49 protein-coding genes (2 of these 49 only partly in view) are annotated in these 57,671 nt (G+C 66.1%); 20 read left to right on the top strand and 29 right to left on the bottom strand.

Annotated features, from left to right (window positions below; translation table 11 throughout):
* A protein-coding gene (locus AB0J47_RS12380; protein WP_364344282.1) for a sulfite oxidase crosses the window boundary here: on the bottom strand, positions 1-1,471 show its 5' portion. It extends 434 nt beyond the left edge of the window; only the first 1,471 of its 1,905 coding nucleotides appear in the window; it begins with the start codon at positions 1,469-1,471; the stop codon falls past the left edge of the window.
* A 57-nt stretch (positions 1,472-1,528) separates the two neighbouring features.
* Complete coding sequence (locus tag AB0J47_RS12375) at positions 1,529-2,086, bottom strand: CGNR zinc finger domain-containing protein (RefSeq protein WP_364344279.1); 558 nt, start codon at positions 2,084-2,086, stop codon at positions 1,529-1,531.
* A gap of 88 nt (positions 2,087-2,174) precedes the next feature.
* On the opposite strand from AB0J47_RS12375, the gene AB0J47_RS12370 reads away from it, so the two are divergent.
* Positions 2,175-3,044: an alpha/beta hydrolase gene (locus AB0J47_RS12370; RefSeq protein ID WP_364344276.1), complete on the top strand. Its 870-nt coding sequence runs from the start codon at positions 2,175-2,177 to the stop codon at positions 3,042-3,044.
* A gap of 56 nt (positions 3,045-3,100) precedes the next feature.
* Here the strand turns inward: AB0J47_RS12370 and AB0J47_RS12365 are convergent, their stop codons facing one another.
* The 4 genes from AB0J47_RS12365 to AB0J47_RS12350 form a co-directional block, all read right to left on the bottom strand.
* Positions 3,101-4,906, bottom strand: coding sequence for a long-chain fatty acid--CoA ligase (locus tag AB0J47_RS12365; protein WP_364344273.1), 1,806 nt, complete (start codon positions 4,904-4,906; stop codon positions 3,101-3,103).
* Positions 4,907-4,986: 80 nt separating this feature from the next.
* Positions 4,987-5,913: an alpha/beta hydrolase gene (locus AB0J47_RS12360; protein WP_364344270.1), complete on the bottom strand. Its 927-nt coding sequence runs from the start codon at positions 5,911-5,913 to the stop codon at positions 4,987-4,989.
* A 27-nt stretch (positions 5,914-5,940) separates the two neighbouring features.
* The gene (locus tag AB0J47_RS12355) at positions 5,941-6,771 is read right to left on the bottom strand and encodes an SDR family NAD(P)-dependent oxidoreductase (protein ID WP_364344266.1); all 831 of its coding nucleotides are present in this window, start codon (positions 6,769-6,771) and stop codon (positions 5,941-5,943) included.
* Positions 6,768-8,300: an NAD(P)/FAD-dependent oxidoreductase gene (locus AB0J47_RS12350; RefSeq protein ID WP_364344263.1), complete on the bottom strand. Its 1,533-nt coding sequence runs from the start codon at positions 8,298-8,300 to the stop codon at positions 6,768-6,770. The genes AB0J47_RS12355 and AB0J47_RS12350 overlap by 4 nt, the downstream gene beginning before the upstream one ends.
* 68 nt (positions 8,301-8,368) lie before the next feature.
* Here AB0J47_RS12350 and AB0J47_RS12345 point away from each other — a divergent pair, with 68 nt between their 5' ends.
* Both AB0J47_RS12345 and AB0J47_RS12340 read left to right on the top strand, forming a co-directional pair.
* On the top strand, positions 8,369-8,995 hold the full coding sequence (locus AB0J47_RS12345; protein ID WP_364344260.1) for a TetR/AcrR family transcriptional regulator: 627 nt from the start codon (positions 8,369-8,371) through the stop codon (positions 8,993-8,995).
* Positions 8,996-9,185: 190 nt separating this feature from the next.
* Positions 9,186-10,832, top strand: a complete 1,647-nt coding sequence (locus AB0J47_RS12340; RefSeq protein WP_364344252.1) for an alkaline phosphatase D family protein — start codon at positions 9,186-9,188, stop codon at positions 10,830-10,832.
* A gap of 105 nt (positions 10,833-10,937) precedes the next feature.
* Here the strand turns inward: AB0J47_RS12340 and AB0J47_RS12335 are convergent, their stop codons facing one another.
* From AB0J47_RS12335 to AB0J47_RS12310, 6 genes are all read right to left on the bottom strand, one after another.
* On the bottom strand, positions 10,938-14,711 hold the full coding sequence (locus AB0J47_RS12335) for a multifunctional oxoglutarate decarboxylase/oxoglutarate dehydrogenase thiamine pyrophosphate-binding subunit/dihydrolipoyllysine-residue succinyltransferase subunit (protein WP_364344249.1): 3,774 nt from the start codon (positions 14,709-14,711) through the stop codon (positions 10,938-10,940).
* Positions 14,712-14,807: 96 nt separating this feature from the next.
* Positions 14,808-18,893 carry an ABC transporter ATP-binding protein gene (locus AB0J47_RS12330; protein WP_364344605.1) on the bottom strand — a complete coding sequence of 1,362 codons (4,086 nt, stop codon included), beginning with the start codon at positions 18,891-18,893 and terminating at the stop codon, positions 14,808-14,810.
* Positions 18,894-18,996: 103 nt separating this feature from the next.
* Entirely contained in the window at positions 18,997-19,779 is a 783-nt protein-coding gene (locus tag AB0J47_RS12325) for an ABC transporter permease (protein WP_364344246.1), read from the bottom strand.
* Positions 19,776-20,750 carry an ATP-binding cassette domain-containing protein gene (locus tag AB0J47_RS12320; protein WP_364344243.1) on the bottom strand — a complete coding sequence of 325 codons (975 nt, stop codon included), beginning with the start codon at positions 20,748-20,750 and terminating at the stop codon, positions 19,776-19,778. Before AB0J47_RS12320 ends, AB0J47_RS12325 begins: the two co-directional genes overlap by 4 nt.
* Positions 20,747-21,478, bottom strand: a complete 732-nt coding sequence (locus AB0J47_RS12315; protein ID WP_364344240.1) for a hypothetical protein — start codon at positions 21,476-21,478, stop codon at positions 20,747-20,749. Before AB0J47_RS12315 ends, AB0J47_RS12320 begins: the two co-directional genes overlap by 4 nt.
* A gap of 112 nt (positions 21,479-21,590) precedes the next feature.
* Positions 21,591-22,616 carry a glutathione S-transferase C-terminal domain-containing protein gene (locus AB0J47_RS12310; protein WP_364344237.1) on the bottom strand — a complete coding sequence of 342 codons (1,026 nt, stop codon included), beginning with the start codon at positions 22,614-22,616 and terminating at the stop codon, positions 21,591-21,593.
* A 38-nt stretch (positions 22,617-22,654) separates the two neighbouring features.
* On the opposite strand from AB0J47_RS12310, the gene AB0J47_RS12305 reads away from it, so the two are divergent.
* Together AB0J47_RS12305 and AB0J47_RS12300 are read left to right on the top strand one after the other, a co-directional pair.
* A complete protein-coding gene (locus tag AB0J47_RS12305) occupies positions 22,655-23,449 on the top strand; it encodes an enoyl-CoA hydratase/isomerase family protein (protein WP_364344234.1) in 795 nt (264 codons plus the stop codon).
* Positions 23,450-23,544: 95 nt separating this feature from the next.
* Positions 23,545-24,813 (top strand): AMP-binding protein, encoded by a 1,269-nt coding sequence (locus AB0J47_RS12300; protein ID WP_364344231.1) that lies wholly within the window; start codon positions 23,545-23,547, stop codon positions 24,811-24,813.
* A gap of 1 nt (position 24,814) precedes the next feature.
* Here AB0J47_RS12300 and AB0J47_RS12295 read toward each other — a convergent pair whose 3' ends face one another.
* Complete coding sequence (locus AB0J47_RS12295) at positions 24,815-25,561, bottom strand: tyrosine-protein phosphatase (protein ID WP_364344228.1); 747 nt, start codon at positions 25,559-25,561, stop codon at positions 24,815-24,817.
* A 418-nt stretch (positions 25,562-25,979) separates the two neighbouring features.
* Between AB0J47_RS12295 and AB0J47_RS12290 the strand changes: the two genes are divergently transcribed.
* Positions 25,980-26,459, top strand: coding sequence for a TetR family transcriptional regulator (locus AB0J47_RS12290; RefSeq protein WP_364344225.1), 480 nt, complete (start codon positions 25,980-25,982; stop codon positions 26,457-26,459).
* A 47-nt stretch (positions 26,460-26,506) separates the two neighbouring features.
* Positions 26,507-27,685 (top strand): amino acid deaminase/aldolase, encoded by a 1,179-nt coding sequence (locus AB0J47_RS12285; protein WP_364344222.1) that lies wholly within the window; start codon positions 26,507-26,509, stop codon positions 27,683-27,685.
* Between the two features lie 120 nt (positions 27,686-27,805).
* On the opposite strand, the gene AB0J47_RS12280 is transcribed toward AB0J47_RS12285, so the two are convergent.
* Both AB0J47_RS12280 and AB0J47_RS12275 read right to left on the bottom strand, forming a co-directional pair.
* On the bottom strand, positions 27,806-31,198 hold the full coding sequence (locus tag AB0J47_RS12280; protein WP_364344602.1) for an AAA domain-containing protein: 3,393 nt from the start codon (positions 31,196-31,198) through the stop codon (positions 27,806-27,808).
* Between the two features lie 160 nt (positions 31,199-31,358).
* The gene (locus tag AB0J47_RS12275) at positions 31,359-33,152 is read right to left on the bottom strand and encodes a DEAD/DEAH box helicase (protein WP_364344219.1); all 1,794 of its coding nucleotides are present in this window, start codon (positions 33,150-33,152) and stop codon (positions 31,359-31,361) included.
* A gap of 62 nt (positions 33,153-33,214) precedes the next feature.
* Here AB0J47_RS12275 and AB0J47_RS12270 point away from each other — a divergent pair, with 62 nt between their 5' ends.
* On the top strand, positions 33,215-34,069 hold the full coding sequence (locus AB0J47_RS12270; RefSeq protein WP_364344216.1) for a carbon-nitrogen hydrolase family protein: 855 nt from the start codon (positions 33,215-33,217) through the stop codon (positions 34,067-34,069).
* An 11-nt stretch (positions 34,070-34,080) separates the two neighbouring features.
* The gene (locus tag AB0J47_RS12265; RefSeq protein WP_364344213.1) at positions 34,081-34,704 is read left to right on the top strand and encodes a phosphoribosyltransferase family protein; all 624 of its coding nucleotides are present in this window, start codon (positions 34,081-34,083) and stop codon (positions 34,702-34,704) included.
* A 42-nt stretch (positions 34,705-34,746) separates the two neighbouring features.
* Here AB0J47_RS12265 and AB0J47_RS12260 read toward each other — a convergent pair whose 3' ends face one another.
* The 4 genes from AB0J47_RS12260 to AB0J47_RS12245 are packed head-to-tail and all read right to left on the bottom strand — an operon-like array spanning position 34,747 to position 38,030.
* Entirely contained in the window at positions 34,747-35,619 is an 873-nt protein-coding gene (locus AB0J47_RS12260) for an ESX secretion-associated protein EspG (RefSeq protein WP_364344210.1), read from the bottom strand.
* Positions 35,601-36,890, bottom strand: a complete 1,290-nt coding sequence (locus tag AB0J47_RS12255) for a hypothetical protein (protein ID WP_364344207.1) — start codon at positions 36,888-36,890, stop codon at positions 35,601-35,603. The genes AB0J47_RS12260 and AB0J47_RS12255 overlap by 19 nt, the downstream gene beginning before the upstream one ends.
* A complete protein-coding gene (locus tag AB0J47_RS12250; RefSeq protein ID WP_364344204.1) occupies positions 36,883-37,260 on the bottom strand; it encodes a hypothetical protein in 378 nt (125 codons plus the stop codon). Before AB0J47_RS12250 ends, AB0J47_RS12255 begins: the two co-directional genes overlap by 8 nt.
* 47 nt (positions 37,261-37,307) lie before the next feature.
* The gene (locus tag AB0J47_RS12245) at positions 37,308-38,030 is read right to left on the bottom strand and encodes an alpha/beta fold hydrolase (protein WP_364344201.1); all 723 of its coding nucleotides are present in this window, start codon (positions 38,028-38,030) and stop codon (positions 37,308-37,310) included.
* 130 nt (positions 38,031-38,160) lie between these two features.
* Between AB0J47_RS12245 and AB0J47_RS12240 the strand changes: the two genes are divergently transcribed.
* Positions 38,161-39,078, top strand: coding sequence for a hypothetical protein (locus AB0J47_RS12240; RefSeq protein ID WP_364344198.1), 918 nt, complete (start codon positions 38,161-38,163; stop codon positions 39,076-39,078).
* A gap of 9 nt (positions 39,079-39,087) precedes the next feature.
* Here AB0J47_RS12240 and AB0J47_RS12235 read toward each other — a convergent pair whose 3' ends face one another.
* A complete protein-coding gene (locus AB0J47_RS12235) occupies positions 39,088-39,417 on the bottom strand; it encodes an MmcQ/YjbR family DNA-binding protein (RefSeq protein ID WP_364344195.1) in 330 nt (109 codons plus the stop codon).
* Between the two features lie 57 nt (positions 39,418-39,474).
* A complete protein-coding gene (locus AB0J47_RS12230; protein ID WP_364344192.1) occupies positions 39,475-40,434 on the bottom strand; it encodes a YafY family protein in 960 nt (319 codons plus the stop codon).
* A gap of 89 nt (positions 40,435-40,523) precedes the next feature.
* On the opposite strand from AB0J47_RS12230, the gene AB0J47_RS12225 reads away from it, so the two are divergent.
* Positions 40,524-41,660 carry an epoxide hydrolase gene (locus tag AB0J47_RS12225; protein ID WP_364344189.1) on the top strand — a complete coding sequence of 379 codons (1,137 nt, stop codon included), beginning with the start codon at positions 40,524-40,526 and terminating at the stop codon, positions 41,658-41,660.
* A gap of 4 nt (positions 41,661-41,664) precedes the next feature.
* Here AB0J47_RS12225 and AB0J47_RS12220 read toward each other — a convergent pair whose 3' ends face one another.
* On the bottom strand, positions 41,665-42,417 hold the full coding sequence (locus tag AB0J47_RS12220; RefSeq protein WP_364344186.1) for a hypothetical protein: 753 nt from the start codon (positions 42,415-42,417) through the stop codon (positions 41,665-41,667).
* 198 nt (positions 42,418-42,615) lie between these two features.
* Here AB0J47_RS12220 and AB0J47_RS12215 point away from each other — a divergent pair, with 198 nt between their 5' ends.
* Together AB0J47_RS12215 and AB0J47_RS12210 are read left to right on the top strand one after the other, a co-directional pair.
* Complete coding sequence (locus AB0J47_RS12215) at positions 42,616-43,788, top strand: acyl-CoA dehydrogenase family protein (RefSeq protein ID WP_364344183.1); 1,173 nt, start codon at positions 42,616-42,618, stop codon at positions 43,786-43,788.
* Between the two features lie 9 nt (positions 43,789-43,797).
* Positions 43,798-44,943, top strand: a complete 1,146-nt coding sequence (locus tag AB0J47_RS12210) for an acyl-CoA dehydrogenase family protein (protein WP_364344180.1) — start codon at positions 43,798-43,800, stop codon at positions 44,941-44,943.
* Positions 44,944-44,993: 50 nt separating this feature from the next.
* Here AB0J47_RS12210 and AB0J47_RS12205 read toward each other — a convergent pair whose 3' ends face one another.
* On the bottom strand, positions 44,994-45,470 hold the full coding sequence (locus AB0J47_RS12205; protein ID WP_364344177.1) for a hypothetical protein: 477 nt from the start codon (positions 45,468-45,470) through the stop codon (positions 44,994-44,996).
* 228 nt (positions 45,471-45,698) lie between these two features.
* Here AB0J47_RS12205 and AB0J47_RS12200 point away from each other — a divergent pair, with 228 nt between their 5' ends.
* Entirely contained in the window at positions 45,699-46,040 is a 342-nt protein-coding gene (locus AB0J47_RS12200) for a hypothetical protein (protein WP_364344174.1), read from the top strand.
* A gap of 65 nt (positions 46,041-46,105) precedes the next feature.
* Positions 46,106-46,939, top strand: a complete 834-nt coding sequence (locus tag AB0J47_RS12195) for a GNAT family N-acetyltransferase (RefSeq protein WP_364344171.1) — start codon at positions 46,106-46,108, stop codon at positions 46,937-46,939.
* 47 nt (positions 46,940-46,986) lie between these two features.
* Here AB0J47_RS12195 and AB0J47_RS12190 read toward each other — a convergent pair whose 3' ends face one another.
* From AB0J47_RS12190 to AB0J47_RS12170, 5 genes are all read right to left on the bottom strand, one after another.
* Positions 46,987-47,904 (bottom strand): hydroxymethylglutaryl-CoA lyase, encoded by a 918-nt coding sequence (locus tag AB0J47_RS12190; protein ID WP_364344168.1) that lies wholly within the window; start codon positions 47,902-47,904, stop codon positions 46,987-46,989.
* Positions 47,904-48,095 carry a hypothetical protein gene (locus AB0J47_RS12185; protein WP_364344165.1) on the bottom strand — a complete coding sequence of 64 codons (192 nt, stop codon included), beginning with the start codon at positions 48,093-48,095 and terminating at the stop codon, positions 47,904-47,906. The genes AB0J47_RS12190 and AB0J47_RS12185 overlap by 1 nt, the downstream gene beginning before the upstream one ends.
* Positions 48,096-48,126: 31 nt before the next feature.
* Positions 48,127-49,335, bottom strand: coding sequence for a CaiB/BaiF CoA-transferase family protein (locus tag AB0J47_RS12180; protein ID WP_364344162.1), 1,209 nt, complete (start codon positions 49,333-49,335; stop codon positions 48,127-48,129).
* Between the two features lie 135 nt (positions 49,336-49,470).
* Positions 49,471-50,400: a TauD/TfdA family dioxygenase gene (locus AB0J47_RS12175; RefSeq protein ID WP_364344159.1), complete on the bottom strand. Its 930-nt coding sequence runs from the start codon at positions 50,398-50,400 to the stop codon at positions 49,471-49,473.
* Between the two features lie 296 nt (positions 50,401-50,696).
* Positions 50,697-51,467 carry a deoxyribonuclease IV gene (locus AB0J47_RS12170; protein ID WP_364344156.1) on the bottom strand — a complete coding sequence of 257 codons (771 nt, stop codon included), beginning with the start codon at positions 51,465-51,467 and terminating at the stop codon, positions 50,697-50,699.
* 130 nt (positions 51,468-51,597) lie between these two features.
* Between AB0J47_RS12170 and AB0J47_RS12165 the strand changes: the two genes are divergently transcribed.
* The 5 genes from AB0J47_RS12165 to AB0J47_RS12145 all read left to right on the top strand — a co-directional run bounded on the left by AB0J47_RS12165 (position 51,598) and on the right by AB0J47_RS12145 (position 57,316).
* On the top strand, positions 51,598-52,755 hold the full coding sequence (locus tag AB0J47_RS12165; RefSeq protein WP_364344153.1) for a serine/threonine-protein kinase: 1,158 nt from the start codon (positions 51,598-51,600) through the stop codon (positions 52,753-52,755).
* A gap of 173 nt (positions 52,756-52,928) precedes the next feature.
* Positions 52,929-54,758 carry a protein kinase gene (locus tag AB0J47_RS12160; RefSeq protein WP_364344150.1) on the top strand — a complete coding sequence of 610 codons (1,830 nt, stop codon included), beginning with the start codon at positions 52,929-52,931 and terminating at the stop codon, positions 54,756-54,758.
* A complete protein-coding gene (locus tag AB0J47_RS12155) occupies positions 54,734-55,003 on the top strand; it encodes an isocitrate lyase/phosphoenolpyruvate mutase family protein (RefSeq protein ID WP_364344147.1) in 270 nt (89 codons plus the stop codon). The genes AB0J47_RS12160 and AB0J47_RS12155 overlap by 25 nt, the downstream gene beginning before the upstream one ends.
* A 295-nt stretch (positions 55,004-55,298) precedes the next feature.
* Positions 55,299-56,654, top strand: coding sequence for a cytochrome P450 (locus AB0J47_RS12150; RefSeq protein ID WP_364344144.1), 1,356 nt, complete (start codon positions 55,299-55,301; stop codon positions 56,652-56,654).
* A gap of 80 nt (positions 56,655-56,734) precedes the next feature.
* A complete protein-coding gene (locus tag AB0J47_RS12145) occupies positions 56,735-57,316 on the top strand; it encodes a TerD family protein (protein ID WP_364344141.1) in 582 nt (193 codons plus the stop codon).
* 46 nt (positions 57,317-57,362) lie between these two features.
* Here the strand turns inward: AB0J47_RS12145 and AB0J47_RS12140 are convergent, their stop codons facing one another.
* Positions 57,363-57,671, bottom strand: the 3' portion of a protein-coding gene (locus AB0J47_RS12140) for a glutathione peroxidase (RefSeq protein WP_364344138.1). The gene runs 177 nt beyond the window's last position; the window shows 309 of its 486 coding nt (coding positions 178-486); its start codon lies off the right edge, out of view; the stop codon is at positions 57,363-57,365.

The raw sequence follows: 57,671 nt of genomic DNA, 5'->3' as shown, positions 1-57,671 counted from the left end.
ATCCGTAGAGGCCGGGGACGACCAGGCGGGCCGGATAGCCGTGTGCGACCGGGAGCGGCTCGCCATTCATGCCGACGGCGAGCAGCGCATCGCGGCCGTCGGTGAGCACGGCCAGCGGGCTGCCCGCGGTGAAACCGTCGATGCTGTGCGACAGGACCATATCGGCGTCCGGATGCGGTCCGGCTTCGGCGAGTAGTTCGTCCAGGCGGTAGCCGCGCCAGCGGGCATTGCCGATCAGATCGCCGCCGACCGGATTCGATACACAGGCCAGTGTCACCAGTTGCTCGACCGGTGTGCGCTTGGCGAGATCATCCCAGCTGAGCTGGATTTCGTGATCGACCATCCCGTGGATCCGCAAGGACCAATCGTCAACGGAGACCTGCGGCAGGATCAACGCGGTGTCGATCCGATAGAAGTCGCTATTGGACGTCAGATATGGGGTCAGCCCCGGCAATTTCAAATCCGCATCGGGTGCGAGCGAAACGGTCGGTCCGCTCGGTTCCGGCAGCTGAATCGCCGCCCGCTCCCCGGAAACATCCCGCCGCTGCGCCCCGATCAGTCGCCCACCCACCCCGCTGAGCAGCGCCAGTCCACCCGTAATCGCAATGCCCCGCAGCACCTGTCGCCGCCGCGCAACCGGCTCTGCCGTCGAAGCCGTAGGTTCCTTCTTCTGCGCTGCGGCAGTCGAACGGGCCGCCGGCAACTCCGACGCGGCCGCCTTCGCACTGCTGCTCGACGCTAGTTCTTCCGCAGGGACCGAACTGGCCTCAGGGATCTCCACCGTGCCCTGGTCGGTCGAGTCTCGGTGGTCGGCAGTCGGTTCCGGTGCCGCCGATGACGACGCTGCCGGGCTCTCCCCAACTTGCTCGGCCACCTCGTCGGTCCTGCTGCGCGCGGCCGAGGTGTCGGTGCTGGACGAGTCGGCTCGGATGGCCGTGGTTTTCGGTGTTGCGGACTCGGCCCGAGCCTGCGGCCCGACCGATTGGTCTTCGCCGGGGGCGGCTTCGGGTGCGGTGCCCACTGGCAGGGGCGTTTGCGCGGCGGCCGCCGCGTCGTCGATGCGGGCCGTCAGGGCGCGCAGAGCGTAAATGCCTGCGGCAATGCCGATTACGGTGGGCCAGGCAGCGGACAATCCGGCGCGGCCGAAGGCAATGGCCGCGGTGAGCAATCCGAGGGCGGTCAGAAGCCAGGATCCGCGAGGGTGGTCTGTTCGTTCGATGACTCCGATGAATCCGGCGACCAGTACGGCCACCAGTGCCATACAGACGAACAAGAGGGTCTTGTCATTGGTGCCGAAGGTTTGGATGACCCATTCGCGCAGGCCGTCCGGGGTGTGGTCGATGACGGTCGAGCCGAGAGCGTTCGGGGGTGCGCTGTCGGGGCCGATGAAGGCGGCCACGAGCTCGGCCACGCCGAGCGCCAAACCGGCGGCGACAATGCCCGCCGCCACCCGAAAGCGCAGTTCAGCCATGGTCCGAGCCTACTGCCGGGTGCGGTCGGGGAGTATGACCATTCGGTGACGTGCACGTCAGTCCGCGGACTTGTGCCGCTGGTAGTAGCGGGCGACGCGGACCCGGTTGCCGCAGCGTTCGGCCGAGCACCAGCGACGGCGCGGGTGGGCGGGCAGGAACAGCAGAACGCAGTCGTCGGCCTCGCAGCGCTTCAGCTTGCCGATCGACGGATCGGCGAGCAGGTCAGCGGCGGCTTCGGCTACCACTGCGGCCAGCTTCTCGGCCGTCGTGCCATTGCGGCGCATGGTCGCGATCACCGCATCGCCGTCCCACTCCAGCTGTCGGATCGCGGGTGCGGCGGACTGTGTGGCATTGAGTCCGCGCAATGCATCGACGGGCGGGTGGCGATCGTGGAGCAGTGCGTCGAGGACGGCGCTGATGTGGTCGCGCGCCGCATGAACGGCAGCGAGGTCGGCGGAAGTGGGATGCGCAACCGCCAGCTCCGGAAATCGTTCGGCCTGCAGCGCAAGCCAATTCGCGAGGTCATCCGGGGTCGCTAGCAGATCGACACCGGTCGGCCGGGTATTGACCAGGTCCAGTGCCAGCGGCTCGCCGATCAGCAGAGCTTCACTCATGGAACTAATGGTACGTCGAGCAATTGACACATTAGAACTCGATACGATAGAACTAATGCAACATCACGGGAAGAAAGCATGTGAAGTCATGATCGAGCTGCCAGCAATCCAGCACCGCCACATCGATGTCGACGGTGTCGAGGTCCACTACCGTGAATCGGTCCCGGCCCGTGCGGATGCGCCGGTGCTACTGCTGCTGCACGGTTTTCCGTCGGCCTCGCACCAGTTCCGTAGGCTGTTCGATGTGCTGGGCGCGCGGTACCGGTTGATCGCCCCGGACTACCCGGGCTTCGGAAACACCACCGCACCAGCCGATTTCGACTACTCCTTCGACCGACTGGCCGATGTGGTCGAGGGTTTCGTCGAGCAGCTCGAACTGCGCGAGTTCGCCATGTACGTCTTCGATTTCGGCGCTCCGGTCGGCTTCCGCATCGCGCTGCGCCACCCCGAACGGGTCAGCGGACTCATCGTTCAGAATGGCAATGCCTACGAGACCGGACTATCGGATCTCGCTCGCGACTTCACCGCACTGCGTCCCGAGGACGAAGGAGCGGAAGACACGATTCGCGGCCTGCTCACGCTGGAAGGCACCCGCGGTCAGTACGAACACGGCGTCCCCGACCCGACCGTGCTCAGCCCCGAATCGTGGATCCTCGATCAGTATTTCCTCGACCTACCCGGCCGCAAGGAGGCCCAGGTAGCCCTCGCTTTCGACTACAAGTCGAATGTCGCCGCCTACCCCGAATGGCAGCTGTGGCTGCGCAAGTACACCCCGCCCACCCTCATTGTCTGGGGCTCGAACGACCCCTTCTTCCCGGAGCCCGGCGCGCACGCCTACCTCGCCGACCTCCCCGATGCCGAGCTGCACGTCTTCGATACCGGCCACTTCGCCCTGGAGACACATCTGACCGAGATCGCGCCGCTCATCGCCGACTTCCTGGACCGCCTCCCCAACTGAACCAAAAGCGAAGGCGCCGTCCGCAATTCGCGGACGGCGCCTTTGCAAACCCAGCGTCAGCTGTAGATCTTCTCCACCTCGGACGCGTACTGCTTCATCACAACGGCCCGCTTCAGCGACATCTTCGGCGTCAGCTCACCGGTCTCCTGGGTCCAGTCGACGGGCAGGATGCGGATCTTCTTGATCGCCTCGGCATGCGAGACCTTCTTATTGGTCTCCGCGACCGCCGCATTGACCTCCGCGACCAGCGCCGGATTCTCGATCACCTGCTCGATCGGGGTCTCGACGGGCAGATTGTTGCGTTCCTTCCAGCCCGGCAGTGCCTCCGGATCGAGAGTGATCAGCGCGCCGACGAAGGGCTGTCCGTCGCCGACCACCATGACCTGGCTGATCAGCGGGTGGGCGCGCAGCGAATCCTCCATCAGACCGGGGGAGACGTTCTTACCGCCCGCGGTGACGATGATTTCTTTCTTGCGGCCGGTAATGGTGACGTACCCGTCGCCATCGATGGCGCCCAGGTCACCGGTCTTGAACCAGCCGTCGGTGAACGCGTCCTCGGTGGCGTCGGCATTGCCCCAGTAACCGTTGAAGACAACCGATCCGCGCAGCAGCAGTTCGCCGTCTTCGGCGATCTTGACCGCATGGCCCTCGATCGGCTTGCCGACGGTGCCGACGCGAATATTGCCAGGAGTGTTCACAGTGACCGCCGCAGTGGTCTCGGTGAGGCCGTAACCCTCGTAGATGGTGACGCCGACGCCGCGGAAGAAGTGGCCGAGGCGCGCACCGAGCGGTCCGCCGCCGGAGACCGCCGCCTCACACTGACCGCCGAGCGCGACCCGCAGCTTGCTGTAGACGAGCTTGTCGAAAACCGTGTGCTTGAGCTTGAGCACCAGGCCGGGACCACCGTTGTCGACGGCCTGACTGTAGGCGATGGCGGTCTCGGCGGCCGCGTCGAAGATCTTGCCCTTGCCGCCGTCGTGCGCCTTCTGCTTGGCGCTGTTGAACACCTTCTCGAACACGCGCGGCACCGCGAGGATGAAGTGCGGGCGGTAGCTGCCGAACTGTTCGACCAAGGTGGACCAGTCGGCGGTGAACGCGACAATCACCTTGGCGTCGAAGGCCGCCAGCGTGACAGCACGCGCGAAGACGTGCGCCAGCGGCAGGAACATCAGCGTCTTCTTGCCCTCGGCGACGTACCTGTTCAGCGCGATCCGGTCGGACTTCGACTCCGCGTACAGATTCGAATGCGAGAGCATGACGCCCTTGGGGCGGCCGGTGGTGCCCGAGGTGTAGATCAGGGTGGCCGGGGACTTGGCATTGACCTCGGCGCGGCGCGCGTGCACAGTCGCGTCGTCGAGGTCGGCGCCACGCGCGATCAGCTCGTCGACCGCACCCTTGTCGATCTGCAGGGTCTCCCGCAGATCCGGCAGCGCGCCCGCCTCGATCTCCTCGATGACCTTGCGGTGCTTATCGCTGTCGACCACCAGCAGCTTGGTGGCGGAGTCCTGCAGGATCCACTTGGCCTGTTCGGCGGCCGAGCTGTCGTAGATGGCGACGGTGCAACCACCGGCGGCCCAGATGGCGAAGTCGAGCACCACCCACTCGTAGCGGGTCGGGGCCATGATGGCGACGCGGTCGCCGAGCTCGAGACCGGAGGCGATGAGTCCCTTGGCCACATCGGTGACCGTTTTGGCGAATTCCGCGGCCTTGACTTCCCGCAAGCCGCCACCCTGTGACGCTCCCTCTTGGGTGACGTTGAACAGCACCGCGCCGGGCGACTGCTCGGCATGCCGGAAGACGTTATCGGAATTGTTCGCGTCTTCCGGGATGGTGTAGGAAGCCGGGACTTCGAACTCTCGCATCAGTGCCCTTCCACGTGGGTTTACTCGCCAGTAATCTACGACACCTGTGACCGGGACGTCAGCTCGGCCTGCTCGCAGATCTATCCTAAGTCGCGGATCGAGACCGGTTGGACGGCTTCTCGCAGGAAATCCGCCAGTTCGGTCAGTGCGGCGGCCGCGGGACCCACGAGCGCGGCCTGCAGCTGCGCGACGTGCCATAGCCCATTGCTCTCAGTAAAGCTGGCATGTACGCCCGCCGCCCGCAACGCCGTCACGAATTCGACACATTGCGGATGCAGCAACTCGCTGACATCGACCTGCACGTAGGTCGGCGGCAAACCCCGCAGTTCACCATGTAGTGGTGCGTAGCCGGTGTCCTTGCCGTCCCCATCGCCCAGATAGGCCGCGGCGCACGCGCGCGACCAAGCTCGGTTGATCACCAGATCCCGGAACTTGTCCGGGGCCTGATTCGGGTCGACCCACGGCGCGATCAGACCGAGCGCCGCGGGGGTGTAGCCGTGTTCGGCGATGAGCCGCTGTGCGGTGGCAAGCGACAGTCCGCCACCTGCCGAATCGCCCGACAGCGCGATCTGATCGGGCCGGTAGCCGATATTGCCGACCAGCTCCAGGAAGGCCGATTCGGCATCCTCGAGCCCGGCCGGGAACGGGTGCTCAGGTGCCAGTCGGTAGTCGAGAACATAGACGGCGCAACCGGTTTCGTGCGCCAGCCGGGCGGCCAGCGAGCGATGTGTCGCCAGTGATCCGACCGCGTAGCCGCCGCCGTGCAGGTAGAGCACCGCGCCCGCGTTCAGGTTCGGCCTGGCCGAGCCCGCGGTGATTCGTTCTGCGGGTCGACCGCCGAGGCGGAGTCGGTGCACGGTCGTGCTCGATGGCAGAAACTGTGCGCGCGAGCCGATTTCGAGCAGCAGCCGCTGCGTCCGCCAGGGCAGTCGCGCGTTCAGCGAGACCCGGAAGATCGGACCCAGCAGCGCCCGCGCTACGGGTAGCGGAAGGTTGATGTCACGCATGGGTTTTCCTCGATTCCACGCGCTGGTTCAGGGTAGGAAGGGGCGGTTCACCGCGGCGGCGATGCGCTGGTAGCCGGAGGCGGTGACTCGGACGAACAGGTCGAGCACCTTGGCCTCCCAACCGATCAGCACGCGGCCGTGTCCCTTGCGGACGCCCTCGGTAATGGTCTGCGCGGCCATTTCCGGTGTGTGAATAGCCAGCTTCTTGTCGAAAAGCGATGCGGCGCTCTGGCTGTCGATGCCCTCGGCGTAGGTGGCGTTGCGGGCCACGGCGGTCTTGATGCCGCCGGGATGCACACAGGTCACCTTGACCGGATGCTTGCTTACCAGCATCTCCTGGCGCAGCGATTCGGTGAATCCGCGCACCGCGAATTTGGCTGCGTTATAAGCACTCTGGCCCGGGACCGCGATGAGACCGAACAGACTGGAGACATTGACGACGTGTCCGTCGCCGGATTCGATCAGCAACGGCAGGAAGGCCTTGGTGCCATTGACGACGCCCCAGAAGTCGACGTCCATGATGCGCTCGATGTCCTTGAACTCCGAGCGGATCACCTCGCCGTGGTAGGCGATGCCTGCGTTGTTGTAGATCTGGTGCACCTTGCCGAAGTGCGCTTTCACGGCGTCGGCATACAGCAGTACTGCTGCACGCTCGGTGACGTTCAGCCGGTCGGATTTGATCTCGGCCCCGTACGCCTCGCAGCGGCGGACGGTCTCTGCCAAACCGTCGGTGTCGATATCGGAGAGCGCGAGCTTGGCGCCGCGCTTGGCGAGGTTTTCGGCGAGGGCGCGGCCGATGCCGGAACCTGCCCCGGTGATCACACAGACCTTGCCCTTGAAGTAAGCGTCATTGCTCACTGTGCTGCCACCACTTTCAGATCGTTTCGGAAGCTTTCGACGCTAGTTGTCTCATAGGCGGAGACGTCGAAATTCTTTGTAATCCTGCGGAATTCGAAGGTGAAGTCCGGCCAGAGCGTCGTGTTGTTGCCGTGCTTGTCCAGGTACCAGCTGGCGCAGCCGCCGGTACTCCATACGCTCTTCACCAGTTTGCCCTGCAGATCCTTGTTGTAGGCGTCCTGCGCCGCGCGCTGCACCTCGACGGTGCGCAGGCCGAGGCGGTCGATGGTGGCCAGGGCGTCGGCGATGTAGTTGATCTGCGATTCGATCATGTACACCATCGAGGTGTGGCCGAGGCCGACATTCGGGCCGAGCAGGAAGAACATATTGGGGAAGTTGGCGACGGCCGAACCCTTGTAGCCCTGCTGGCCGATCTCGTCGAATACCTCCGCCAGCGTGCGACCGTTCTTGCCCGAGATGGCGTTGTAGGTCGGCGAATCCGTGACGTGGAAGCCGGTCGCGACGATGAGTGCGTCGATTTCGCGCTCGGTGCCGTCTTTGGTGACGATGGAGTTGGCGCGTATCTCGGCGATGCCGTCGGTGACCACGTCCACATTCGGGCGGCTCAGCGCCGGATAGTAGTCGTTGGAGATCAGCATGCGCTTGCAGCCGATCCGGAAGTTCGGGGTGACCTTCTTGCGCAGCTCCGGATCGCGAATCTCCAACTGCAGCTTGGCTTTTGCGATCAGTTCGAAGGCCCGCATAAGTGCTGGAACCTTAGCGAGGCCGACGACCTGGGTTTCGCGTGTGGCGTAGATGGCGGCGCGGGATAGTCGCTGGAAGCCCGGGATGTGTCGGAAGGCAAGGCGCTCCGGCAGAGTGTAGGGGCGGTCCATGCGGGGCAGCAGCCAGGGCGCGGTGCGCTGGTAGACGTCCAGGTGCGCGACCCGCGGTGCGATGGACGGCACGATCTGGATGGCCGAGGCGCCGGTGCCGATGATGGCGACGCGCTTGCCGGTCAGATCGGCGTCGTGGTTCCAGCGGGCCGAGTGGCAGATCTCGCCCTCGAATTCGTTGATGCCCTTGATATCCGGGAGTGCGGGCTCACACAGCGCGCCGACCGCGGACACCACGGTGTCGGCGGTGAACCTGCCCTGGGTCGATTCGATATGCCAGAGGTTGGTGGCGTTGTTCCAGCGGGCCGCGGTCACGTCGCAGTTGAACAGGTGTTTGTCGAGCACGTTGTATTCGCGCGCGACGCCCTGGATGTACTGCTGGATCTCGCCCTGCTTGGAGAACGAGCGCGACCAGTTCGGGTTCGGTGCGAACGAGTACGAGTACAGGTGCGACGGCACGTCGCAGGCCGCGCCCGGGTAGGTGTTGTCGCGCCAGGTGCCGCCGACATCGCTTCCGCGTTCCAACACGAGGTAATCGTTGCGGCCTTGCTTGCTCAACCGGATTGCCAGGCCCAGACCAGCGAAACCGCTGCCGATGATGATGGTCTTGACATGGCGGCTGCCGACAGCTTTGTCTGTAACCTTGCGACTCATATAACCCAGACTACGATCCTATTGAGCATGAGTCAACAGTATTGACCGGCGTTCAGTAAGATGGCCCCGTGAGTAGTCGAGGCACCGTCAAACGCACCCGGCTCAGCCCGGACGAACGCCGTCTACAACTGATCACCCTGGGTGCGAAGATGCTCGGCGACCGCGCCATCGAAGACATCTCGATCACCGAAATCGCAGGGGAAGCCGGGATCTCCCGCGGCCTGCTCTTTCACTACTTCCCAACCAAACAGGACTTCCAACTGGCGATAGTCCGCCATGCCAATGCCGAGCTAATGGAGCGCGTCGCGCCCGATCGCACCCTCGGAGTATTCGAGATGCTGCGCGATTCGATCGAGCGCTACATCGAGTACGTCGGCGAGAACCGCAATTCCTATGTATCGCTGCTGCGCGGCCCGGCCAGCGTGAGCGCCGAGGTGCTCCCCCTAGTCGACCAGACCCGCAATGCCATCATCGACCTCATCCTGACCGAAGTGCCCGTCGATATCCCGGACTCCGACCGCCCCCGCCTCGTCCTCGCCATGCGCGGCTGGATCGCCTTCGTAGAGGAAACCACCCTCACCTGGCTCCGCCACGAAACCATCACCCGCGAACAGTTGGTCGATCTTCTTGTCGAATCCCTACTCGCCCTGGCCCTTTCACTGAACCCCGCGCTGGCCGCCGCGCTACGCGGGTGATCTGCGGGCGATTCGTTACAGCCCGCTGGCCGCCTGACCGAGGCGCGCCTCGATATCCTTTCCGCCAGCAAACGCAACCGCAGCTGGGCCGCAGTCGATGTCCTGGCCGAGTTGGATGCTCTCGGCGCTGCCATCGGCAAACGGACGACGGAACATCTGTGGAGAGATCGAGCGGCGGATATCCTGACGTATGGGTCTGTCTCGTCGGCAGCTGTTGAGGGTGGGTACGGCTGGATCGGTTGCGGTGCTGGTGGGGGCGTCGGCGGCGAGCAGTGGGCGGTTTCGGGCGCCGCGGTGGTTGAGAGATCCGTTCACGTTAGGGGTGGCTTCAGGGGATCCGCTGCCGGATGGGGTGGTGTTGTGGACGCGGTTGGCGCCGGATCCGTTGGCGCCGGACGGGCTCGGGGGGATGGCGCAGCATCCGGTGACTGTCGATTACGAGGTTGCGCACGATGAGCAGTTCCGGCAGGTGGTGGCGCGGGGGAGTGCGATCGCAACACGCGAACTCGCACATACGGTGCATCCGGAGGTCGGGGGACTCGAGCCGGATCGCTGGTACTTCTATCGATTCCGCGCGGGTTCGGCGATTTCGCCGGTCGGTCGCACCCGAACGGCTCCACCGAGCGGACAGCCCACTGCGCGAATGCGATTCGCGTTCGCGTCATGTCAATCGTGGACCTCCGGCTACTACACCGCTTATGAGCATATGAGCGCCGAAGACCTCGATCTCGTTGTGCACCTCGGGGATTACATCTACGAACGCGGCTGGAACCGTGGTCGCGAGGGGATGTCGGTGGAGCCCTATCTCGCCGCAGAAGCGGTCGATCTCCCCGGCTACCGACTGCGCTACGCGCAGGCCAAGGCCGAACAACCGCTGCGCGCCGCGCATGCGGCCTTCCCGTGGCTGGTCACCATGGACGACCACGAGATCGACAACAACTGGTTCGCCGACCACCCTGGCCTCGGCCTCGATATCTACCGCATCCCCGCCCTGTTTCGCCGCCGCAAAGCCGCCGCCTTCCAGGCGATGTACGAACATCAGCCACTGCGCATCGCGGCTATGCCGTCCGGCCCGACCATGCGCATTCATCGCCGCTACACCTTCGGCGACCTCGCCGACATCACCATGCTCGACACCCGCCAATACCGCACCGGCGGAGCCTGCGGCAACGGCAATATCGGCGACGACTGTCCCGGCCGACTCTCACCCGACCGTTCGATACTGGGTGCACCACAACGAGATTGGCTGCTCGACGGCCTAACCGGCTCCACTGCGCGCTGGCAGATCCTCGGCAACCAGGTGGCCATGGCCAAATCCGACTACGACCCAGGCCCCGGCACCAATTTCGGCACCGACGCCTGGGACGCCTACGTAGCCGACCGCAATACCGTCCTCGCCACCGCCGCCGCCCGCGACATCCACAACCTCGTCGTCATCACCGGCGACCGCCACCACAACTACGCCGCCGACCTCCGCCCCGATAACGCCACCACCCCCGAATCCCCGGTCGTAGCAGCCGAATTCACCGGCACCTCGATCACCACCGGAGGCGACGGCACCGACATGAACCCCACCGGCCGCAACCTCCTAACCGCCAACCCGGACATGAAGTTTTTCAACTCCCAACGCGGATACGTTCGCGTCGATCTCGACCATTCCTTGTGGCGGACCGATTTTCGCGTCGTCCCGTATATCCGCCGCCCCGGCGCCCCCATCCACACCCGCGCGAGTTTCGTTGTGCAAGACCGAGTACCAGGTGTGGTTGCGGCATGGCGCCCCGATGACCACACCGACCAGGCCGCTGACCCTGGTACAGCAGGTCCGGCACCACGCTGAGCCGTGTGCTGAATCCGGCCGGACCCGAGCGGTCGGAAACGACAACGCCGGGCCGAATCACTCTGGGGGAGAGTGGATTCGGTCCGGCGTTGGGGCAGCGGAAACCTACGCGGTGGGCTCGAAGGCCTCGGCGACGATTTCGGCTTGCTCCACGGCGTGAACCTTGGACGAACCCGAGGAGGGTGCCGACATGGCCCGGCGGGAGATGCGGCGGAGTTTGGTGAAGCGCTCCGGGAGGAGTTCCGGGAGGTTCAGGCCGAAGAAGGGCCAGGCGCCCTGGTTGGCCGGTTCCTCTTGGACCCAGGCGATATCCGTCGCATTCGGATAACCAGCCAGTGCCTCGTTGAGGCGGAACTTGGGCAGCGGGTAGAGCTGCTCGATGCGGACGATGGCGACGTCTTCGCGCTTCTGCTTGGCCTTTTCGGCGACCAGCTCGTAGTAGAGCTTGCCGCTGGTGAGCAGTACGCGCTTGACCTTGCTGCGGTCGCCGATGCCCTGTTCGTAGGTGGGCTCATCGAAGACCGAGCGGAACTTCGACTCGGTGAAGTCCTTCAGGTCCGAGACCACGGCCTTATTGCGCAGCATCGACTTCGGGGTGAAGACGATCAGCGGGCGGCGGATGCCGTCGAGTGCGTGGCGGCGCAGCAGGTGGAAGTAGTTCGCCGGGGTGGACGGCACGGCGACCGTCATCGAACCCTCGGCGCACAGCTGCAGGAAGCGCTCGATGCGACCGGAGGTGTGGTCCGGGCCCTGCCCCTCGTGACCGTGCGGCAGCAGCAGCACGACCTCCGACAGCTGACCCCACTTGGCCTCACCGGAGGAGATGAACTCGTCGATGATGGACTGCGCGCCGTTGACGAAGTCACCGAACTGCGCCTCCCACAGCACGAGTGCATCCGGGTTGCCCAGCGAGTAGCCGTATTCGAAGCCGACGGCGGCGTATTCGCTCAGCGCCGAGTCGTGCACCGCGAACCAACCCGGGTTGGAGCTGCCGATGTTGTGCAGCGGGGTGTATTCCTCGGCCGTCTTGCGGTCGATGATCACCGAGTGACGCTGGGTGAAGGTGCCGCGACGCGAATCCTGACCGGTCAGACGCACCGCGCGACCCTCATCGATCAGTGTGCCGAAGGCGAGCAATTCGGCGAAGGCCCAGTCGACCTTGCCCTCGTAGGCCATTTCGCGCCGCTTCTCCAGCACCGGCTTGACGCGCGGGTGCACATTGAAGCCGTCCGGCACGCCGAGGAAGGCGTCGCCGATGCGCTGCAGCACGGTCTTGTCCACGGCCGTCACGATGGTGGTGGGCACCTGCTGGTCGTCCTCGACCGATTCGCTCGGTTCCGGGACGTACTTCTCCAGCTCGCGAACCTCATTGAAGACCCGCTCCAACTGACCCTGGTAGTCACGCAGCGCGTCCTCGGCCTCTTTCAGCGAGATGTCGCCACGGCCGATCAGGCTCTCGGTGTAGGCCTTGCGCACCGAGCGCTTGGTGTCGATGACGTCGTACATGTACGGCTGGGTCATCGACGGGTCGTCGCCCTCATTGTGGCCGCGGCGCCGGTAGCAGATCATGTCGATCACGACGTCCTTGCGGAACTTCTGGCGGAAGTCCACCGCGAGACGCGCCACCCAGTCGCAGGCCTCCGGGTCGTCACCGTTCACGTGGAAGATCGGTGCGCCGATGAACTTCGCGATATCGGTGGAGTATTCGGTGGAGCGGCTGTTCTCCGGTGCGGTGGTGAAGCCGATCTGGTTGTTCACCACGATGTGGATGGTGCCGCCGACGCGGTAACCGCGCAGGCCCGACAGGTTCAGCGTCTCCGCGACCACACCCTGACCCGCGAACGCGGCGTCACCGTGCAGCATCAGCGGCATGACGGAGAAGCCCTCCGGCCCGTCGCCTTTGTCCAAAAGGTCTTGCTTCGCGCGTACCAGACCCTCGAGCACCGGGTCGACCGCCTCGAGGTGCGACGGGTTGGCGGTCAGCGAGACCTCGATCTCGTTGTCGCCGAACATCTGCAGGTAGGTACCGCGCGCGCCGAGGTGGTACTTCACGTCGCCGGAGCCGTGCGTGGCGGCCGGGTTCATGTTGCCCTCGAACTCGGTGAAGATCTTCGAGTACGGCTTGCCGACGATATTGGCGAGCACATTGAGGCGACCGCGGTGCGGCATGCCGATGATGACCTCGTCGAGCGAATGCTCGGCGCACTGGTCGATGGTGGCGTCCATCATCGGGATGACGGTTTCGGCGCCCTCGAGCGAGAAGCGCTTCTGGCCGACGTATTTGGTCTGCAGGAAGGTTTCGAAGGCCTCCGCCGCGTTCAACCGGTTCAGGATGTACTTCTGCTGTGCGACAGTCGGCTTGACGTGCTTCTGCTCGACCCGCTCCTGAATCCACTGCAGCTGCTCGGTTTCCAGGATGTGGGTGTACTCCACACCGACGTGGCGGCAGTAGGCATCGCGCAGCACCGAGAGCACATCGCGCAGCTTCATCCGCTCCTGGCCGTGGAAGCCCGCGACATCGAAGGTGCGGTCCAGGTCCCAGAGAGTGAGGCCGTGCTGGGTGACATCGAGGTCCGGGTGGCTGCGGAACTTGTCCTTGACCAGCCGCAGCGGATCGGTATCGGCCATCAGGTGGCCGCGGTTGCGGTAGGCCGCGATCATCTCGAGCACGCGGGTGCTCTTGTCGACACCGCGTTCCTTGACGTCCTTGCGCCAGCGCACCGGCTCATACGGCACGCCGAGGCCGTGGAAGATCTCGTCGTAGAACTCGTCGCTGATCAGCAGGTTGTGGATGGTCCGAAGGAAGTCGCCGGATTCCGCGCCCTGGATGATGCGGTGGTCGTAAGTCGAGGTCAAGGTCATCAGCTTGCCGACGCCGAGCTCGTTGATGCGCTCGTCGCTCATGCCCTGGAATTCGGCCGGGTACTCCATCGCGCCGGCGCCGACGATCGCGCCCTGGCCCGGCATCAGCCGCGGCACCGAGTGCACGGTGCCGATGGTGCCCGGGTTGGTGAGCGAGATGGTGACGCCGGTGAAGTCGTCGATACCGAGCTTGCCGTCGCGGGCGCGGCGCACGATGTCCTCGTAGGCGGTGTGGAACTGCCCGAAGGTCATCGCCTCGCAGCCCTTGATGGCCGCGACGACCAGCGAGCGGTTGCCGTCCTTGCCCGCCAGGTCGATGGCGAGACCGAGGTTGGTGTGCGCGGGGGTGATCGCGTTGGGCTTGCCGTCGATCTCGGCGAAGTGCCGGTTCAGATTCGGGAACGACTTGACCGCCTGCACGATCGCGTAGCCGAGCAGATGGGTGAAGGAGATCTTGCCGCCGCGGGTACGGGCCAGGTGATTGTTGATGACCAGGCGGTTATCGATCATCAGCTTCGCCGGAATGGCGCGCACGCTGGTCGCGGTCGGGATCGCCAGCGACGCGGACATGTTCTTGACCACCGCGGCGGCCGGCCCGCGCAGGACCTTCGCCTCGTCGGCCGCAGTGTCCGCGGGCTTCGGCGCGCCAGAGGTGGGCGCGGCATTCGAGGTCGGCGCGGGAGTCGTCTGCGGCGCGCGGGCGGTGGGCTTCGCTGGGGCGGGAGGCTTGGGCGCGGCGGGCGCGGGTGCTGCCGGGGCGGCGGCCACTGTTGCTGGGGTCGCGTTCACCTGCGCGGGAGCCGGTGCCGGGTTGGCCGCCTGCGCGGGTGCGGCCGCGGGCGCGGCGCTGTTACCAGAATCACCCGGGACTTCGGGCGTGTAATCGGCGAGGAACTCGTGCCAACTCTCATCGACGGAAGATGGATCCTGTTTGTATTTTTGATACATCTCATCGACTAGCCACTGGTTCTGTCCGAACTGGGAAGTTGAGCTGCTCACAGCAGGTGTTCGCCTCATTTCGTTCTTCGCGCTGCGACGTTTGTGACGTGCCCGGCACGGGGATCAGCGGATGCGCGCCGATGCGCCCTCTCTGAGGATAGGCCCAGCAGTAAATCAGTGGATCGACTGACCGCCGGACAAACCCGATCCCAAAGATGACGACCCGTCCTCACCCGAGAATATTCCCCCCGTTTCGCTGGCCGCCGCCCAGAGCTGGGCATAGGGGCCACCGGCCGCAACCAACGTGTCGTGCGGCCCGATTTCGGCGATCCGCCCGCGTTCCACGACGGCGATCCGATCGGCTCGCGCGGCGGTGCCCAGGCGGTGCGCCACGACGATGGTGGTGCGGCCGCGAGTCAGCGATCGGCTTGCTACCAGCACCGACGCCTCGGTCTCCGGATCGAGGGTGGCGGTGGCCTCGTCGAGCAGCAGCAGATCCGGACGGACCAGTTCGGCTCTGGCCAGTGCGATCAGTTGGCGTTGGCCTGCCGAGAGGCCGCGGCCGCGCTCGCCGATCGGATGGCGCATGCCCTGCGGTAGCGCGGCGATCATGTCGGCCGCGCCGACGGCGGTGGCGGCCGCCGCGATCTCGGCTTCGGTCGCGGAAGTTTTCCCGAATGCAATGTTGCTGGCGACATCGCCGGTGAAGAGGTGAGCTTCCTGCGGGACGATGCCGAGCCGGCCGCGGTAGTCGGTGAGGCGGTAGTCGCGGATGTCGATGTCGTCGACCGCGATCGCGCCCTGGGTGTCGCGCGGCAGGTCGTAGAGGCGGGCCAGCAACTTGACGATGGTGGATTTACCCGCGCCCGTCGGTCCGACCAGGGCCAGCGTGGATCCGGCCGGGATCCGTAGCGAAACTCCGTCGAGGGCGGGCTTCTCGGTGCTCGGATAGTGGAATCGGATGTCGTCGAGGACGACCTCGCCACGCAATCCGTGGTCGATGGCGATCGCATCCGGTGGATCGGCGGCGATGGAGGACGGGGTGCGCAGCAGGTCGCCGATGCGGCGCAGGCCGACGCGCGCCTGCTGGTAGCCGTCGAAGACCTGGGACAATTGCAGGATCGGGCCGAAGAGCAGCTGTAGGTAGAGCACGAAGGCGATCAGTGTGCCCGCGGTCATGGTGTTCTCGGCGACTTCGCGCGCGCCGAAGTACACGACCGCGGCCAGTGCCAGATCGGCCCAGGCGATGACGAAGGCGAAATACATGGCGATCGCGCGCTGGGCGCGCATCCTGCTGGCGCGGTAGCGATCGGAGTATTCGGCGAAGCGGCGGGCGGCGATCGGCTCGTGTCGGTTGGCCTGGACGGCGCGCAGCCCGGCGACATTCTCCTGGAAATCGGCATTGACGGTCGAGACGTGTTCGCGCGAGACGGTGTAGGCGGTAGACGAGACGCGGCGGAACAGCGCTGTCGCCACCAGCAGCGGCGGCAGCGCGATCAGTACCACCGCAGCGAGCGAGGCATCGATGACCAGCAGCGCGACCGCGATGCCGACCAGGGTGAGCAGGCCGATCAGGGTGGTCGCGACGCCGGTTTGCAGGAAGGTCGACAGTGCGTCTACGTCGGTGGTCATCCGGGTCATGATGCGACCGGACAGTTCGCGCTCGTAGTAGTCCAATCCCAGCCGTTGCAGATGGGCGTAGCTGCGTACGCGCAGGCCGTAGAGGACGCGTTCGCCGGTGCGGGCGGTGAGGACGGTGGTCGCCGCGCCGACCGCGAGACCGAGTACCACCAAGACCGCACCGAGCACTCCGGCTCTGGCGAGCGCGCCCGAATCATGGCCGCTCACCCCGGAATCGATGGCGTATCGCACGATCGGTGGGAAGGCGACGCCGATGAGGGTGTCCAGTGCGAGCAGGGTGATTACGGCCAGGACCAACCAGCGCACCGGACGTAGGAGGCGAGCGAGCCGAAATCCGGGATCTGGTTGGCGCAGCTGCTCATCGTCCGAGCCGGGTTGTTCGGTGGCCGGTGGCAGATGTTCGATGGTGCGGCGCAATTCGGGGGTCTCGCTGAGATCGGCTGCGGCGCCGGAGAAGCCGCCTGGGCCGCTGGTGGGTGTTGCGGCGCGGGCGAAACCTGTGGTGCGCCCGGAACCGATAGCCGTTGTGCGCCCGGGATCGGTGGCTGTGGTGTGCGCGGCACCGGTGGCTGTGGTCGGTTCGGGATCGGTGGCTGTGGTGTGCTCGGCGCCGGTGGCTGTGGTCGGTTCGGGATCGGTGGCTGTGGTGTGCGCGGAGCCGGTGGCTGTGGTGTGCGCGGCGCCGGTGGTTGTGGTCGGTTCGGGATCGGTGGCTGTGGTGCGCGCGGAACTGATGGTTGCGGTGCGGGCGGCACCGGTGGCTGTGGTGCGGGTGGTGCGCTTGGCATCAGCTGACGCTTGGGTGTCAGCGCCTGTGGCTTCGCCGGTGGCGTATGAGACCGGACCGGGAAGCCGGATCACCCGATCCGCGTGCGCCAGTGTGGATTCCCTATGCGCCAGGATCAATGTCGTGCGTCCACCCACATCGGGCAGTTTCTCGAAGATGGCCGCCTCGGTCACGGCATCGACCGCGGAGGTCGCGTCATCGAGTACCAGAATCCGTGGCCGCGCCAAAAGCGCTCTGGCCAAAGCGATTCGCTGCCGCTGCCCGCCGGAGAGTGTCAATCCGCGTTCACCGACAACGGTGTCGTAGCCGTCTGATAGTTCGGTGATGAACTCGTCGGCCGCGGCAAGCTTTGCGGCATAGCGGATTTCGGCATCGGTAGCCGCTGATCGACCGAGGGCGATGTTGGCGGCGATGGTGTCGGAGAACAGGAACGGATCGTCGAACACCACCCCGATCGCGCTCCGGAGATCGGTCGCCCGCAGATCCGCGATATCCACGGCGTCCGCATTTCGCGGGTCTGCCCGCACCGTCGAGCCGTTCGCGGGGCCGCCGAGCTGTGGATCGAAGGGTGCTGCCAGAGGCGAGTCGGCGGTATCGACGGTTCGTTTCTTCGCACCGGTGAATTCACCTGCGATGGTGCCCGGTTCGGCTCCGAAGAGGCGGATGCTGCCGGAGTCGGGGGCGTAGAAGCGGGGGAGAAGCAGTGACAGCGTCGACTTTCCGGAGCCCGCAGGGCCGATGATGGCAACGGTTTCGCCGGGCCGCACGGTCAGGTCGAGGTCACGCAGGATGGGCTGTGAGGGATCGAATCCGAAGGTCAGCGAATCGATTTCGATACCCAGAGGCCCATCGGGGAGGTCGGCCGGGGCAGGCGGGTCGGCGATTTCGGGTGCCGCGTCGATGACCTGGTAGACACGCTCGGCCGCGGCCCTGGTGAGCTGGGCCATGATCACCACAGACGACATGGTTCGGGTGGTCACGGTCATAGTCGTGACATACGCGGAGAAGGCGAGAAACGTGCCGATACCGATAACGCCGTGCAGGGCGAGCAGGCCGCCGACAACGATCACCGCGACCAGCCCGGCTTGCGGAATCGTGGTCACCACGGGGGCGAAGCGCGCATTGATCTTGGCGGCGCGCATGCGCTCGGCGTAGAGAACGCGCCCGTGCTCCTCCAGCACGCGCACCATCCGAGCTTCCTGCCCGAAGCCCTTCACCACCCGCACGCCGGTGACGGTCTCTTCGACATGCTGCGCGACCTCGGCTGCGCGCTGCTGCGCCGACCACGTCGCCGCGTACAGGCGCGGCCGCATCCGATATACCAGCACCGCGATGGCGGGGACCACCAGCAGAGCGACGGCGGCCAGCGGCGGCGACAGCCACACCATGACCGCGGCCGCCAGCAGGAACTCCAGCAATGCCAACCCGGACAGCGGGACCATCGCCAAAAGGCCCTGCACCAACTGCAGATCCGTGATCGAACGCGATACCACCTGCCCGGTGCGCAGTGCGTCCTGCCCGACGCCGTCCAGTCGCTGCAACGAAGCGAGCAGGCTGACACGCAACGAATGCTGCACATCGAGGGAAAGCCGTCCGGCCAACATACGTCGTCCGAACGCCGCCGAGAACCGGCCCAATGCGACAAGCACGAGTAGTGCCGCGATGGTCCCGATGACGGAGGTGTCACCGACTCCGGCCGCATCGACCGCCCGCTTGGTCAGCAGTGGCGCGGAGATCTCGACCACTGCTCCGGCCACCAACGCGATCGCGATGCCCGTGACCGTGCCCCGGTGGCTCCAACACTCGGTCCACAGTCTGCGCATCCAACCCATACCGCGCTCGGTCACTTCCGCTGCTCACCCCGTCTTGTCGTGCTTGTACCGACGGTAATGACACGTGCCGCACCGCTGTTTGTTCCCCGCTGCCGAGGCTGGATCAGATGTCGCGTGTGCGAAGCAACCACCAAGCCCCGCCCGCGGCGGCGATGGTCCAGAGAATGAGGACCACCAGGGCAGCGGGGGTGGGGGCCAGGAAGTCGCTGTCTTTGAAGGAACCGACGGCAACGGTGCTGACGGTGGCCGAGCCGGGCAGGACGGTCACCACTCCGGCGAGGCCGACTGCTTTAGCGACGACCCAGATCAACGGTTCGATGATCACCAGCCAGCCCAGCATCGCCACTATCGCGGTGGTGGAGGTGCGCAGCAGCAATCCCAGACCGGCGCCGATCAGGGACCAGCAGACCGCAGCGAGTAGACCGCCGCCGAGAACCGCGAGGAAGCGCACTCCGAAGTCGAATTTGCCGTGGCCGAAACCGAGCAGGCAGGCGAAGGCGATGAGTTCGACGACGAAAGTCGCCGCAAGGGCGAAGCCCGCGGTGACGAGGTATTTCGCGGCGGCGAGACGATCCCGATCGGAGGTGAACAGGGCGGTCGACGACATTGTCGCGTAACGATATTCGGCTCCCGCACCGGCCGCGCCGAACGCGCCCGCCAGCACGATCGCGGCCGCGAGCCCGATATAGAGCCCGATGGTCGCCGCGCCCGTGGCCGGATTGGATTTCGGATCGGCGGGCCCGGCAAGCAGTGTGGTCACGGTGCTCGCGACGAGGGCGATCGCGGGGATCAGTGCGGCCAGGATTCGGCTGGCGCGCAGCGTGCTGACCTTGCGGACCTCGGAGTTGACGGCCGGAACGAGGTCCGGCGGCAGCACGGCGATCATCGGGTAATCCCGTAGGGGGTCGATTGCTGCGGTGCGATCCCGGCATAGGGGGCGGGCTGGGGCGGGCGGGCCGGTTTGAGCAATGAGGCGAGCACTCGGTCCGGGTGGATCTGGTCGGCGGCGATATTGTCCACGCGCACACCGGCCGCCGTCGCCGCCGCGCGGATCTGCGCTTCGGTCGCCTCGGCAACTGCCAGACGTCCGTCGGGACGGATCACCGCATCGGTGAAGTCCTGTGCGGCCAACATGGTGGCGAGTGCGATCGGGGTCGATGCGGCGACGACCAGTCGATCGGGATGGCCGCGCCGCAGCCGGGCGGGCGTCCCCTGATAGACCACCGAACCCTCGCTCACGACAATGATGTTGTCCGCCATGGGAATCACATTCGCGAGGCTTTCGCTGGACAACAGGACCGAGCCGCCCCGGCGGGTGTGTCGCCGCAGGAAGTCGGCCAGCCAGGCGCGTTCGGCCGCGTCGAGACCGGCCAGTGGCTCGTCGAGAATCAGCAACTGCGGGTCACCGAGCAGCGCGGTCGCCAGGGCCAGCCGGGTCTGCGGTCCGGCCGACAGCTCGCCTGCCCGCGTCTTCGCCGAGTCGCCGAGGCCGACCACCTGGATCACCTCGTCGACCCGCGCGTCCTCGACACCGGCGGCTGCCGCATAGACCAGCAGATGATCGCGCGCGCTTCGAGCCGGATGCAGCCCGCGCGCCTGCAGCATGCCGCCGACGACAACCGCGGATCCGGCGCGCCGCCGGGAGCCCGGCCCGCCGACCGCAGCGGTTCCGGAGGTCGGCTGGAGCAGACCGAGCAGGATCCGCAGAATCGTCGACTTACCCGCTCCCGCCGGACCCACCAGGGCGGCGGTTGTCCCGGACGGCACGGTGAAGCTCACATTTTCGACCGCGGTGACCAGGTCGTAGCGCTTGGTCAGGCCGCGAACGGAGAAGGCGAGCGGTTGGCCCGCGCTCATCGCGGCGTGGTCGGGGGTTGCGGCTTGGCCGGATCCAGGGCGGGCAGCGGATCGGCATCGATGACGAGCTGTCGATCGGCGGGCCAGGTCACCGGCGCGGGGCCGAAAGCCTTGCGCGCGTTGCTGATCGTGGTCTTGCCGAGTGAGCGGTTGCCGACGCCGCCGATCACCGCGCCGATACCGGCGGGCACCACCTTTCCCGCCATCAATGCGGCCCGCTTGGTGATGAAGCGGATGATGAATCGCTTGAGCAGCGAATCGTTCATGCTCGACAGGCCGGGAATCTTATTGGCGAACAGCGTGCCCCAGTTCTTCGCCGAATGACCGACCGTCTTCTCGACGATCTCCATTCCGCTCTCGCCGAGCACGACCGCGAGCACCAACGCCCGCCGCGTCTCCTTGTCCTCCGGGGAGATGCCGTGCACGGCCGCGACAGCCAGCGTGAACACCGCGGACGCCTCCATGAAGAAGGTCGTCTCGGCACTGACCGCCGCGAGCGCCGCGATCGTGCCGACGCCCGGCACCGCGGCCGTCGCACCGACGGCGCCGCCACTGCTGGTGACCGCGAGCAGGTATTGGTGCTCCAGCCGCTCGATGATCTGCGCGGGATTCTCCGCCGGATGCGAACGCCGCAGCCGGTCCACGTACTTGGCGACCGCGGGCGCCTGCAAGCGCGACCCGGTATCGAGTAGCTGGACCACCGTCTTCTCGAACGTGCCTTTGAACACGGCGATATCCTCCTCTTCCGCCCGTACGCAACGACCTTATTGCACCGACCGCTATCGGCCCGTCATGACAACGATGTACCCGGTCGGCCGGGTTCCCAGCATGTCGGTTCGATCACGCCGGCTCGCGCAGCGCGGGGACCCGTTCGGTGAGCGGCGGCGGTGGTGGCGGGGCGCCGTCGCCGAATGGCCTGCCGCCCAGCGCTTCTCGGCCGTGTGGGGTCAGCAGGTTGGTCGGATCCGGGCCCTTGGGCACGATCTGGGTCGGGTTGATATCGCTGTGCACCACGTAGTAGTGCTTCTTGATCTGCCCGAAATCGACGGTGTCGCCGAATCCGGGTGTCTGGTAGAGATCACGCACATAGGCCCAGAGCACCGGCATTTCGCTCAGCTTGCTGCGGTTGGCCTTGAAATGGCCGTGGTAGACCGGATCGAAGCGGATCAACGTAGTGAACAGCCGAACGTCGGCCTCGGTAATGGTGTCGCCTACCAGGTAGCGCTGGGTGGCGAGCCGTTCCGACAGCCAGTCCAACCGAGCGAAGAGCCGATCGTAGGCCGCCTCGTACGCCGCCTGCGTTCCGGCGAATCCGCACCGGTAAACGCCGTTGTTGACATCCCGGAAGACGGCCAGGTTCACCTCGTCGATCTCGGCTCGCAGCTCCCACGGATACAGCTGCGGCGCGCCGGGTCGGTGGAATTCGGTCCACTCACTGGAGAAGTCGAGCGTGATCTGCGCGTAGTCGTTGGTCACCACCTGACCGGTGGGAACGTCCACGAGGGCGGGCACCGTGATGCCGCGCGGGTAGTCCGGGAATCGCGCAAGATATGCCTCACGCAACCGGGGGATGCCGAGTACCGGATCCACCCCGCCGGGATCCAGATCGAAGGTCCAGCTGAGCTTGTCGTGTGTCGGCCCGCACAGTCCGAGCGATATGACGTCTTCGAGCCCCAGCAGCCTGCGCACGATCAGTGTGCGATTGGCCCACGGACAGGCCCGCGCCGCGACCAGTCGATAGCGCCCCGGCTCAACCGGATACCCGTCGCGGCCGTCGGCAGTAATGCGTGTAGTGATGTAGTTCGTATCCCGGTTGAACTCACCGGGCTCGACGTAGGAACCGTTTTCCGATACCGACTTGGTCACTCGCCTAGTCTGGCAGATCGACGCCTTACTCTTGCCGGATGAGTGATACGAAGGCCACCAGGCTGACCCGGGAAACCACCGATGGCGGCGCCGAGGTCGCGACCCTCACCCTGGCCAATCCGCCGCTGAATCTGTTCGACCAGCCGATGTTCGATGCGCTCATCGAGGATCTCGCCGCACTATCGGCCAATCCGCCGCGCGCGGTGCTGCTGCGGGCCGAGGGCAAGCTGGTCTCCGGTGGCGTCGACGTACACGTCTTCGATGGTTTGACGGTGGAGCAGGGCGCCGAGTTGTGGCGCACCCAGTTCGCGCAGATCATCCATCCGCTGGAGGCGCTGCCGTGCCCTGTGGTCTTCGCCGCGCATGGCCTCACCCTGACCGCCGCCTTCGAAATGGCCCTGGCCTGCGACATCATCCTGGCCGCGCCGAAGGCGAAATTCGGTCTGGTGGAGACGGTCGTCGGCCTCACACCGTCGATGGGCGGTCCGCAGCGACTGGCCGAGCGCGCCGGTTCGGGTCGCGCCCGCGAATTCGTGATGACCGGTGACCTCTACGACGCGACGACCATGGCCGAGTGGGGCGTGGTCAACGCCGTTCACGACGATGTCGACACCGCGGCAAGGGAATTGACGAATCGCCTGGCCGAGGGCCCGACCCGGGCGCATGCCGCGACCAAACAGATCATCGAAGCGTGGCGCTCGGGCGGTGTGGCGCACGCGGATTCGGTTACGCCGGAGGTGTCCGGCGCGCTGTTCGACACGGCGGATCTGCGCGGCGCGGTGCGCAGCTTCCTGGAGGTCGGACCAGGGAAGGCGACTTACACCGGTCGATGACATCCGAGACACGTTCCTCTCCTATGCCAGCGAAAATGTGACTCGCGTCATATAGTCGCAAGAGCCTGCGGGCTCGAGGCGCGTGCGGAGGACTCATGTCGCAGTTTCTGGTCGAATATCCACCCAGCCGTCCGCATGCTTGCGACGCCCCGCTGGCCCGCGGCGCCGATGGGGTGCTGCGCTACGGCAACCTCACCCCGGCGTTGACCGAACTATTGGATCTGCAGGTGCACGCCTTCTCGACCAGGGAGGCGGTGGTGGAGATCGGCGGCCCCCGGCTGAGTTATCGGGAGCTGTGGCACTGCGCCTCCCGCATCGCGGGCGGTCTGCAGGAACACGGCATCGGCTACGGCGACCGGGTCGCCATCCACATGCCGACGGGCGCGCGCTGGGTCCAGGCCTTCCTCGGGGCGCTGCTCAGCGGCGCGGTACCGGTGCTGGTGCACCATGGACTGCCCGATGCGGTGGCCGAGCGGGTGATGGCCGACAGCGGTACCGATTTCGTGCTCGGCGGCGGCAGCGACGAACTGCCCGACGGGGCCGCCTTCATCGATGACGGTGCGGCCTTGGGTGATCTGGCACTGCTCTGTTACACCAGCGGCGCCGGGGCCTGTCCGGCCAATGCCACTGTCGCGCCCAAGGGTGTCGAGCTGACCAATGAAAATCTGCTCTCGGCAATCCGTTCCGTCGTCGCGGCGCTGGATCTGCCGACCGATGGGCTGCGCAATCTGGTGCTGTTACCGCTGGCGCATGCCAGCGGCTGTGTGGACCAGCTGCTGCCGACCTTCGCGGTCGGCGGCACCGTAGTCCTCGCACCGGATAGTCGCAGTCTCGCGGAAACCATTGTCTCCGAACGGATCGATATGGTTTCCGCGACTCCACGCATATTCGCCCGCTTGCTGCCCGAACTCGCGGCGCTGCGCAGCGAGGGATTGCGCACCGAGGGCATCGTCCGGGTCAGCAATGCGGGCCATCGCGGCGAACGCGCCGCCGATCGCACCGATCCCGCCGATCTGGTTGCGCCCCTGCGGAACATGTTCCCGGCCGCGCGGCAGTGGTCGGTCTGGGGTGCGACCGAAACCAGCGGCATCGGCCTGGTCGTCGACGACGACACCGACACCGCACCCGGCGCCGATCCGGTGCTCGGATTCCCGTTCGGCGGTACCGAATTGGCGCTGTGGGGGCCGCGGGCGCAGTCAGGCCAAGGCGAATTGCTGTGTCGCGGACCGAATGTGACCCATCGCTACTGGAACGATCCGGAGACAACCGCCGACCGGTTCACCGGAAGTTGGTTCCACACCGGCGATCAGGTCAGCATCGATGCCGACGGTCTGGTCCGACGCGAGCAGGCGCAGGCGGGATGACTCACTCGAGCAGGCGATCGCGCAGCCGCGCGCGCAGGTCCGCGGTGAACCCGATGTCGGTCAGATAGGTCTCGAAATCACCGTGGCTTTCGTGCACGGCGTCCGTCGCGATGCGCAGGTAGTCCTCCCGCACGCCGAGGATATCGATGGAAAGTTCCGCTCCCGCAGTCAGTTTCGGCGTCATCATGGCGCGCAGGGCTGGGACGGCGTCATTGCTGGCCATGAAGTCGACGAGCACATCGGCCTCGTCGACCGCGACCGCACGCAGCAGCGTCGCGATTGCCCAGCCGGTGCGGTCTTTACCCGCCGCACAGTGCACCAGCACCGCGCGGTCGCCGTCGGCGATCGTCTCGGCGATGGTGATGATCGCGGCATTTGCCTCGGGCAGGGCCGGGAAGTACCGGTAGACCTCGAGCATGTGCGTGAACGCGGCGTCGGTCTGCGCATCGTGCGGCGGCGCCTCGGCCATCCGGGAATCGAACGGTGTGACATTCAGGCGTACGTCCTCGGGCAGATTGTCGTGGCCGATGTGCTCGATCTCGCGCGGCCCGCGTAGGTCGAAGACATCGGTGACGCCGAGTTCGCGCAAGATCGCGTGCCCGGGCAGATCGAGTCCGCTCAGCTGGGCCGAGCGCAACAGCACGCCGGGGCGGATCCGGGCGCCGTCGACAGTGCGCAGACCGCCGAGATCGCGGAAGTTGAACGTGCCGGTCAGATAGAACTGGTCGGCCGAGGGCGAGAGAGTCACCGGTCCAGGCTAGCTACCTCACGGTGTCGGCACGGTGTCGATCGCGGAACCGTCGGCCGTCCAGTTTGCGAGGTATTGGTGTGGTATCCGCCACATAAGACCGGGGCGGTACCGTTACGTACCGTAGTGTGGTCGACGGTCTATCTTGCGTAGGCAGACGCGAGAGTCACGCCCTCGGAGGCGATTCCGGTGAACACCGCTCGATCGCAGCGGGATTCCGGTTGGGTAACAAAACATTCTTCCAGTCTGGAAATACCCAACGAACCCGTTCTTAAACCCCGGAAAGCCTCTACCATTGATGAATGTTGGACTGGGCATCCAGGAAATTCCCTAGTGGGGGATTCGTGAGAGCGGCCTGTCGTGTTCAACGAGCCGCGCCGACGAAGGTGCGCGAGTTCTTTCCCCGAGGGAGTCGTCGTTGAGCGTACGTGGAGATATAGCGGCGGTTCGGCTGCGGCCGACCATTTGCGAGGCCGTCGAGAAGGCGGCCGCCTCGCTCGATTTCACCGGAGTGCGAGCACTTCGGGTGCTGCTGCATGCCGGTGTGAGTGCGTACTGGCCGCTGGTCCAAGCGGCTCCGGCCAAGCAGGCCCGCAGGTACGAGGCGACCGCGCATCAATTGGCCGAACGGTGGGAGGCGCAGACCGAATGTGTCGCCGACCCGCAGGCCACGGCCCTGTTCCGTGAGATGGACTCCGAGGTCGCAAGTTTCCTCGACCTCTGTGCCAACCGCTCGGGCGCGCAGTGGTTGGAGCCGACGGAAGCCATCGCGGCCTATGCGGTCTCAGTGCTACAGGGCACGGTGCTGCGGTGGCTTGCGGATTGCAATGACGAAACGATGCTGGTGGTGCTCGACGACCTGGTCAGCAGCCTGGCTACCCGGGCTGCCGAAGTCTGATTCCCGCATTACTGGACGTTTGACCAGTTTGGTGATTGAGTGGACTGGTGACAGACACGTCGCCGATTGCCACACTGCATGCGGCCACGGCCGAGCTGGACCCGCCGCTTGCCGCCCTCGACCTGACCGCGCTGCGTGCCAACGCCGCTGACCTGGTCCGTCGTGCGGGTGGGGTGCCCATTCGAGTCGCGAGTAAATCGGTGCGCTGTCGCGCCGTGCTCGAGGAGGTGCTCGGTGCCGGGCTAACCGCATCCGGCGGCTTCGCGGGCATCATGTCCTATTCGTTGGCGGAGGCCATCTGGCTGGTCCGCCTCGGCGCGCGCGACGTGCTGCTCGGCTATCCGACCGTCGACCGCGCGGCGCTCGCCGCGCTCGCAGCCGATGACACGCTGCGCCAATCCATTACGTTGATGGTCGACGATCGCGCGCAGCTGGACCTGATCCGCGCCGCGGTCGGAACCGATCTCGTGCGACCACGAATCTGCCTCGATGTGGATGCCTCGCTGCGAATCGGGCCGCTGCACTTGGGTGTTCGGCGCTCGCCGGTACGCACCCCCGAACAGGCCGCCGAACTCGCGCGCGAGGCCGTGAACCGTGGGTTCGACGTGGTCGGCGTGATGACCTATGAGGCGCAGATCGCCGGGCTGCCCGACTCCAATATCGCTGTGCGCCTGGTGAAGCGGGCCTCGGCGGCCGAAATCGGCAAGCGGCGCAGGCGGGTTCTGGACGCGGTACGTTCGGTGGTCGGCAAGTTGGAGATCGTCAACAGCGGTGGTTCCGGATCCATCGAGGTCAGCGTCACCGATCCGGATGTCACCGAGGTGACCGCGGGCTCCGGGCTGTATGTGCCGACGCTCTTCGATCACTACCGCGCCTTCACTCCGCGACCCGCGCTGTTCTTCGCCACATCCGTGCTGCGCAAGCCGACCCCATCCATCGCGACGGTTTTCGCGGGCGGCTACATCGCGTCCGGTCCCACCGGGGCGTCACGGGTGCCGAAGCCGGCGTGGCCCACCGGTTTGAAGCTGCTCGGTACCGAGGGTGCTGGCGAGGTGCAGACGCCGCTCTCCGGAGCCGCTGAACTGCGGATCGGCGATCGCGTGTGGTTCCGGCATGCCAAGGCGGGGGAGCTGTGTGAGCGGTTCAACCAGGTGCACCTGATCGATGGCGACGGCGCGCGGACGACGGTGCCCACTTATCGCGGTGAGGGCAACTGCTTCGGCTGAGCTGACTGCTAATCGCGAATTACGCGGGATAGCAATTTCAAGATCGAATTCCATTAAAAGAACCAACCGGTTCGGACTGATTATTTCGGTCACAAACCACCCAAATGCTGAAAGAAATATTCAGCTGAGTCGTAGGAATGTCGCCAGATCCGATAGCTCGTCCGGCGTACTCGGCAGATATTCGGTGAGCAGTGGTGACCGAATGACGACGGCCTTCCACATGGCCCGGCACAGCGTCGCCTGAACCAGACTGCGTGACAGCAGGAATCGCATACCGTATGGCGCGTCGGCGGGGCTGGAAGTGGTCATCGACATGAGCACGACCGCCGCCTCCCGGCCGCGGAAACGCTCCGCGGTGCCGACCAGCACATCCTCGATCTTGGCTCGGGCCAGCAGCGTTCGGATCAGGGCGACCTGGGCGCTGTAGGGCGCGACCACGAGGATGTCGTGCGGATGTAGCCGTCGCGTCATCGCACCGGTCGTCCACGAGACGCCGAGTAGGGCGCGCACCCGGCGGACCACCTCGCGGGCCTCGGCCATCGATTCGGTCGAATCGCCACTGTGCGGCACCAGCACCGTCTCCACACCCGGTTCGACACCCTCCAACTGCCGTGCGAGCGTGACGGTTTCGTTGGAGCGCAGGCGGTTGTCGTAGTACAGCCGGGAGATCGGATCGCAGACCCGCGGATGCATCCGCCAGGTGCGGTCCAGGAAGTAGCCGCGGTCGGCGGGCAGCGTGTGGCGGCCCTCGGTGAGCCAGCCCAGTACCGATTCGTCGACCGGTTCCGGATGCGCGCTGCGCGCCGCGGACGGCGCGGGATCGCCGAGCAGCAGCAGATTGCGCGCACTCACTGCGACGGCGACGGTATCGGCGAGCGGAAAGCGGCCCGCATCGGCGAGCACCAGCAGGTCGAGACTGTCGCTGGGGACCACCTCGGCATCGGCGAAATCGGTCGGTAGGCCGCCGATTACGCAGCCGTTGACCGCATTGTCCAGGAACCGCGGATAGCGCGCGCCGTCGATCACCGACCACTCCGGCGCCACCGCCACGACATCCTTCTTTGCCACCAGTTCCGGTAGCACGCCCATCGCGACGATCATGTCGAGCAGGCTCTCCACCGTCGCATGCGTCTGCGCGACAATCCCGACGCGCCACTTGTGCCGCGTGACCATACGTTCGATCGCCCTGGCGATGGTGGAGGTCTTGCCGGTGCCCGACGGCCCCTGCACCGCCAGGTAGGAATCGTCGAGATCGCGCAGCCCGGCCGTGATCGCCGCCGCGTGGTCACCGTGCACATCCGGCAGCCGTTCGGCACGCCGTAGGCGCGGGGGTCGGCGGTCGAGGATGTCGAAGACCGCGCCCGCCGGGACCTGCGGTAGTGCCATCAGTAGTTGCTGGGCGGCGAATTCGACCGCGGTCTCGATATTCTCGTCCCAGGCGGGCAGACCGGGTGCGATCGCGATCGGCAGCTCGTCGTAGGGTTCGCAGCCGTCCGGCAGCAATTCCTCCAGCCGCACGGTGTCGTCGAAGTTCGCGTCCACCGAGCAGCCGAGCACCGTCGCGGAGGCGGTCGCGCGCCGACCGACGGCGGTGATCATTCCGGCGGCGACCGGCTGATCATAGAAGGTGTACACGGTGGCCCCCGGCGTCAGCACCGTGCCGGTGGCGGCGCCGCCCGCGGTTTCGCTACCGCCCCAACCGATGCCGATCCGTCCGGTCAGCGTGAGGTATCTGCGCATGGTCGGCTGATGCGGGCTGCGATGCCATTTGGTGTCCACCGTGCCCCAATCGGCGACCAGTACGCCTGGCGCATCGGCCCATTCGTCGACCGGATGACTGAGCCGGTCGGCATGTGCCCACCACAGCGGCTGACGTTCGCGCCGGTGATAACCGAGCGCCGCCGCCATCAATGCCGCAGGATGGTGCGGCTGCCTCTGTGCCGCCGCGAATTCCGCGAGTGCGGCCTCGATCGACGAGGGCCGCGACGGAGGCAGCGGATCCGTCTCCTCCGGACTCGGCACCAGGCACCACGAACTCGCCTGATCCAGCAGCATCGCGTCCGAGTCCACGCGCCGCTCCGCCGCCCGATCCAGCAGCCAGTCACGCAGCCGCAGCACGGTGACGCAATCGCGTTCCTGGCCGGCCACAGTCGGCAGCAGCCGCCGCAGTCGACTGAGCCGATAGGAGCGTTCCCCGATCAGCAGCGCATTGCGCACGATCGGATACAGATCGACGAGCACACCGGTGTGCAGCAGATCCTCGACGGTCTCCTCACCGACTCCGTACCGACCGGTCCACCGCAGCAGCGCCGAGCGCACGTCGGAGGTGTAGTGGTACACGCGCATATCCGGATACATCCGCTGCCGCTGTGCCACGAAGTCGAGCACCTCGTCCAATGCGCGCCGCTGCCCGGCCTCCTCGTCGGCTATATCGGTAATCGCCCGATACGGTGCGGGTGCCGCGCCGAACGGGGCACGGAAGGCCAAGTGGACTGTGCCGTTGCCACCCACCTCGATACCGAGCAGCCGACCCGATGCCCCATCCTCGATGGTGAGCGCGAGATCGCCCGGTGACGGCGGCGGCAACGCCCCCAACGCGATCGGGTCGATCAGCGTGTGCGTCGGCTGTCCGGAATCTTCTCGAGCCAGCTGGACTTCGGCTTGGCGACGCAATGCCGTGAAAGTGCGCGGCGGCAGGCCGGGCACAGTGGAGGTGCTGCTCGCCAGCCGGTCGATGGTGCTCACCCCGGCCTCGCGCAGTCTGGCCCGCGCTGTGCGCGGCATACCCGCGACCAGTAGCAAATCGCGTGCCGCCGAGATGGCGCCGGTGCAGGTCGGGCAGTGGCCACAGGCGAGATAGCGCGGATCGCCCCACTGCACGGGCAGCAACTCGCCGAGTTTGTCTTCCAGGATCCGCTCCACCCGGCCGCGCCGAGCCAGATACACCGGCAGCAGATCGGTGAGCGCGACGGTCTCGCAGTCCTCGTCCAGGTACAACCGCACCAGGGGAGCGGTGAGCGCGCCGCTGCGGTCCAAAGCGTCGGCGCAGGCGGCGAGTTCGAGCGCGGCATCGATCCGATCCGGTGGACCGGCCGCGGTGCCGTGCACTGTGTAGCGCACCCGATGACCGGCCCGCAGCAGGAAATCGCCGGTACAGACGAATTTTCCGTCGAAGAAGGTGGCACCGTGGATCACATGCGCGCCGGCCCGCAGGGCCGCGATCGTCTCGGCATTGGCGGCCCGCAGCGCGGCGATATATCCCTGGGGATCGGTCGCTGGATCGTGCGCGGCGCAATGGATCTCCACCATCTGACTGCCGTACCGATCCCGGAAGTCCGCGAGCCTGCGTGCGCGCGCATCGTGGAATGCGCTGCGCGACGCATGATCCGGCACCATATCCGCCGTGCCCGCGATGGTGCCCAGTTCAGTATCGAGGGCACGCAGCAACTCGAATTCACAGCGCGCCGCGCGTACCAGGTCGACGGCGGAACAGACGACACGATCACCGAACACGATCAAACGCGGCCTCCTGTGTCTTCGCCGGACACGGACGGCAACACTGTAGCTAGCCGATTCGACTGCGTTGAACTCGGTGTCCGCGGGGCCCTGCGTGGTTACGCAAGCTACCGCCTCCGGGCCCGTCGCGCCCATCGGCGGTCTACCCGTCCCCGGTTCAGGAGCGTGGTTTACGCCGTTCGGGTCGCTTGCCGCCGTCGCGATCGCGTCGCGGTCCGGCGCGGAACGGACGTGCGCTCGGCGCGCCGGAATCGAGCTGCAGCTGAATGAGCTGGCCGCTGATCCTGGTGCGCCGCAATGCTTCCAGCGTCTCCGAGGATAGGTCCGCTGGCAGTTCGACCAGGCTGTGGTCCGGCCGGATGCTGATATGGCCGAAATCACTGCGGCGCAGTCCGCCCTCGTTGGCGATGGCGCCGACGATCGCGCCGGGCACCACCCGGTGCCGCTTACCGACGCTGATTCGGTAGGTCGCCAATTCGGCTCCGGTACCGCGGTGATGCGATGGACCGCGGTCTTCGCCCTCGAACCGGCGCGCTGGGCGATCTCCGCGCGGCATGCGTTCGCGCTGCGGGCGTTCGACCGGCTCCGGCTCGGGCTCCATGAAGAAGTTGTCGCCGTCGTAGCCGCTGACCGCCAGCGCCGCCGCGATATCCACCAGCGGAATGTTGTGCTCGCGCTCGTAGTCCTCGATGAGCTTGCGGAACAGCGCCAAGTTCGTCGAGCTGAGGTTCTCGGTGATCGAATCGCCGAATTTGGCGACGCGCTGGGTATTCACATCATCGACGCTGGGCAGCTGCATTTCGGTCAGCGGATGCCGGGTGGCGCGCTCGATCGCCTTGAGTAGATGACGTTCCCGCGGTGCGACGAACAGCAGCGCCTCACCGCTGCGCCCGGCCCTGCCGGTGCGGCCGATCCGGTGCACATAGGACTCGGTGTCGTGCGGAATGTCGTAGTTGACCACATGCGAGATGCGATCCACATCGAGTCCGCGCGCGGCGACATCGGTGGCGACCAGAATGTCGAGCGCACCGGACTTCAGCTGGCCGATGGTTCGCTCACGCTGGTTCTGCGCGATATCGCCGTTGATCGCCGCGGCGGAGAATCCACGCGAGCGCAGCTTTTCGGCCAGTTCCTCGGTGGCCTGCTTGGTGCGCACGAACAGGATCATCGCCTCGAACGACTCGACCTCGAGGATCCGGGTCAGTGCGTCGAGCTTGCGCTGATGCGAGACCTGGACCCAGCGCTGGGTGATGTTGGTCGCCGTGGAGGTCTTCGACTTGACGGTGATCTCGACCGGTTCGCGCAGGTACTTCTTGGAGATGCTGCGGATCGCCGAGGGCATCGTCGCGGAGAACAGCGCCACCTGCTTCTCGCGCGGAGTGTCGGCGAGGATGCGCTCGACATCCTCCTGGAACCCCATCTTCAGCATCTCGTCGGCCTCGTCGAGCACCAGATACTGCAGCTGCGACAGGTCGAGCGTGCCCTTCTCCAGGTGGTCGATCACCCGGCCCGGCGTACCCACCACGACATGCGCGCCGCGGCGCAGGCCGGAGAGTTGGACGCCATAGGCCTGGCCGCCGTAGATCGGCAGCACATGCAGTCCGGGAATGTGGGTGGCATATCGCCCGAATGCCTCGGCGACCTGGATCGCGAGTTCGCGCGTCGGGGCCAGCACGAGGGCACGCGGAAGTTTGCCGGTCGCCTCGATACCCATGAGGATCGGGATGGCGAATGCCGCGGTTTTGCCGGTGCCGGTCTGGGCCAGCCCGACCACATCGGCGCCTTCGAGCAGCGGTGGAATGGTCGCGGCCTGGATGGGAGACGGCGACTCATAACCCACATCGGCGATGGCCGCGAGGATGCGGTCATCGATGCCCAGATCGGCGAAGGTCGGGCCGTCGTTGTCCCTGTCGTTGTCGCCAGGAACGCTGTCGACCTGATTGGTACTCATTGACCAGCAGTTTACTGCCTCCCGGTGGTCGTCCCGGCCACCGGGCCAATACGGTGAGACGTATGCAACCCGAAAGCGTGTCCGCGCATCACGATCCGACGACATCGGCGGTGGCTGTGGCGGTGGTTCAATTCGCGCCGGGAATCGATCCGACCAGCAATCTGCGAACCCTGCGCGAGTATGTTCGCGCGGCCTCCGAACGGGGTGCGAAGGTGGTGGTCGCGCCGGAATACTCGATGTTTGCCGTGACCCGGCTCGACGAGCGGGTCGTGGCCGTCGCCGAACCGCTGACCGGGCCGTTCGTCACCGGCCTCGGCGATATCGCGCGCGAATGCGGGGTGTATCTGGTCGCCGGAATGGTCGAGCAAGTGGCGCCGGAGGCGGGTCGGATCCGCAATACCCTCGTCGTGCTCGGACCCGATGCGAACCTGGTGACGAAGTACCGCAAGGTGCATCTCTACGACGCGTTCGGACATCTCGAATCCGATGTCGTCGAGCCGGGTGCGATCGAGGCCCCGGCCACCTTCACGGTCGGTGCTGTGACATTCGGCATGCAGACCTGTTTCGATCTTCGGTTCCCGGAAGGCTGCCGTCGCGTCGCGGCTGCGGGCGTGCAGGTGCTTGTGCTGCCGGCGCAGTGGATTCCCGGTCCGGCGAAGGTTGATCAGTGGACGACGTTGCTGCGTGCACGTGCCATCGAAAACACCGTCTACGTGGCCGCTGCCGATCAATGCGCCCCGCGTGGTGCTGGGGCGTCGATGATCATCGGCCCGACCGGTGCCGTCCTCGCCGAACTCGGTGACGAACCCGGCGTGCTCACCGCCGATATCGACCTCGAACAGCTCGCCACGGTTCGCCGCACCAATCCCAGCCTGGCATTGCGGCGATTCGCGATCACCGAGCGCGCACCGGAGTAGCGTTGATTCGGATGATCTACTCCGATCGGACAGCGGCCGGTCGCGCGCTGGGTTCGGAACTCGGCCACCTGCGTGCGATGCAACCGCTGGTGCTCGGACTGCCCCGCGGCGGGGTTCCGGTGGCGGCCGCGGTGCGCGAGGTCATCGGGGGCGATCTCGACATCCTGTTGGTCCGCAAGCTCGGTGTGCCGTGGCAGCCGGAGTTGGCTATGGGGGCCATCGGTGAGGAAGGTATCCGGGTCCTCAATGAGGATGTGTTGTCGCACACCGGGATAACGCCGCGTCAGGTCGCTGAGATCGAGGATCTGGAACGGGCCGAACTCGAGCGCCGACGTGAGGTGTGGCGCGGTGATGCCAAACCGATCCCGATCTCCGGCCGCACAACGGTGATCGTGGACGACGGCATGGCGACCGGGGCGACGGTGGCCGTCGCATGCCGGGTCGCCCAACTGCACCAACCGACGCGGATCGTCGTTGCGGTGCCGGTGTCGTCCTCCGAGGCGCTGCGCCGGGTGGCCGCAGAGGCGGATGAAGTGGTCTGCCCATGGGTGCCGCGTTCGCTCGGCGGCGTCGGAATGGCGTACCGCGACTTCCATCAGTTGGAGGACGACGAGGTCACCGCGCTACTCGCGTGAGGTGCCCGCCGTCTCGTCGACCGCACACGCTTTTGGTCACCTTCACCAACGCTCGGCCAAGGTGAGGGTGCGTTCGGCCGCGGTAACCATCGGCCGCAGTTGTGCGGTGAACCGCTGTGCGGTGACCGGCACGATATCGACATCGACCCCGGTGCGCACCGAGTACCTGCCGTCGCCGATCACGTCGATCCAACACAGCACCCCGAATGGATGCAGCTCGCCGTCGGCTCGGCGCACCGACACCACGATCTGGCCGATGCCGTCGCGGGATTGCCTGAGCAGCTTGCGAATTCGGGTCGGCGTGGTGGGTCCGGCCACCGGTACGGTCACCAGATCCCGACTGTCCTCGCTGACCCGGGCCAGCGGTGCGGTCAATTGCGGTGTGGTGCCGGGCGTATTCTCCGGCAGTACCGAAATCACCCGTGCAGAAAGATTTTTCACGCGATCGACGAACAGTCGGATATCGCTGCCGCGATCTGTGGTCGCGCCCGCGCGTTGCGCCGCGACCACCGCGATATCCCCGGCGATAGCACCGAGTACGCGCACCGGACGCGATTGCGCCGCGATGCTCGGCTGGTCGACTACGGGACCGGTCTGTTCGACCAAACCCGTCGCCGCGACCGTGCCGTCCTGCCCGACATCGACTCCGGTCGACGGCTCTGCGGTACCGCGCTCGCCGAAGACCTCGATGCGCACGGTGGGGCGAGCCAGCACCCGCAATGCGCCTTCCAGATCGGCGTCGAGAGTCTCCTCGCACCAACGGTTCAACGCGGGGAGTTGGGCGGTGCGCTCCGCGGTATCGCGAGCCGAGAGGCGTACGGCGAGTGGGTAGGGGATGCGGTCGCCATCGGTGCGGGCCCAGGCCATGGCGAACTGGTCCGGGGTCAGCGTCCAGTTCACTCCAGTTCGGTCCATTCGCCGACGACCGGGGGTGTCGTCGGATCCATATCGCCGATCAGCTCACCGCCGTCATCGGCCGGTTCCAGGAAGGTCAGATCGTCGTCGAAGAAGTGGTATTCGTCGTCGTACTCGTCCTCTTCGCGGGCTGCGCGGGCGGCGGCGGCACTGGTGCTCATGCCGGAGCGCGGGCTGTCGCCCGCGACCATGGCGCCGCCCATGAGTCCGCCGACCGCTCCCGCGCCGACGCCGTTGATCGCATCGCCACTCGCATCGCGTTTGCGCTCATCGCGTTTGCGCTCGTCGTCGGTGTTCGAGATGCCGGGAACCGTCGGAGCGACCATCGAGGTGGATGCGGCGGTGGTCACCGGTGTGGCGGTACCCGGTCGCACCGAGCGATCCGGTGTGGTCGTCGATGTGGTGGCTGCAACCGGGCTGGTCGATGTTGGGGAATCCGCCGTCGGCACAACGGGTTTCGCGGCAGCAGGTGCGGTGTCGGTGGCGGTGCTCACCGGAGTGACGGTGGTCGGGGCGCTCGCCGGTTGCGTCGTCGCCGGCTCGACGGTGGTGTGCGATGTAGTCGGCACCGGCGCGGTCGCCGAAACCGTTGGGGTGGTGAGGGTTTGCGTACCAGTGTCGAGAACGGTCGTGGTGGATACCTGAGCGACCGGTGTGGTGTCGGATGACTGCGGCACATCGGCGGTCACCGCATCCGGGAAGGCGGGCACACCGGAACCGGTCGAGATGAACACATTCGTGTAGATGCCGTCCATCGCCTGCACGACATCCTGGCGGGTGCCGTCGGCGGATTTCTGGGTGGTGGTGTTCTCGGTCGCCCTCGTCGGATCCAGCAGTGCACCAGCCAGATCCGTTGTTTCGCTGGACGGTTCGACCACGGCCGCGCGAAGTGCCTCGGCGGCATCGCCCGCCTGGCCGAGCCGCTGACCGACGGCGGCCATGATATCGGCGAGTTGCTGTCCGTGCCGCTCGAATTCGCGCACCGCAGCGGCCGCGGAGTCCGCCGCGGCACCGCGCCAACCGTCGGCCATCGCGACCCGAATCTCGCTGTGCGCCTGCGCTACGGCGGTGGCGAGTCCGGTCGAACTGCCTTGCCACGCCTGCTGTCCGGCCGCGAGGACAACCGGATTCATCAGCTGGACACCGTCGTGGATTTCCCGATGCGACAGATTGTCGAAGATTTCGACGGTCTGCGCGTAGTTGGGGTCGGTGTAGCTGGGGTCGGCATACCGAATGGGGGTCTTCTCACCGGAGTGCGGCATCTTACGCATGCGCGGCTCCCGCCACCTCGACCTGACCGACCGCGACTGCCAGATCCGTATCGGCCCGGGTGTATGCCGCTGCGGCCGCGCGGAAGATCTGCGCGAGCGCCCTTGCGGCGTCGGCATACGCGCGCAATCGGATGATCGCGCCGTCGGCCTTGTCTTCGAAGCCACGCCGCAGCGCCGCACCGGAATCGAAGCCGCCGAAGCCGGGAAGCGATGTGGCACCGCTCAATACGGCGATCTGGGCCTCGACCTCATCGGCAAGCTGTTCATAGCGCACGGCGCACTGCTCATGCGCACCCTCGGCGACCAGTACCCCATCGATCCAGAGCTGGCCATCGTCGATCGCTTGATTCAGCGCTGTCACGTCCGACATTTCGCCGCCCCCTTCCTCATCGTGCTGCCCGCGCAGCCGTGATCAACTCACCGGTGCGTCAACCCCACGACGACACCCTGCATCCAGTCCGCGATGTCGGCGGCGACCCGCGCTTGTACCGGCTCGTGCAACAGGTCGTGCCCGGCGTCGGCGTACTCACGCAAACTTACCCAATCGTGGCGACGAATCCAGCCCCTCATCGCATCGATCGGCGCCCTTCGGTCCTCGATACCGTGCACGGCGAGGATGGGCAGGGTGCTCGGCAACGGCGTGCCGGGTGCGCCGGGCGCGCCGCCGCCGAGCGCGCGCTTGGGCACTCCGGACAGCACCAGCCCGACCAGCTCGCTCGGGGGCAGGCTCGGCCACAGCGGGTACTTGGCCTCCAATCCGTGCAAGTCGTCGGCCGCGCTGGTTTGATCCGGCACCGCCGCGCCCAGAATTCCCAAGGCGGTGACCGCCCCGAGTGAGTGGCCCATCAGGATCAGCGGCGTACCCGGTAATTCCGCGCGGACCAGTTCGATCAACCGCATCGCATCGGCTACCAGTTCCACCAGCGTGCCGGGATTATTCGGATCGCCCTCGCTCAACCCGTGCCCCGAGGTGTCCAGCGCCCACACTTCGATCCCGGCCGAGGTCGGGATGCGAGCGAAGCGGTGGTAGTGGCCGCTGTGCTGGCCCATGCCGGGCAAGAGCACCGCCACCGCAACCGGGTGCTCGACCGGCCATCGCCGATAGTGCATACGCCCGCGCGCGCCATCGAAGAAAGGCATCTGTGAATACTGTCAAACTCGTCGACATACAGTCGAGTTCTTGACATAACTATGTCTACTTCGCGATGCATAACCGGCATGGGTGGCTAGACTTCCGGCCGAGGTTCCGGCAGGAGGGTCGAGGTTCGCTTTGAGAAAGCTCTATCGTCCGGACGCACGAGTGTGGGCGGTCGCCGCGCTCGCGCTGAGTTGCGCCGGTATCGGTGCGCCGTCCGCCATCGCCGAATCCGAGCAGGGCGCGGTCGCTGTATGCGCGTCGGCCCAGGCCGCGACCGCCGTGCCCGCGGAGCTGCCGGTGCTCGACTGGTCGGAGAACGTGGGGTACGACGCGCAGGGCAACCTATGGGTTTCGCGGCTGTACCGCAATGAGGTGCAGCGCTACGACAACGCGGGCCGGTTGACCGCGACAGTGCCGGTCGAATTTCCGGGCGCGATTCGGCTCGGGCCGGACGGACTGCTCTACGTCGTCTTCGGCGATTCACCGACAAGTGTGCTGCGCCCGGGCGGCGTGGTGCGCTTCGATCCCAACGATCCAAGGCCTGCGGTCTTCGCCTCCGGATTCACCATGCCCAACGGTGCCGCATTCGATGCGCCGGGCAATCTGTATGTCGCCTCCAGCCTCGGCGTGATCCGGATTCGTCCGGACGGCGGTGTCGACGCGGACTGGACCGCGTGGGCGAAGTACACCGGCGCCAATGGCATTGTGGTGCGGGATAATTCGATCTACCTGAGCATGAACGGCAATACGCTCGGCCGGATCGTGCGCTTCCCGATCGACGACCCGGGCCGCGTCACCGTGCTCGCCGACTTGACGGTGTCACCCGGAATACCGGATTTCGCAGACGATTTCGTCATCGATGACGCAGGTGTGCTCTACGTGACCACCCTGACCGGTCAGCTGATTCGGGTCGATCCTGGCACGAACACCGCATGCGCCGTGCTGACCGGCGAACCGATGACATCGGTGGTCGCCGTGCCAGGTCGTTCCGACGAACTCCTTGCCGGTACCGAGAGCGGTGCGATCCTGCGGATTCGCTTGCCGCGCTGAGCGAATCGGTCACTGCTCGATGAGGTCCGGTGGTGCTGCCTGCCGCCAGGAATCCAGCAGGATGTCGTACAGTTCGTCGATATCTTCCACGGCGCAGAGCCGGGCGCGGACCCAGGAGGAGGATGCCTCGTGCGGGGGAACCCAGAACTTGTCCGGTTCGGCGGCAATGAGTTCTTCGCGATCGTGTTTGGGGCAGCGGATGGCGAACGATGTCTGATCGCCGGGGATGGTGACGAACATTTTGCCCGCCACATCGAAGGTGGGATGGTTCCAGCGTTCCTTCTCCACGGTCTTGGGAAAGGACAACGCGATGCGGCGCACGTCGTCGGCGTCGAGCACGGTTCAGCCTCCGGTTCTGAAATCGGACTCCTATCGTGCACATCGCTTCGTCGGCCATCAAGTGACGGCATCGGTTATGCGGGACGCGATCGTACGCAACCGGTCCACCAGGGCGGGCGGCTCGTGGACTCGGAAGTCCGCGCCGAGGTCGATCAGGCGAGATGCCAACCAGGTCGGGTCGTCGTCGCGGGTGGCGTCCAGGCGGCAGGACTTGTCGTCGATGGCGGCGATATCGCCCGGGGAGTCGCCGAGACGGCCCGCCACCCGGCCGATCGGGGCGTGGATCGTGACACGGACGCGGAAGGACGGTGTGCCCCAATTGGTTCGGCGGCCCGCCACATAGGCGGCCGGATCCGCAGCGGGCAGTGCGCGCGGGCTGTAGCGGGCGCCGGTGGGCTGCGGTCGGTCGATGCGATCGACGCGGAAGATGCGCCAGTCCTCGCGGTCCACATCGTGGCCGACGAGGTACCAGCGGCGCCGTGACGGCACCAACCCGACCGGCTCGATATGCCGACGGGTTTCGGCACCGGATTCGCCCCGATACGCGAAACGTACCCGCTCCCTGTTGGCTACGGCTGCGGCCAGTGCGGTCAGCACCTCGGGATCGACGGCGGGAGCGTCGTCGGTGTGCGGCACCAGGGCGGTGCCGAGTACCCGTACCCGGCGGCGCAATTTCGCGGGCAGCACCTGCTCCAGCTTGGCGAGCGCGCGGACCGAGGCCTCCTCGATGCCGATGAGGGCCGATCCGGCGGCGACGCGCAGCCCGACCGCGATGGCGACCGCCTCTTCGTCGTCGACCAAGAGCGGCGGCATCGCGGCACCGGCCACCAGGCGGTAGCCGCCCGTCGCACCCATCGTCGCCTCGACCGGATAGCCGAGTTCACGCAGCCGATCGATATCGCGGCGCACGGTTCGATCGGTGACGCCGAGTCGATCGGCGAGTTCGCTGCCCGGCCATTCCCGTGGTGTCTGCAATAGAGAGAGCAGGCGCAGCAGGCGGGCGGGTGTGTCGTTCATGATTTTCAGAATTCCAGATAAGTAGGACATAGATGGTCCTACTTGCCTCCTAACGTGGTTGCTGTCCCCGAGAGCTAGGAGTCATCCCGATGAACCAGATTCGCCCCTTCCGCATCGATGTTCCGCAGGCCGATATCGACGATCTCATCGACCGGCTGGCCCGCACCCGCTGGTCGGTGCAGCTGCCGGGCAAGGGCTGGGAGCGCGGGGTTCCGGTCGACTATCTGCGGGAGCTGGCCGAGTACTGGCGAACCGGATTCGACTGGCGGGCCCAGGAGGCGGCATTGAACGAGTTCCCGCAGTTCATCACCGAAATCGACGGCCTGGACGTGCACTTCCTGCATGTGCGTTCGCCCGAGCCGGATGCGCTGCCGCTGATCCTGACCCACGGCTGGCCCAACTCGTTCGTCGAATTCACCAAAACCATTGACCTGCTGGCCGATCCACGCGCCCACGGGCTCGATCCGGCGCAGGCATTCCACGTGGTGGTCCCGTCGGTGCCCGGTTTCGCATTCTCCGAAGGGCCCAAGGAGACCGGGATGACCGTGCGTCGGGTCGCCGAGATGTGGGTGGAGCTGATGGACCGGCTCGGCTACCGGCGCTATGGCACCCAGGGCGGGGATCTCGGGGCCTACGTCGCACCCGAAATCGCCCGTATCGCACCGGATCGCGTGGTCGGTGTGCATATCGATGGCGGTATCGGCATGCCGACCGAGGCCGATGTGCCGACGATGACGCCGGAGGAACGCGCGGAATGGGATCAGATGCAGGGCTGGATGTCCGGCGGGGTGAACCACCACGTGCTATTGCATGCCGCGCCACAGACTTTCGCGCACGCCTGGACCGATTCCCCGGTGGGCCTGCTCGCCTGGCTGATGCAGAAATTCAACGAGTTCACCCCGCTGGCCGACCTGGCCGAGGACGTCATGGACCGAGATCATCTGCTGACCAATATCAGCCTGTACTGGTTCACCAACACTGCGGGGACCTCGTCCTGGCCGATGTACAACGGCCTCGGCGATGGCGGATTCGCCTGGCCCACCGGCCAAAAGGCGGTGCCGACGGGCGTCTACGCGGGCGGCTCCGCACTCATGCTGCGCCTGGCCGAGCGCGACAACACGATTGCGCACTGGCCCGAGGGCAATACCGGAAACCATTTCGTGCCGATGGAACTGCCGGATATGCACGTCGCCGATATCCGAGCGTTCTTCGGCAAGGTAGCTTGAGCGCTCAGTTGTTCTGGTGCGCGATCTCGTCCTGCGAGACGGCGCCCGCGCGGTTCGGGTCGGCCGGTGCCACCGGTTGTGGCGCCGGCTCCTGGGTCGCGGCGGGCTGTGCCGGTGCCGGTGCGGGCGGCAGCACCGGAAGGTCCGGAACGTAGAACATCCCGACCGTCGGCGTCATCACACAGTGCGCGAACGGGTAGTCGATCATGCCCCACATCGAGGCGATGACTGTGCCGGGACCGCTGGTCACGGTCTTGGACAGCGTCGGCATGTTGTATTCGGTGCGGTCGTCGAGGGTGGTGAGGCCGCTCGCGCCGGTATTGACGTTCAGCCAGGCCACCACGAGACCGGAGGACAGCGGGGCGCCCGAATGCGCGGGCGTCGCGCTGAACCGCAGGGTGCCGGGCAGCGGATCCGCGGCGCCATTGGGGTTGGAGCCGTCGGTGGAGGCCGCCGCGATAATCGTGGTGACCGGGCCGACGCTGCCGCAGCCGAAGGTCGGCGCGGCATAGGCGAACGGTGTGAAGGCGGCCGAGACGTTGCGCAGTTCGGCGATATCCACCATCTTGGTGAACTGGTTCAGCACGCCGACGCCCGCCTGGGCGGCCGGATCGGATCCGGCGTCGGTGCTGAGCTGTTCGAGTCCGGCGTCGACGGGGGATGGCTCGGCGACTGCCGTGCCGGTGAGGGCGAGGACCGCTCCGATGCCGAGAGATGTCACTGCGGCGGCCGCGCGTGCGATGGATCTGCCGTTCACTCGTTCTCCTCGATACCGAACACCGGGATAGTGCAGCAACGTACCAGCTCGTCGCTTACGCCGCCCAGGGACTCCCGACCAACCGCTGAGGCCCGACGCCCGACACATACCCGACCTACCCCTGTGACCCACTCGACAGCGGGAGATTACCGGGGGGTAGGTTTGACTCGGTTGTACGAGACACACCGGGAGATGTGTATGAAACTAAGTCTGACGCCCGACGAGGTGGGCTTCCGCGACGAGCTGCGGAACTTCTACCGGACCGAGATCCCCGCCGACATCCGTGACCGCGTCAAATACGGCCACGAACTGTCCCGCGAGGACATCGTCACTTCGCACAAGGTCCTCAACGACCATGGTCTGGCCGTGCCGAACTGGCCGGTCGAGTGGGGCGGTAAGGACTGGACGCCGATTCAGCGTCATATCTGGCAGGACGAAATGCAGCTGGCCTCGGTGCCCGAGCCGCTGACGTTCAATGCCCAGATGGTCGGTCCGGTGATCGCGCAGTTCGGCTCACAGGAGATCAAGCAGCGCTTCCTGCCGCCGACGGCCGCGCTGGATATCTGGTGGTGCCAGGGCTTCTCCGAGCCCGACGCCGGATCCGATCTGGCCTCGTTGCGCACCACCGCGGTGCGCGACGGTGACTCCTACATCGTCAACGGGCAGAAGATCTGGACCACCCTCGGCCAGTACGCGGACTGGATTTTCTGCCTGGTCCGCACCGATCCGAACGCACCGAAGAAGCAGGCGGGCATCTCCTTCCTACTGTTCGATGTGAAGTCTCCCGGCGTCACCATCCGCCCGATCAAGCTCATCGACGGCGGCTACGAGGTCAACGAGGTCTTCTTCGAGAACGTGCGGGTACCCGCCGATCAGCTGGTCGGCGAGGAGAACCAGGGCTGGACCTACGCGAAATTCCTGCTCGGCAACGAGCGCACCGGCATTACCGGAGTCGGGCGCACCAAGGTCAAGCTCGGTGTCGCGAAGGATTACGCGCGCCAGACCAAGTCGGGTTCGGGCACCCTGCTCGAGGATCCGGTCTTCGCCGCGCGCATCGCCGAACTGGAGAATGAACTGCTCGCACTGGAACTGACCCAGCTGCGCGTGGTCTCCAACTCCTCGGACGGTAAACCGAATCCGGCCTCGTCGGTGCTCAAGCTGCGCGGTTCCGAACTGCAGCAGGCCGCGACCGAGCTGCTGCTCGATATCGCGGGACAGGACGCCCTCCCGGTCGATGCCGCCGATATCGCCTCGCCCGGTTGGGCACAGCGCAGCGGTCCCAGCTATCTGAATTACCGCAAGACCACCATCTACGGAGGCTCCAGCGAGGTGCAGCGCACCATCATCGCCTCCACGATCCTCGGATTGTGAGGCGCAGCCATGGATTTCGAACTCACCGATGAACAGGTCATGTTGCGCGACACGGTTCGCGACTTGCTGGCCCGCAACTACGATCCCGAGACCCGCCTGAAGGTCACCGACACCGAACTCGGCTGGAGCCGCGATGTCTGGAACCAGCTGGCCGAACTCGGCGTGCTCGGCCTGAGCTTCACCGAGGAGGACGGCGGCGTCGGCGCCGGTCCCGTCGAGACGATGGTCGTACTCGAGGAGATCGGGCGTCGGCTCGCACCCGAACCGCTGCTGGATGCGGTGCTGGTGCCGGGCGGGCTGGTAGCGCGGGTCGGCAGTGCCGAACAGCGGCAGCGGATTCTGCCCGAGGTGACGGGCGGCACCAAGCTGCTGGCGTTCGCGCACGCCGAGCCGGGTGTGCGCTGGCCGTCCACCGAACTCGTGACCACCGCTGTGCAGCAGGGGGATTCGTGGGTGCTGACGGGTCTGAAGAATCCGGTTCCGCACGGCGACAGCGCCGATGAGCTGGTCGTCAGCGCGGTGCTGCCGACCGGTGGTATCGGACTGTTCCTGGTGGATGCGGCCGGGGTGCAGCGCAAGTCGTACCGGACGCTGGACGGTCAGCGTGGCGCGCAGATCGAATTCGACAAGGTCGCGGGCGAATTGCTCGGTGACAATAGCGACGCCGCCGAGGCGGTGCAGGTCACGATCGGACACGCCCAAGCCGCGCTGTGCGCGGAATCCATCGGCGCGATGGAAGAGGCGCTGCGGCTGACGACCGATTATCTGAAGACGCGCAAGCAGTTCGGCGTCACTCTGTCGAAGTTCCAGACGCTGACCCAGCGGGCGGCGAATATGTATGTCTCGCTGGAACTGGCGCGCAGCATGAGCCTCTACGCGAACGCGTCGCTGGCCGACGCTGAATCTCTCGGCCACTCCGCAAGCTCCGTGGACGCGGTGGTTGCCTCGCGGGCGCGGCTGCAGGTCGGCCGGTCGGCTCGGCATATCGGCCAGGAGGCGATCCAGATGCACGGCGGCATCGGCGTCACCGCGGAATACCCGGTGAGCCATTACGTCGCTCGGCTCACCGCGATCGAGCGCACGCTCGGTGGTGGGTTGGAGCATCTGCGGGTGCTCAGCGCACAGGTCGGTGACTACGACCTGCCGGAGCTGTAGGGCTCGGTAGTTCGAACGGCGGCGCGTGCGAGGTACGCGCCGCCGTTTTGCTATTCGTCGTCGCTCAGGCCCGGCGAGGTGGCCGTCGGCACGCGGCGCGTCGTGGTCGGCGGATCTTCGGTGGGCTGGTCGACGGTGGTCGGACGCGGCTGGGTGTTGGGCAGCTCGAACTCGGTGTTGAAGCCGGGCGGCGGTACGGCTGCTGGAGTGGAGGTCCGCGACCCTCGGGTCGTGGATTCCGGCAAGGCCGTCGGCGGCACGGTGAAATCGACCGGCTTGCGCGGCTGTCCCGGCGCTACCTTCCAACTCGGCGAGGGCGGGATGATCACCTTCGGTGCCGCCGAGGTGGTGGTGCCGTAGCGCACGGCCGGGACCGCGTCGTTGGCGTCGTTGGCGGACTTGATCGGTGGGGGCGCGACGTAGGTGTCGTCCCTGCCGAGTCCGCAGGCTCCGATGAGAACGAGTCCGAGCGAGACCGCGCCCGCGGCGATCACCGGACCGGCGATCTTGGCCCTACTGCTCTCCATCGGTAACACTCCTCGTCGTTCGAGTGGGGCTCACAATAATCGAGGCCGGTCGCCCCGGCCAGATGAGGGAAACACGTTGGGCGCGCGGCAGTGCCAGCGCAGATTAAACAGCGGTGATTCAGATATCGAATTGGTCTCTTCGGCGTGTCGCGGGCACGTGTCGTGGTCGAACCACGTCTCGGGGCCGTAGCGTGTGATCAAAGTTACGCGTGAGACGCCAGTACCTAGATGAGAGACGCGCGGTGCAAATCGGGCGACGGCAATACTCTGATCGGCGTCATCGAGGAGTTGATGATGGGAGCTTACTCGACAACTCCGTTGCGAGCCTCCGCCGCGGCCGACGAATCGGCCGCCCCGGAAACCTCGCAGCAAGTCGTGTCGAACCCGCCGGGGCGCACCCTGTCCACGATTTTGTCGCGGATAACGGCCTGGCTGATTTTCATCGGCGGCATTGTCGGAGCCGTGCTCGGCATCGCCGGACTGCACGTCGAAATCACCGTCGCCGGACTGATTCTGGCGTGCACCGCCGGTCTGGTGCTGCTGAAGCTACGCGCGGACCGAACGAGCTGAACCGTGCCCGCGGCTGCGGGAAAATTGCGAGCGCACGGGGCTTTCGGGCTCTAGCGTGATTCGGTATGAGGATCGAGATCACCGCCGACGCCGCGCGGTTCCGGTCGCTGACCGAACCGTTTCTGCTGCGTGATCCGTTGCGGCACACGGTGATCGCCACCGGCATCGCCAACCACCTGACCGGCATGCAGGTAGACGCCGACCACTCGCGGTTCCTATCGGTCCACGACGAGGACGCGACGGTGATCGGTGTCGCCATGCGCGCGGCCGGACGCGGGATGTATCTCGGTGAGCTGCCCGTGGGAAGTGTTGTGCCCGTTGCCGATGCGCTGGCCGAGGTCGCCGCGGACGCGGACGGGGTCGAGGGCGCGACCGACGACGCCGCCGAATTCGCCGAGCACTGGGGCAAGCGGTACGGTGTCGGCTATCGGGAGGCGTACTCGACCCGCCTCTACCAGCTCGCGGACCTGAACTTTCCGATTGTCGCCGGATCAGCCCGCCGCGCAACCGATTCCGACGTCGGCCTGTGCGTCGATTGGGCCGAAGCCATGCGCCGCGAATCCGGTATGCCGCCGCCGAGCCTGACTGCCATCGCCATCCGGAACCGCATCTCGACCGGCCGCTGGTGGCTCTGGGAGCTCGACGGTAAACCCGTCTCCCTTGCCGCACACCAGGTTCCGGTCTTCGGATGGTCCCGAATCGGCCCCGTCTACACCCCACCCGGCCACCGGGGCCACGGCTACGCCAGCATCCTCACCGCTCACGTATCCCGCACCCTGCGGTGGCAAAACCTGAACGTCTGCCTCTTCGCCGACACCGCCAACCCCACCGCGAACCACATCTACCGAACCATCGGCTTCGAACCCGTCCGCGATTTCACGCACTACCAATTCACCTAGGCCACAATCGCTCCCTGCTCGCCGCGCGCCGAACTTTCCGCGTTTCTTTAGATTTCGACGGGGGCTGGGGTGACCCATTCGAAGGCGGTGGCTTTGGAGCGGGTGCCTTCGGCGGTGCGGGAGCGGTTGGGTTCGTTCAGGTCGGTGAGTAGGGATTCGGTGAGGGTAACCAGAGTGGCCAGGGCTGGTGGGGTGAACCAGTTGGGGCGGGTGGCGAAGAGGATGTCTTCGGTGGCGGTGTTGCCGCTGGCGCCGGGGGCGAAGGGGCAGCCGCCGAGGCCGCCGAGGGAGCCGTCGACCATGGTGGCTCCGGCCTGTAGGGCGGCAAGGGTATTGGCCACGCCCATGCCCCAGGTGTCGTGACCGTGGAAGACGATGCGGCGGTGTGGGGTTCGGCCGCGCACCGCCGAGATCAGCTCGGATACCTGGGTCGGGTGGGCCTGGCCGAGGGTATCGGCGATGACGATGTCGCAAGCGCCCTCGGTGCGCGGATCGTTGGCAATTGCCAGAACTCGCTCGGGATCAACGGGACCGTCGAAGGGGCAGGTGAAGCTGGTGGCAAGGCAGAGTTGGATTTCGCCGCCCGCCTCCCGCGCCAACCGAACCGCATCCGGCATGGCGGCGACACTGTCCTCGGTGCTGCGGCCGATATTGGCCTTATTGTGCGCGTCCGATGCGGAGAAGCAGTACTGGAAGTTGCGTACGCCCGCGGCGGCGGCCTTCTCCACATGGCGCGGCGTGGCCACCCAAACCCAACAGCGCTGCAGCTCTTCGGGGCTCAACGCGGCAATGAGATCCATGGTGTTGGCCATCGGCGGCACCAGATCGGGACGCGCCATCGAACCGATCTCCAGTGCGGGCACGCCGACGGCGAACAGCTGGCGCACGATATCCACCTTTCGCTCAACCGGCAGCACCTTTCCGGTCAACTGCAGCCCGTCGCGCAATGTCACATCGCGCAGCATCACTCCTCCTCCTGCGCATCCCGGACCGGCGGCGCCTGACGCACATGCGGCGGCACGCACATCACGCCACCGCAAGGCTTTTCGTTCGAAGCGGGGGTGGGATGCACTGTCGGACGCACGTGTCCGGGCGCACTCACTTCGCGCACACTGCGCCCCGGCGGTCGACGCCTGCCGTATACCCGTCGCGTCATACCGCCTCCACTTCATCGATACCGGCGCGCATCACGCCTCCAACCCGGCGATATCGGCATCGCTCATTCCGAGCAGTTCCGACAGCACCTCGCGCGTGTGCTCACCCAGGTCCGGACCGACATTGCGGATCGGCAGGGACTTTTCACCGATCACCGGCACGATGCCGGGAAAGCCGACCGTCTTCGGTTGCGGCGCACCGACATCCACCGGGAACGGCTGAATCATATTGCGCGCCTTGTACTGCGCGTCGACGACGATGTCTGCGGCAGTGTAGATGGGACCGCACGGAATGGCGGCCGCCTCCAATATTTTCAGCGCCTGGTCGCGGGTATGCCGCACGGTCCATTCGGCAATGGACGCGTCGAGCCGTTCGCGATTGCGCCAGCGTCCGGCGTTGTCCTGCAGTTCCGGATCGGCGGCCAGATCGGGACGGCCGATCACCTCCATATAGCGCTGGAAGATGGCATCACCGTTGCCGCCGATAATGATGCTCGTACCGTCGCTGGTCGGGTAGGCATTACTCGGCGCGATGCCCTCCATCCGCCCGCCGACCCGCTCGCGGTTGATGCCGTAGGCAAGATAGTCGGGCACGAGCGATTCCATCACCGACAGGATCGCCTCGTTCAACGCCACATCGATGACACGTTCCCCCAGCGGAATCGATGCGTTGGTGCGCTCCCGCTGGAACAACGCCATCACCGTGCCGAACGCCGCATAAATCCCCGCGATCGAATCACCGATGGACACACCGACCCGCACCGGCGGCCGATCCGGATCCCCGACCAGTTCACGCAGTCCGCCGACCGCCTCGGCGACCGCCGCGAACCCGGGCCGTGCGGCCAGTGGTCCGGTCTGGCCGTAAGCGGAGATCCGCGTGATCACCAGTTCCGGATTGACCTCGTTCAGCACATCCGGGCCGAGGCCCCACTTCTCCAGCATCCCCGGCCGGAAATTCTCCAACAGCACATCGCAATGCCGGAGCAGATCCAGCACGATGCTCCGGCCCGCTTCGGTGCGCAGATCCAGCGTGATCGACTTCTTGTTCCGGTTGATAGTGCGGTACAGCATCGAGGTATCGCCGCCGTAGAGCCGCCAGTTGCGTAGCTCGTCCCCGGCCTTCGGCCGCTCCACTTTGATCACCTCGGCACCGAAATCGCCGAGGATGCGACCAGCGGTCGGCGCGGCGATGTAATTGCCGAGTTCCAGGACGCGAACCCCGTCCAGCGGGCTGATACTCATGGGCATCAGTCTGTACCATCGCGCCGCCCGGCAGCGGCCCGACCTGGTACCTCGGCGAATGCGGGTAAAGCACCCGCACGGCCCCTCAACTGCCGCAGCACAATCGGAGGTACTGCGGCAGCCGTGCGATCGTCGTCACACTTCGAGCGGGGAAACTTCCTCGATGATCGAGTAGTGCTCGGCATTGCCATGGTGCGAGGTGCTCTTGACTCCGTCGACACCGACCGGGATATCCCCGGCGAGGGTGATCCGGGTCAGCTTGCGCGGCTGGTCGTCGTAGTCGTCGACGGCGTAGTGCTGGGTGGCGCGGTTATCCCAAATAGCGACGTCACCGGGCTGCCAGTTCCAGCGGGTGGTGTTCTCCAGCCGGGTCACCCGGTCTTGGAACAGGCGGAACAGCGCCTGGGACTCGCTGGTGGAGACCCCTACGAAACGCTTGACGAAGTGCCCGACCAGCAGTGCGCGTTCCCCGGTCTCCGGGTGCACGCGCACCACCGGATGCTCGGTCTCGTAGTAGTCGGACTGGAATTCGGCGCGGTAGGCATCGGTATTCGGGCCGCGCCGGTCGACGTCGGTTGCCGCGTAGTCATAGAGGTTGGTGTGCACCGCCCGCAGGCTCTCGGCCAGGCGCTTGAGCGGCTCCGGCAGCGAATCGTAGCCGGCGACGGTGGAGGCCCACGTGGTCGAGCCGCCGTAAGTAGGCAGGGTGACCGCGCGCAGGATGGAGGCCTTCGGGATCCGGTCGACGAAGGTGACGTCGGTGTGCCAGCTGTTGGCGCGGCCGTACTCCGAGTCGATGGCCAGGCTCTTGACACCGTGCGAGGTGACCGTCGGATGCGGGGTGGTCGGGGTACCGAGCAACTGCGCGAACTCGTACTGCCCGTCCTCGGTCAAATGATCCTGACCACGGAAGAAGATGACCTTGTGCTCGAGCAGCGCGCGCCGGATCACCGCGACGGTTGCCGCGTCCACATCGCCGCCGAGCCGGACATTGTCGACTTGGGCGCCGATGCGAGCGCCGGTTTTGGTCACGGTGGCGGTTGTCTGGGCGTAGTCGACCGTCATGAGATCACCTTCGCTGGTTGAAATCGGTTGATGCGCCATCGAGCACACCACCGAAACCTGCACCCCAACCAGGGTTTCCATCGCCCTGATCCCAACATGGCACCCCGCCGAACGTAGTCATGTGGCGGCTGCGCGCGTGGGCAGAGCCGCCATTCGACTCCCCTTTATGCGCTGTCCGCTCGGGTTGATGATTCAGCGTTCGGCAGGCTTGTGGCGGTCGCATGCGTCTGCGCGCGCCTTCTGATCTACGTCTTTCTTGCGCACACCCCGAATGGGGGTGGGGACGGGCGGGGCGATCAGCCGACGTGCTCGCGCAGGTACGCCAGGTCCTCGGCGACACCCTCGGCGGGCGTCTCCAGGATCACCGGAGCATCCGCCGTCCGGCACACCTCGGCCAGCAGCTGCGGATCGATCGTGCCGTCCGCGAAGTTGGCATGACGGTCTGCGCCCGAATTGAATTCGTCGCGGGAGGAGTTCAGGTGCACCAGGTCTATCCGGCCGGTGATGGCCTTGATCCGCTCGACGACGCCGACCAGATCCTCACCGCCCGCCCAGGCGTGGCAGGTGTCCAGGCAGAAGCCCGCGCTGAAATCGCCGACCGCGTCCCAGAGCCGGGCGATCGAATCGAAATGCCGGGCCATGGCGTGGTTACCGCCCGCGGTGTTCTCGATCAGGATCGGCACCGCGAAGCCGCCCTTGTCCTGCTGACGCTCGAACAGCTTGCGCCAGTTATCGATTCCGGTTTCCAGTTCGCCATCGGAGCGCACATGTCCGCCGTGCACCACCAGACCGAACGCACCGATATCGGCGGCGGCCTTCGCTTGCTGCGCAACCGCATTGCGCGACGGCATGCGCAAGCGATTGTTCAGGCTGGCCACATTGATCTGATAGGACGAGTGCACCACCACATCGATCGGACTGGCGAGGATCTCCTCGGTCCGCGGATGCGGGGTCGGTTTATCCCAACTCTGCGGGTCGACGACGAACAGTTGGATGACATCGGCGCCGAGTTTTTCACCGAAGCCGATCGGATCGCTGTCGAGCCGGACGTGTGCTCCAATGCGCATGGGGCCGAGCCTAACGACTGCCACCGACAACGTCTTCGCCCACCGCAACGAACATGTTGCGTCCGGGCCGTGCGAACAGATACATCGGTAGGATCCAGGTGCTCGACCCGATACGGGGGGTGAATCCACTGTGCTGCGAACTGGCGATGTTTTCGCTGGGTACACGATCAAACGCGTGCTCGGCCAAGGCGGTATGGGCACCGTGTACCTGGCCCGGCATCCGCGTCTGCCGCGCCTGACCGCGCTGAAATTGCTGAAGCGCGAACTGTATACCGATGCCCAGATCCGGCGCCGCTTCGAGCGCGAGGCCGATCTGGTCGCCCAGCTCGACCATCCGAATATCGTCACAGTCTACGACCGCGGCGCCGAGGATCAACAGTTGTGGATCTCGATGCAATTCGTGCCGGGCGCGGATGCCTCCTGCGCGGATGTCAACGTGCTCGCCCCCGGCCGCGCGGTGCAGATCATCGTCGATACCGCTGCCGCACTGGATTTCGCACACGGCAACGGCGTACTGCACCGGGACGTGAAACCGGCCAATATCCTGCTGGCCAAGGCCCCGATCGGACAGCCGGAACGGGTGCTGCTCACCGACTTCGGTATCGCGGGCATGCGCGACGGTGAATCCACGCTGAGTTCGGCCGGAACCATTACCGCCACACTGGCCTACGCCGCGCCGGAACAACTGACCGGGACGCCGGACTACCTGGCAGACCAGTACTCACTGGCCTGCTCGCTGTTCTGGATGCTGACCGGTGCCGCGCCCTTCCAGGGGGCGAATCCCATGGCCGTCATCAATGGGCATCTGTATGGGGCGATACCGTCGCTGCGTCGATATCGCCCCGACGTACCACCCGCGCTGGACGCGGTGCTGGCGCGGGCCATGGCCAAACGGCCCGCGGACCGGTTCGTCAGCTGCACCGAATTCGCGCAGGCCGCCCGTCGGGCGCTGCTGTCGTCGATGTCGCACCCGCATCAGGGGAACGGGTATCACGGTCCGTCGATGGGGCCCGGCACCGAGCATCCTCGCGAGGCCGGTGCGGCCCGAAACCCGGTGCCCTCTGCAAACGCGGTGCCTCCCAACACTTCCGGGCAAGTCGGCAGTGGCAGAACCGCGCGGCCGCCCGAGCCGACAAACCGCTCCGCCGCTGAGCCATCGAGAACATCTCAGCCGCGCCTGCCGCTGCCACCGCGCCGCTCACCGCGACCCGGCACCATCGCCCTGCCCGATATCCCACGTCGCCCCGGCAGAACGCCGCCCGGACCCGCGCCGCGCCCGCCGCCATAGCCGAAGACGATCGGATATCGCCTGCGATACCTATAAGTCGACGATAACCAGGGCTTAAGCGAATCCTGCTAAGGTTTCGATGTTTTCCGTGGTCAGAAGGTCCTGATCGCGCATTCTTATGCTGTACGCCTGTTCATCGGTGGGTCCCGGTGGCGGCGGGAAGTGGAGCAGACATGCTGGCCAGCGGTGACGTATTCGCCGGTTATGTCATCGATCGGCAACTGGGTCGCGGTGGCATGGGTTCGGTGTACCTGGCGAAACATCCGCGACTGCCGCGGATGACGGCGCTGAAGCTGCTGAATCGGGAGATGTTCTTCGATAAGGAGGTGCGGGCGCGGTTCGAACGGGAGGCGGATCTGGTCGCCCAGCTCGATCACCCGAATATCGTCACCGTCTATGACCGCGGCCTCGACGACGAGCAGTTGTGGATCTCGATGCAGTACATCGATGGCATCGATGCCGCGTCGGTCGATCCCAAGTCACTGCCGCCGGAGCGGGCAGTCCAGATCATCAAGGAGACCGCCGACGCGCTCGACTACGCGCACGGCATGGGTGTCCTGCACCGCGATGTGAAGCCCGCGAACATCCTGCTGGCCCGCTCCGGTGGCGGCCGCGGTGAGCGGGTCTACCTGACCGACTTCGGCATCGCGCGGCTGCGCGACGACACCGGTCACCTCACCCAGACCGGCACCTTCACCGCCACCCTCGCCTACGCCTCGCCCGAACAACTCACCGGCGCATCGCTGGATCACCGATCGGATCAGTACTCGCTGGCGTGCTCGCTGTTCTGGCTGTTCACCGGGTCCGGTCCGTTCGCGGCGACCAATCCGGCGGCGGTGATCCAGGGACATCTGCAGGCCGCGCCGCCGGCGCTGAGCAGTGTTCGCCCCGGCTTGCCCTACCAGTTGGACGCGGTGATGGCCAAGGCCATGGCCAAGCGGCCCGACGATCGGTTCGCCTCCTGCTCGGAATTCGCGCAGGCCGCCAAGCACGCACTGACCAATCCGAGCGTTCCGTCGATGCCGGTGGTCGGTGGACCGCGTCCGGGCACCGTTCCGGCGATTCCGGTGACAGGTGTGCCACGGCCGGTTACCGGCCAGCCGATACCGGTGACGAACGGGCCGTACCCGCAGACCGCCGGACCGTATCCGCAGACCAGCGGGCCGTATCCGCAGACAAGTGCACCGCACACTGTGCAGCCGCAGCCATTGGCGCCGACGACCGTCAATCCCGCATCGCAGGGCATCCCACATCCGCAGCCGGTGCAGACCGCGCCGACCCAACAGCAACCGCATCCGAGCAATCCTTACAACCAGCAGCCGCTCGGCTTCGCGACGCGGCCGCCGATGGGTGGACCGCGCCCGCCCGCGCCGCCGCAACGCAAATCGAATGTGGGGCTGATCGTCGCGCTGTGCGTCGGTCTGGTGATCCTGTTGGTGATCGTGGTCGCGATCATCGGTGCGCTGTCGAGTAGCGGTTCGTCGAACTCCGGCGGCAGTAGTACGACGACCTCGTCGAGTTCGTCCTATGGTGGCAGCGGCTCGGTGGATGCGACGGCGGCCGCGATCAGCAAAGAGTTCCCGCGCATGGTGCCCGCCAGCGAATCCGATTCGGTCGGCTACAACGGCGCGAAATGCAATGCTCACAAGACCGGCGACCTGACCCTGCCCACGCCGGGCACGCCGGACTTCGGCGCCTGGGCCGCGCAGTGGGATTGCTACGGCGGCGGTGACAACGACGACCCGTTCTACACGATCTACGTCTACAAGAACGCCTCCGACGTGCAGAAGGCGCTGAGCAACCTACCGTCGGACGCCACCAAGTCGACCGATACCAATGGCGGCAAGACCTACACCAACTACAAGTTCGTCAACGACGGGCCCAAGATCGTCACCGCGTTCACCGGCGACAGCAAGCGCGCCCAATTCCTCATGTACGCAGATGGTTTGGCGGGCGCTCAGGACAAGGTCCTGCGCTGGTGGCGTTCGGCCCCGCTGAACTGACAGCCGAACCGGGCGCGAGACTCGACGGTCCACTCAACGTGGTCATGGGTTTGACCGGCAATGCACTGTCCCTCGATGACCTGCGCGAGCGCGGCGTACGCCGAGTCACTGTCGGCGGCAGCATCTTCCGCGCCATGTATCGCCAATTGCTCGATACCGCACACGAATTGGCCGATCGTGGCACCTTCACCTACGCCGCCGAGCAACTCACCCAGAACGACCTCAACAACCTCTTCCGCCGCTGATCAGCGCTCCAGGTAGGGGCGTTTGCGCTGGTTCGTCGGCTCACGCACATCGCGCGGCATTCGAGGGGAACCGGCGGGCGTGAATTACGGCGAGTTCGATCGCCGGTAGAACCGACGCCCATGAGCCCCGCACTGCATATCACCCGGGCATTTATTTGCGGCAGCGCGTTCCCAGGCACAGGGCGCGGAGAGCATCCGAATTCGGGCGCGGAACCTTGCCTGCCCTACGTCACTCGTAGTACTGTCCAGACACATGTCCATCATGTGTGTGGACGGATATCCCAGGAGGATTTTCATGACCCTGGTCAAGCCGCTGCGGGTTTCTGGAGGCGAGCACGAGCACGGGCATCTCGAGGAATTCCGCGTGGATCCACTGGCTTTGATGCGGCGGGTGCGGGCGGAATGCGGGGATGTCGGGGCATTCGATCTCGCGGGGCGGCATGTGATTCTGCTGTCCGGCGCCGAGGCCAATGAGTTCTTCTTCCGGTCGGGCGACGAGGATCTCGATCAGGCCGCCGCCTATCCCTTCATGAAGCCGATTTTCGGCGAGGGCGTGGTGTTCGACGCCAGTCCGGAGCGGCGCAAGGAGATGCTGCACAATCAGGCGCTGCGCGCGGAGCAAATGCGCGGACACGCGGCGACCATCGGGCGCGAGGTCGAGCGCATGCTCGCGAACTGGGGCGATGAGGGCCAGATCGACCTGCTCGACTTCTTCGCCGAGCTGACCATCTACACCTCATCGGCTTGCCTGATCGGCAAACGCTTCCGCGATGAACTCGACGACCGCTTCGCCCACCTCTACCACGATCTGGAGCGCGGCACCGACGCGCTGGCCTATGTGGACCCGTACGCGCCGATCGAAAGCTTCCGCCGTCGCGATGCCGCCCGTGCCGAACTGGTCGAATTGGTGCAGGGCATCATGGACGGCCGCGCCGTGAATCCGCCGGCGAACAAGGAAGATCGGGACATGCTCGACATCCTGATCTCGATCAAGGATGAGCAGGGGCAGCCGCGATTCAGCGCGAGCGAAATCACCGGAATGTTCATCTCGATGATGTTCGCGGGCCATCACACCACCTCTGGCACCGCGGCCTGGACGGTTATCGAATTGCTCAGGCATCCTGCGGAATTGCGTCGGGTGGTCGATGAACTCGACGAGCTGTACGCCGACGGTTCCGATATCAGTTTCGGTGCGCTGCGCCAGATTCCGAATCTGGAGGCAGTGCTGAAGGAGACCTTGCGGCTGCATCCACCGCTGATCATTCTGATGCGGGTGGCGCAGGGTGAATTCGAGGTGTGCGGTCATCGCATCGCACCGGGCGATCTCGTGGCGGCGACTCCGGCCATCTCCAACCGGATTCCAGAGGACTTCCCGAATCCGGATCTCTTCGACCCGAAACGCTATATCGATCCGAATCAGGCGGATATCGTCAACCGCTGGACCTGGATTCCCTTCGGTGCGGGCCGTCACCGCTGTGTCGGTGCGGCCTTCGCGCTCATGCAGCTCAAAGCGATTTTCTCGATACTGCTGCGGGACTGGGAATTCGAGATGGCACAACCGTCCGACAGCTACCGCAACGACCACAGCAAGATGGTGGTGCAGCTGCAACAGCCGTGTGCGGTCCGCTACCGCAGGCGGCGAAAGGCATAGGCGAACACCCAGTTACGGGAGCGTGCGCGGGAAGATTCTGTGCCCCATGGACTTGGCGAATTCGCTTGTAATGTGAAGACATGATCACGCTCAAGAAGGAAGATGGTGCCGCGGATCTCAACGGCATCACCAAGCTGACGGTCGGGGTGAGTTGGGACCCGTCGGGGGGCACCAGCGGCGGCGCGCTCGGAATGCTGCGCCGCAAGCGCGGTGTGGATCTGGATCTGATCGCCATCCTCATGCAAGGCGCCGAGCCGGTGCGTTTCGCCGGTCTGGACTCGCTCGACCCGCTGGGCAACGGTTCGGTCCAGCACACCGGCGACGAACAGACCGGCGCCGCCTCCGGAGACGACGAATCGGTGCATGTCACCTTCGCGAATGTGCCCGAGGCCATCGACGCGATCATTTTCGTGGCCGCGGCTTTCAAGAAGGGCTCATCGTTCGAGAAGGCCAACAACATCTCGTTCAAGATCTACGACGCGTCCGGCGGCGGTACCGAGCAGGTGGCCGATATCTGGCCGTCGCTGCTCGGCACGGACAACGCCAATGCGGTGGCCAAGGCGTTCCGCAACGGCGGAAGTTGGCAGCTCGAGGTGCTCAACCGCAAGGGCAAGATCAAGCAGGGCGATAAGCAGGCCCTACTGCACTTCGCCATGGCGTGAGCATGCGCGCCGGAGCTCTGGCGAGGAGCTCCGGCCGCTGCTGGTGCTACAGAACGGCTTCGACGGCCGAAACGACCGCGGCGTCGTCGGGTGTGGTGCGCGGCCGGAACCGGCCGACCACCGCACCTTCGCGATCGATCAGGAATTTCTCGAAGTTCCACTGGATATCACCGGCAGTGCCCTCGCCATCCGCGGTCTCTACCAGTGCCTGGTAGAGCGGATGCCGGTCCTCGCCGTTGACATCGGTCTTCTCCAGCAGCGGAAAGTCGACGCCATAGGTGGTCGAGCAGAATTCCGCGATTTCCTCGGCGGTACCCGGCTCCTGGCCCATGAACTGGTTGCACGGCACCCCGAC

The sequence above is a fragment of the Nocardia sp. NPDC049737 genome (genome assembly GCF_040674755.1).
Classification (GTDB): Bacteria; Actinomycetota; Actinomycetes; order Mycobacteriales; family Mycobacteriaceae; genus Nocardia.
The sequence above is the reverse complement of the archived record's forward strand: the minus strand, read 5'-3'. Positions and strand labels throughout refer to the sequence as shown.

Bases quoted from the DNA above. Each gene is read 5' to 3' on its own strand.
- AB0J47_RS12245 (WP_364344201.1), bottom strand. From the start codon at position 38,030: ATGCCTTTCTTCGATGGCGCGCGCGGGCGTATGCACTATCGGCGATGG.
- AB0J47_RS12260 (WP_364344210.1), bottom strand. From the start codon at position 35,619: ATGGACCGAACTGGAGTGAACTGGACGCTGACCCCGGACCAGTTCGCC.
- AB0J47_RS12375 (WP_364344279.1), bottom strand. From the start codon at position 2,086: ATGAGTGAAGCTCTGCTGATCGGCGAGCCGCTGGCACTGGACCTGGTC.
- AB0J47_RS12320 (WP_364344243.1), bottom strand. From the start codon at position 20,750: ATGAGCGCGGGCCAACCGCTCGCCTTCTCCGTTCGCGGCCTGACCAAG.
- AB0J47_RS12370 (WP_364344276.1), top strand. From the start codon at position 2,175: ATGATCGAGCTGCCAGCAATCCAGCACCGCCACATCGATGTCGACGGT.
- AB0J47_RS12180 (WP_364344162.1), bottom strand. From the start codon at position 49,335: ATGAGTATCAGCCCGCTGGACGGGGTTCGCGTCCTGGAACTCGGCAAT.
- AB0J47_RS12265 (WP_364344213.1), top strand. From the start codon at position 34,081: ATGATCTACTCCGATCGGACAGCGGCCGGTCGCGCGCTGGGTTCGGAA.
- AB0J47_RS12300 (WP_364344231.1), top strand. From the start codon at position 23,545: ATGTCGCAGTTTCTGGTCGAATATCCACCCAGCCGTCCGCATGCTTGC.
- AB0J47_RS12305 (WP_364344234.1), top strand. From the start codon at position 22,655: ATGAGTGATACGAAGGCCACCAGGCTGACCCGGGAAACCACCGATGGC.
- AB0J47_RS12190 (WP_364344168.1), bottom strand. From the start codon at position 47,904: ATGCTGCGCGATGTGACATTGCGCGACGGGCTGCAGTTGACCGGAAAG.
- AB0J47_RS12350 (WP_364344263.1), bottom strand. From the start codon at position 8,300: ATGAGTCGCAAGGTTACAGACAAAGCTGTCGGCAGCCGCCATGTCAAG.
- AB0J47_RS12330 (WP_364344605.1), bottom strand. From the start codon at position 18,893: ATGGGTTGGATGCGCAGACTGTGGACCGAGTGTTGGAGCCACCGGGGC.
- AB0J47_RS12205 (WP_364344177.1), bottom strand. From the start codon at position 45,470: ATGGAGAGCAGTAGGGCCAAGATCGCCGGTCCGGTGATCGCCGCGGGC.
- AB0J47_RS12145 (WP_364344141.1), top strand. From the start codon at position 56,735: ATGATCACGCTCAAGAAGGAAGATGGTGCCGCGGATCTCAACGGCATC.
- AB0J47_RS12185 (WP_364344165.1), bottom strand. From the start codon at position 48,095: ATGACGCGACGGGTATACGGCAGGCGTCGACCGCCGGGGCGCAGTGTG.
- AB0J47_RS12150 (WP_364344144.1), top strand. From the start codon at position 55,299: ATGACCCTGGTCAAGCCGCTGCGGGTTTCTGGAGGCGAGCACGAGCAC.
- AB0J47_RS12325 (WP_364344246.1), bottom strand. From the start codon at position 19,779: ATGATCGCCGTGCTGCCGCCGGACCTCGTTCCGGCCGTCAACTCCGAG.
- AB0J47_RS12250 (WP_364344204.1), bottom strand. From the start codon at position 37,260: ATGTCGGACGTGACAGCGCTGAATCAAGCGATCGACGATGGCCAGCTC.
- AB0J47_RS12210 (WP_364344180.1), top strand. From the start codon at position 43,798: ATGGATTTCGAACTCACCGATGAACAGGTCATGTTGCGCGACACGGTT.
- AB0J47_RS12360 (WP_364344270.1), bottom strand. From the start codon at position 5,913: ATGCGTGACATCAACCTTCCGCTACCCGTAGCGCGGGCGCTGCTGGGT.
- AB0J47_RS12200 (WP_364344174.1), top strand. From the start codon at position 45,699: ATGAGAGACGCGCGGTGCAAATCGGGCGACGGCAATACTCTGATCGGC.
- AB0J47_RS12225 (WP_364344189.1), top strand. From the start codon at position 40,524: ATGAACCAGATTCGCCCCTTCCGCATCGATGTTCCGCAGGCCGATATC.
- AB0J47_RS12365 (WP_364344273.1), bottom strand. From the start codon at position 4,906: ATGCGAGAGTTCGAAGTCCCGGCTTCCTACACCATCCCGGAAGACGCG.
- AB0J47_RS12270 (WP_364344216.1), top strand. From the start codon at position 33,215: ATGCAACCCGAAAGCGTGTCCGCGCATCACGATCCGACGACATCGGCG.
- AB0J47_RS12255 (WP_364344207.1), bottom strand. From the start codon at position 36,890: ATGCGTAAGATGCCGCACTCCGGTGAGAAGACCCCCATTCGGTATGCC.
- AB0J47_RS12195 (WP_364344171.1), top strand. From the start codon at position 46,106: ATGAGGATCGAGATCACCGCCGACGCCGCGCGGTTCCGGTCGCTGACC.
- AB0J47_RS12160 (WP_364344150.1), top strand. From the start codon at position 52,929: ATGCTGGCCAGCGGTGACGTATTCGCCGGTTATGTCATCGATCGGCAA.
- AB0J47_RS12340 (WP_364344252.1), top strand. From the start codon at position 9,186: ATGGGTCTGTCTCGTCGGCAGCTGTTGAGGGTGGGTACGGCTGGATCG.
- AB0J47_RS12230 (WP_364344192.1), bottom strand. From the start codon at position 40,434: ATGAACGACACACCCGCCCGCCTGCTGCGCCTGCTCTCTCTATTGCAG.
- AB0J47_RS12215 (WP_364344183.1), top strand. From the start codon at position 42,616: ATGAAACTAAGTCTGACGCCCGACGAGGTGGGCTTCCGCGACGAGCTG.
- AB0J47_RS12335 (WP_364344249.1), bottom strand. From the start codon at position 14,711: ATGAGGCGAACACCTGCTGTGAGCAGCTCAACTTCCCAGTTCGGACAG.
- AB0J47_RS12275 (WP_364344219.1), bottom strand. From the start codon at position 33,152: ATGAGTACCAATCAGGTCGACAGCGTTCCTGGCGACAACGACAGGGAC.
- AB0J47_RS12175 (WP_364344159.1), bottom strand. From the start codon at position 50,400: ATGACGGTCGACTACGCCCAGACAACCGCCACCGTGACCAAAACCGGC.
- AB0J47_RS12170 (WP_364344156.1), bottom strand. From the start codon at position 51,467: ATGCGCATTGGAGCACACGTCCGGCTCGACAGCGATCCGATCGGCTTC.